This is a genomic window from Rhodococcus sp. NPDC057014 (assembly GCF_042673295.1).
Taxonomy (GTDB): Bacteria; Actinomycetota; Actinomycetes; order Mycobacteriales; family Mycobacteriaceae; genus Rhodococcus_F.
On the sequence record NZ_JBHUSF010000005.1, the window covers coordinates 1 to 56925 of the forward strand.

Here is a 56925-nt window from a genome sequence, read left to right on the forward strand (position 1 = left end):
TGCCACCGAGCATTGGGGCGCGCTCGCGCTGGCCCCGCAGACCGGAACCGCGTGCGCGGCCGGGTGCCGGCACCCGGCCGCGGATCGGGTTGCGGATCGCCAGGGTCACGCGGTCCGCGTCGATCGTGAGCCGCACGTCGACGCGGGCGCCGGGTGCGTGCTTGGCGACATTCGCCAAGGACTCCTGCGTGATGCGGTACAGGCCGAGACCGACTGTCCCGGTCACCGCGGACAGGTCTCCGTGCAGGTCGAAGTCCACCGGGAGACCCGCGCGGCGGAAGTCGTCGATCAGATCGGGAAGGTCGGCGACCCCCGGTTCGGGGCGGGTGCCGGCCGGGCCCGCGTCGAGCAACCCGACCGTGCGGCGGATGTCGGCCATCGCCTGCCGCCCGAGTCGCTCGGCGTCGGAGAGCGCATCCACTGCGTCGTCGACGTCGCGATCCTGCTCGAGCGCGCGGCGGGCCGCGGTCAGATGGAGCAGCGTGATGCTCAGCGAATGGGCGATGACGTCGTGTACCTCGCGGGCGATCCGTTGGCGCTCCCGGGTGGCGGCCTGCTCCGCCTGGATCGCCTTCGATGCCCGCTCCTGATGCAGGAGGCGCAACTGGGTGAGCATCAGATAGCCGAAAGCCCAACCCAGTACGACTCCGGCGAGGGCGTACGCCACGCCGTCGAGACGCCCCGCGACGGCGAACGCCGACAGGACCCCCATCGAGCCGAACAGGGTGACAAGACCGACTCCCAGCGACGCCGTTGCGGCGACCTCGCCGGTGAGGATCACCAGGATGAGCGGGGCGAAGTCGAACGCGGTGTCGGGTTGCTGCAGGAGCAACAGTGTGGCCGCCGCGATGACGACGACGGCCAGGTACGGCCGGGGAAGCACCACCCCCGGTCGGATCATGTCTCCCGCAACGGGGGTCACCGCGGCGACCAAGCCGCACAGCAGCACCCACCCCGGCGGCACGAAGCCGTCGCGTTGCGCGACAGCGGCACCGGCGATGGCGACGACGGCGATGTGCGCGAACACCGGCACGGCGAGCGGGTAGTCGTACTCGCTCTCCGCGACACGTCGACGAAAGAATGTCGTCACCTGCACACGACCAGCGTAGGCGAAGGGCCGCCCCGGCCGCGTCGTCTCCGGAGCGGAGACAGCCTCCGCCCACGGTAGGAGACGGGAGCACGACCGTGGCACGGCGAAACGGCCGCCGCTGATCCGTAGCGTTGCGGGTATCAACGGAACTACGGAGGTGGCCGAGATGTCGTGGAACGATTTCCGTGCACGCCGGGCGGTACTGGACGAGGTCCTGGCGCGGGCACACGTCGACCCCGCACTGGCGTTGCGGTTCGACGAAGTGCCCGGCGCGATCCAGCTTTTCGGTTCGGCCGACAACATCCTGCTGGCCCTGCAGCACCGGTGGAGCAATCACCTCGCCGCCCGCCTCGACCAGGCCGTCGAGGACGGCACACCCGTGAACGCGGCGTGGCGTGCACTGGCGGGTGAGCAGCCGGCACTGCGCGCGCTCCTCGACACCGCGGCCGCCTCGTCCCTGCCGTTGCGCGCCTCCCAGCGCGACGAGCAACGGATGATCGAGGCCCACACCACGGGACGCGTGTCCGGCTCCGGAGCGACCGGCGGCTCCGCGCGCGACCGCCGGATGACACCGGTGTGACCGCGGCACGTCGCCACGGCCGGACTAGGGGTGCGCGAGGGCCGCCTCGAACGCGTCGAGGGCGTCGTCCGGATCGTTGCGGGCCCAGCCCTCGAGCCCGATGACGCCGGTGTAGCCGACGTCGCGGAGGGCGGCGGCTATGGCCGGGTAGTGGATTTCGCCGGTCCCGGGTTCACAGCGCCCGGGGACGTCGGCGACCTGGATTTCACCGATGTAGGGCAACGCTTTCCGGACGAGTTCGATCAGGTTCCCCTCGCCGATCTGAGCGTGATACAGGTCGAGATTCATGCGCAGATGAGGGCTGTCGACCGCCCGGACGAGAGCGAGGGTGTCGGCGGCGGTCGCGAACGGGGTGCCGGGATGGTCGACGGCGAGGTTGAGGTTCTCGAGCGTGAACACCCGGCCCGCCTGTTCACCGAGTTCGGCGACCTTCCGCAGAGTGTCGGCGGCAGTGAGCCACATTGCGGGCGTGACCGTTTCGACGGGACGAACGGGCAGTCCCCGGTGGTCGAGTCCGGTTCCGTGCAGGTTCAACCTCGGGCAGTCGAGCCGCTTCGCGACGTCGAGGGAGTGGCGTGCGGTGGTGAGCAGCGCCTCGATACCGTCGGGTTCGGTGAGGTCGCCCTCCAGATAGCCCGTCATCGAGGAGAATTCGGCGCCGCTCGCGGCGAGGGCGTCGACGTTCTTGGTGGACCAGTCCCAGATCTCCACCTGGAGTCCGCGTTCGGCGATGCGCCGGACGCGGTCCGCGAACGGGAGGTCGAGGTAGAGCATTTCGGCGCTGGCAGCGAGCGTGTACGTCATCGGGGTCACCGGTCCAGGTCGACGGCGGCGCCGGTCTCGACGCTGCGGATCGCGGCGAGTGCGATCGACAGCGCGGTGCGGGCATCCTCGCCCGTGACGACGGCCGGTGTGTGGGCGCGGATCGCGCCGACGAACGCCGTCAGTTCGCCCACGTAGGCGGTGTGGAGGAGGTCGGTGTCCCGGCGCGCGGTGTCGGCGTGCTGCCCGTCGGGTCCGTAGTAGGTCATGTCGGTGCTGAGCCCGCTACCCGCGGTGACCATGCCGCCGGAGCCGAACACCTCGGCGCGCACGTCATATCCGTACAGCGCGCTGAAACTCGCCTCCGCCGTCGCGATGGCGCCGTTGTCGAATTGCACGGTGACGACCGCAGTGTCGAGGTGGCCCGCGCTCTTGGCGTCCGGCCGCACCAGGGCGTCGGCGATCGCGTGCACCTGCACCGGTCGCGCACCCGGGTTGAGGAAGCACAGGGTGTCGAAGTCGTGAATGAGCGTTTCGAGGAAGATGGTCCACTGCGGGATGCGCGCCGGATCGGCGGTGAACGGGCCGGGGTCGCGGGTCAGCGAACGCAGCAGGTGCGGAGTGCCGACCTTCTGCGCGTCGATCGCCGCGCGGGCGGCAGCGAATCCCGGAGCGAACCGGCGATTGAACCCGACCTGCAGGACGATGCCTGCGTCCGCGGCCGCCGCGATGGCGCGGTCGGCGTCCTCGAGGGTGACCGCCATCGGCTTCTCGACGAACACGTGCTTGCCGGCCGCCGCGGCCGCGACCACCAGGTCCGTGTGGCTCCGCGCGGGGGCGGTGATCAGCACCGCATCGACCTCGTCGCTGGTGAGGACGTCGTCCACGGCCGTAGTGGCGAGCTGTGCGCCCAGTGCTGCGGCGAGACGTTGCGCGGACTCGCCGACCGGGTCGCTGACCGCGACGAGCGAAGCCCCGGGGACCAGGCGGGCCACGATCTCCGCGTGATTCGAGCCGATGCGTCCGGCGCCGATCGTCGCGATGCGGACCGGATGGGAAGCGGCCGTCGTCGAGCGGTCGGGTGCGGCTTCGGTGAGTGACATGAATGCGCTCCAGTGCGGTGAAGGGTGGAGGTAGAGGTGAACTAGTACGTTCTAGTTCTAGACCGTAGAACTCGTGAGATCATTGGTCAAGAGCGGCCCCGATCGCGGGCCCGGGAGACAGGAGTCGTGCACGTGGCCGAACCCGTGGCGGGATCGACCGGTGGCACCCGTCCGACGATGGGCGACGTCGCGCGAGCGGCAGGCGTCTCCACGGCGCTCGTCTCGATCGTGATGCGCGGGGTCCCCGGCGCCAGCGAGGCGACCCGTCAGCGGGTGCTCGAGATCGCCGACGGGATGGGCTACGTGCCGGACCGTCGCGCACAGAAACTGCGTCAGGCCAGTTCCCGGCTCCTCGGCGTCGTGTTCGAACTGCAGCAACCGTTCCACGGCGACCTCGTCGAACAGATCTACGCGGCGGCCACTCGCCGGGGTTACGACGTGATGCTCAGCGCGGTCGCGCCGAGTCGCGCCGAGCAGGTCGCGGTCCAGGCGCTCATGCGGGAACGCTGCGAGGCCGCGATCCTGCTCGGCTCCCGGTTCGACACCGACGAACTCGGCGCGCTGGCCGACCGCCTGCCCGCCGTCGTCGTGGCGCGCTCCAGCGGACTGACCGGAGTCGGCGCCGTGCGCGGTGACGACGTCGCCGGCATCACCCTGGCCGTCGACCACCTTGCCGAACTCGGGCATCGGAACATCGCCCACATCGACGGCGCCGACGCTCCCGGCGGCGCCGACCGGCGGGCCGGCTTCCTGGCCGCGATGGACCGGCACGGACTGTCGGATTCGGCCACGGTCGTGGCCGGTGGTCCGACGGAAACCGAAGGCGCACAGGGTATGCACGAGCTTCTCGCGTTACCCACTCCCCCGACCGCGGTCGTCGCGTTCAACGACCGATGCGCCACCGGCGTACTCGACCTACTGGTCCGCCGCGGCCGGGACGTGCCGGCGGACATCTCCGTCGTCGGCTACGACGACTCCCGCCTGGCGCGGATCCCGCACGTGCAGATGACGACGATCTCGCAGGACGCCACGCAACTTGCCGAAGCGGCGGTCGACGGAGCGCTGGCCCAGATCGCCGGCAAGGATCCCGTGGATCTGGTTCTCGCACCGCACCTCGTTCGCCGCGCGACCACCGGCCCTGTCGCACACGGCGACTAGATTCGACGGCGATCAGGTCGACGACCAGACCCCGAGTTCGTTTCCGCTCGGATCGGTGAAGTGGAAGCGACGCCCGCCCGGAAAGTCGTAGGGACCGTTGACGACCACGCCGCCGGCCGCCCGCACGGCGTCCACCGATGCGTCGAGGTCCACGGAGTACAGCAACACGAGCGGTCCACCTGCCGGCTTCCGTTCGGGAACCTGCAACAGGCCCCCGACCTCTTCGCCGTCCGCTCCGACGATGCCCGCGTACTGCGGTCCGTAGGGGTTGAATTCCCAGCCGAATGCCGAGCGGTAGAACGCTTCCGCGTCCTCGAGGTTCGTGACCGGCAGCTCCACGTAGTTCAGCCGGTGATGATCTGCGCGAGAAGGTGACATGCCGGAACTCTAGCCGGAATCGGCTCCTCGATCGGGAGTTCGCTCGGCGAGAAGCATGTTCACGAATCCGCGCGTGCTCGCCGTCTGCGGACGGCCGGCGACCTGGACGAGGGAGATGGTGCGTTCGACTCTCGGTTGCAGGGGTATGTGGACGAGACCGGCGAACGAGATCATGGGAAGCACGAGTGCGGGAACCGCGGTGACACCGAGCCCGGCGGCCGCCAAACCCGCGACGGCGCCGACGTTCTGCGCCTGCATGACGGGGCCGAGTTCGATGCGTGCGTCCTCGACGGCCCGGCGGACCGGCGACGCGATGCTGCTCTCGGGGCCGAACGCGATGAACGACTGGCCGGCGAGATCCGACCACTCGAGTACCGGCCGTTCGGCGAACGGATGCGTCGGTGCGACGGCGCAATAGAAGGAATCGCTCGTCAGGACGTCCTGTTGCAGGCCGGGCAGAATCCCCGACGTCGTGACCAAGGCGAGGTCGACCGTGCCCGAGTACACGGCGTCGAGAACCTCTTGACGTAGTCCGTCGCGGATCTGGAGTCGCACGTCGGGGTGCCGCTCGCGGAAGCTCACGACGTAGCGGGGAAGGAACGTGGCCGCGAGCGACGGCAGACACGCGACCGTCACGATTCCGCGGTCACCGGTGACGAATCGTTCGATCTGGGTGAGCCCGTCGTCGAAGTCGTGGAGCATTCGCCGGGCGTGTTCGATGATCTCGTGCCCGTGCGTGGTCAGTTCGACGCGGCGGGTGGTGCGCTCGAACAGCGTGACGTCGAGTCGGCGCTCGGCCTCGGCCACTGAGCGGCTCAGCGAGGACTGGGACACGTCGAGGGCGTGAGCAGCCGAGGTGAAGCTCGCGTAGTCGGCGATCGCGACGATGTTCCTCAGGTGCGAGATCCCGAGATTGATGCTCATGTGCATCAGTATGGCCGCTACTCATGCGCCGAGCCATCACGATCACCCGTCGATCTGCGACCACCTATTGATGAGTTCAAATCATGAATTCATCGCACATTGATATTTGACGCGCAATTGTGAGGCGCGCGACACTGAGACTCCGATTCGAAGGAGGTCACATGGTTGCCGCACTCGGGTTCGCCACGATCGCGTGTTTCCTGGCGCTGGCGTTCAGCCGCCGGGTCTCGGTGCTCGTCGCGCTGATCCTCGTTCCCGTCACTTTCGCGATCGTGGGAGGGTGGGCACCCGACCTCGGGGAGATGGTGGGCGACGGCCTCCTGAAGGTCGCGCCCGTCGCCATCATGATCGCGTTCGCGGTCCTGTACTTCAGCCTGATGGTCGACGTGGGACTGTTCGATCCGGCGATCCGCCGGATCGTCCGGTGGGCAGGTGGCAATCCCACCAAGATCGCAGTCGGCACCGCGGTGCTGACCCTGCTCGTCGCGCTCGACGGTGACGGAACCTCGACCTTCCTGATCACCATCTCGGCGCTGCTGCCCATCTACCAGCGGCTCGGGATGCGCCCGGTCGTCCTGACCGGCATCGTCTGCCTGGCCGCCGGTCTGATGAACATGATTCCGTGGGGTGGCCCGACCGTCCGCGCCATGGCCGCGCTCGACCTGACCAGCGCCGACATCTTCACGCCGGTCCTGCCCGCGATGGGCGCCGGGATCCTGTGGGTCCTGTTCGCCGCGTACATGATCGGCCGCACCGAACGGAAGCGGCTCGGTGTGACCGAACTCGTGTCCCCCGACGAGGGCGGTCCCGGCACCCCGCACGTCTCCGACCCACCGATGCGTACCCGGCGCCACCGGGCGGTGATGGCGTTCAACACGGTGCTCACCCTCGTCCTGATAGTGATCCTGCTGTTCCAACTCGTGCCGCTGGAGGTGGCATTCGCCATCGCCTTCGCGCTCGCGCTCGCCGTCAATCGCCCGAAGTGGGCCGATCAGCAGGCCCTGTTCGCGAAGCACGGCGGCAACGTCACCATGGTGGTGGTGATGATCCTCGCGGCAGGTGTGCTCACGGGAATCCTCAACGGCACCGGAATGATCACCGCGATGGCGCAGACGTTCGTCTCCTGGATTCCGCAGTCCGCCGGGTCCCTGATCCCCGTGATCACCGCGGTCACGTCGATGCCGCTCAGCCTGGTCTTCACCCCGGACGCCTACTACTTCGGCGTCGTACCGGTGCTGGCGGAGACCACCGCGTCGTTCGGCGGCGACCCCGCCGAGATCGGCCGCGCCGCCATCCTCGGCCAGATGACCACCGGGTTCCCGCTCAGCCCACTGACCGCGGCGACGTTCATCCTGATCGGGCTGAGCAAGGTGGACCTCGGCAAGCATCAGCGGTTCATCTTCGGCTGGGCCTTCGGGACCACGATCGTGATGACCGTCGTGGCGCTGTTCACCGGTGCCCTCTCGCTGTAATCGTCCCCGACACCCCCGCATCCGTCGAACCAGCAAAGGACTTCGAAACCGTGACACCATCGAGCACCCGCGGCAGCACCGCGCGGAGCGTGCGGCTCGGCGCAGGATCCGGGTTCTCCGGGGATCGCATCGACCCCGCCGAGAAACTCGCCCGGCACGCCGACCTCGACTACCTGATCTTCGAATGCCTCGGCGAACGCACCGTCGCCGCCGGAAACGCTCGCCGGCTGGAGAACCCGGACCAGGGTTACGATCCGTTGCTCGCCGCACGCATGCGCGCGGTGCTCCCGCACACCCTCGCGTCCGGGACCACGGTGATCACCAACGCCGGCGCCGCCAACCCGCTCGCCGCCGCGGAACTGGTCTCCGGCATCGCGTCCCGGTCCGCGGGCCGTCCGGTGCGCATCGCCGCGGTCACGGGCGACGCGGTGCTCGAGCAGGTGCTGCGCCACGACCCGGTCGTGTGGGAGACCGGGAAACGCCTGTCGGAGCACGACGACGTGCTCGTCTCCGCGAACGCGTACATCGGTGCGGACGCCGTGCTCCCCGCGCTCGAACTGGACGCCGACGTCGTCGTCACCGGCCGCCTGGCCGACCCGTCGCTCTACGTCGCCCCGCTCGCCCACCACTTCGAGTGGGATCTCGCCGATCACGAAACCATCGGCGCCGCAACTGCGATCGGGCATCTGCTCGAGTGCGCCGGGCAGCTCACGGGCGGGTACTACGCCGATCCGGTCACCAAACCGGTGAAGGGCATGGCCGATCTGGGCTTCCCGTTCGCCGACGTCCTCGCCGACGGATCGGCGACGTTCGGCAAGCTCGACGGATCGGGCGGCATCCTCACCGAACGAACCTGCGCCGAGCAACTCCTGTACGAGGTGGGTGATCCCACGTCGTACCTGACCCCGGACGTCACCGCCGACTTCGGCACCGTGTCGTTCACCGGCGTCGGACCCGACCGCGTCGCCATCACCGGCGCAACCGGACGTCCCCGCCCGCAGGAACTGAAGGTGACCCTCGGCTTCCGCGGCGGCTGGCTCGGCGAGGGGCAGATCAGCTACGCGGGACCGCGCGCCTACCCCCGCGCCCGGCTCGCCGCCGACATCGTCACCGAACGACTCGTCGACGTGCACGGCGTCAGCGAGGACGCCGTCTCCGTCGAATACATCGGCGCCGGTGCCGCTTTCCGCGGACTCGACACGGACACCGATGCCCGCGAGGTTCGCGTGCGCGTGACGACCCGGGCACGGACCCGCGAGGAAGCCGACCTCGTCGGCTGGGAGGTGGAAAGCCTGTACACCAACGGACCGGCAGGCGGCGGCGGTGCCCGGCGCTCGTCGACGGAGGTGCTCGCGATCCGCTCCTGCACCCTCCCCCGCGAACTCGTGCCCACCCGCGTCCATCTCACGGAGGTGTCGAAATGACCACGCCCGCCACCGTTCAGCGCATCGACGCACTCGCGGACGTCCGCGCCGGCGACAAGGGCGACACGCTCATCGTCGCCGTCCTGGCCCGGGACCGCGCCGCCTACGGCCTGCTCGAGCGGAGACTGACCGACGACGTCGTCGCCGCCCACTACGGTGAACTGATCACCGGACCGGCCCGGCGCACCTGCCAGCCCAACCTGCTGGCGATGGTGTTCGAACTGCCCGGCGTCCTCGGTGGCGGCGTCACGGGTTCACCCGCGCTCGACGGGCACGGCAAGACGCTGGGCTACCACCTGCTGAGCCTCGAAATCCGGGACGTCTAAGCGGGATTCGGGTTCCGCGCGTCGGCCAGGGTGGCGGCGAGTGCGGGACGATCGAGCTTGCCGCGCGGCGTGCGCGGCAGGCTGTCCACCACGAGGACCTGGACCGGCATGCTGGGGCTGGGGAGGGTCGCGCGCAGATGCCGCCAGATCTCGGCGGTGCTCGGGGCGTCGCCGCGCACGACGATCGCCGCGGCGGGCGCCTCCCCCATCCGTGCGTCGGGAACCCCGATGCACGCGGCCTCCGAGACCCCGGGCAGCGCGGTCAGCGCCGCTTCGACGGCCGCGGGTTCGACATTGAGTCCCGCCCGGATCACCGTGTCGCTGTCGCGGCCGAACAACTGCAGACTGCTGCCCACCACCCGGCCGCGGTCGCCCACCGTCATCCACCCGTCGTCGGGGCCGTTCACCACACCGTCCTCGGTGAGGTACCCGTCGAACAGCATGTCGCTGCGCACGTGCACCAGGCCGTCGCGGATCTCGGCGTCGACGCCGTCGAACAGTTCGCCCGCCGAATGCTCGTCGGCGGCACCGAGACCCCGGTCGTAGGACACGAAACTCAGTTCGGAGGCGCCGTAGAAGTGCACGAGCGACGCATTCGGCAGGACGTCCTGCAACGCATAACGCCCCGTGCGCGGCCACCGGGCCGCCGAGGACAGCACCTCCCGGACGCTGTCGATGGGGCCGATCCCCGACCGCACGACGTCCCAGGCGATGGTCGGTACCGAGTACAGGTGGGTGGCCGCGTCGCCCAGCGACTGCGTGACCGGCCGCAGGTCCACGGTCGCGCCGCGGCTGAGACCGTGGATCGCGCCGTACAGGAAATGCGTGTGGTCGAGGACCCCGGGCACCGCCACGCGGTCGCCGCCGCCGATGTCGAACGTCGTGTCGGAACGGTCGAGGGTCGTGGCCCACGATCGCTGGTTGCGCACGAACAACTTCGGTTCACCGGTGGTGCCGGAGGTGATGCCGACCAGCAGTTCGGCGCCGGGGTGTGCCCGGCCCGCGGTGCCGTCGGATTGCAGGGTGTCGGCCGTCTCGACGGTCCCGTCGAATCCCAGTCTCCGCAGCCGGCGGTGCTGGTGCGGCGCGGCGACGACGGCACCGGGTTTCGCGAGTTCGAGCACCCGCGTCAGCTGCGCGGGCAACAGGTGCCGGTGCAGCAGGACGACGCTGACGCCCGCGTGCATCGCGGCCGTCACGACGACCAGCGACCCGACGTCCGACGTCGGCAGCACGGCGACCCGGTCCATGCCGTCGAGCCCGGCCGCGGTCCGGGCGACGCGCGACCAGAACCGGCCGTAGTCGATGGTCTCGCGGGCGGAGACGATCGCTATCGCCTCCGGGTTCTCGGCGGCGCGTCGGGCGATGCGTTCGGCGGGCAGCAGGTCAGTCATCGTCCACTCCCCGTGCGACGAGGGCGTCGCCCATCGCGTCCGCGGTCCGGAGGGCACGCACCAGAACCGGTGTGGCCAGCGCCGTCATCGACCATTGCAATCCTCGTGCCTTCCGCGCCTGCGCCACCTCCTGCACGATCCCGGTGAGCAGCGGGATACACCGGATCGCCAGCGCGAGGAGGAGCCCGATCCGGTCCGGGTCGACCCCGACTCTCCGCAGCGGCCCGAGTGCGCGCGACACGGTGTCGAGCATGTCGGTGACCCGGGTGGTGAGCGTGACCAACGCGGCGAGCGCCACCGAGATCAGCAGCACCCCGCACACGACGACCGCCCGCGACGGGGACGTGATCAGCACCTGGAACACCGCGATGATCAACAACATCCACACCACGGGGCGCAGTTGCGCCACGGCCACCCGCCACGGAATGGCGGCCACCACGAACAGCAGTCCCACCAGAACGACGACGACGCCGACCTCGAGTGGGGTGCGCACGAACACGGTGGCCGCGACGATCGACAGAATCAACAGCAGCAGTTTCAGCCCGGCGGGCATCCGGTGCAGCAGCGAGTCGCCGGGGCGGTACAGCCCGATCATTCGACCAGCTGCCGGTACGCGGGGACGGCGTCGTCCGGGCTGCCGTCGAACGCGACGAGACCGTCATCGATGACGATGACCCGTTCGAAGCTCTCCAGCAACGCCAGTTGGTGGGTCACGACGATCACCTGCTGGTCCATCGAATCGAGCGCCTCGGAGACGACGCGCGCGTTCCGCAGATCCAGCAGCGTGGTCGGCTCGTCGGCGATGACCACCTCGGGCCTGCGGATGAGAACGGCGCCGATGGCGAGCAACTGCTTCTGGCCCCCGGACAGCAGGTGTGCGGGATGCTCGGCGTGCTTGTCGAGCCGGAACCGCACCAGGATCTCCTCGACGCGGGCCGCGATCTCCTCTTTGCTCAGACCCGACCGGCGCAGCGAGAACGCCAGATCCTCGGAGACGGTGGGCATGACGATCTGGGTGTCGGGGTCGGTGAACACGAACCCGACCTTGCGCCGCACCTGCGCGCCCTTCCGGGCGGCGTCGACGCCGTCGACCGTGACGGTGCCGGAGGTGGGTTTCAGCAACCCGTTGATCATGCGCGCCAGCGTCGACTTGCCGGAACCGTTGGATCCGATGATGCCGACGCGCCGCTCGGCGAAGCGCAGGTCGACGCCGCGCAGCACCTGGCGGTCGCCGAAGGCGTGACTCACCGAGTCGAAGACGATCTCGCTCACGACACACGCTCCACGAGCACGGCGATGCCCTGTCCGCCGCCGATGGCGCAGGCGGCGAGTCCGAGCGCGGGCCCGTCCTCGCGCAGCATCTGACTTGCCAAGCGCACCAGCAGGATCGCGCCCGACGCCCCCCAGGGGTGTCCCATGGCGATGGCGCCGCCCTGCGGGCAGATCACGGATTCGTCCAGACCGAGTTCGTCCGACACCGCCAGCACCACCGACGCGAACGCCTCGGTGATCTCGACGACGCCCAGATCCGCCACGTCGTGCCCGGTTCGCTTCAGGAGTTTGCGGATCGCCGGAACCGGACCGAGCCCGGGCAACGCGGGGTCCGATCCCGCGACCGCGGAGCCGAGCACCCGCAGCGCAGGCAGTCCGGCGGCCAGCGTCTCGGTGGTCACGGCCAGCACCGCGGCGCCGTCGGAGATGCCGCACGAGTTCCCGGCGGTGGCTGTTCCGCCGGCACCGAAACTGGGGCGCAGTCGCGCGAGCCTTGTCTCCGTCAGGCCTGCGCGAATGCGCTGGTCCTTCGCGATGTCGCCGATCGGCACGATCTCCGACGAGAAGTCGGCGGCCGCAGCCAGGGCGTGCGACCGCGCCGCGTACGCGTCCTGCCGCTCGCGGCTGATGCCGCGCACCCGGGCGAGATCGTCGGCGGCCACACCCATGTCTGGGTCGGGAAAGCCTTGCGGCGCAAAGGGAGCGCGGGTGTAGCGCACCGGGTCGGCGCCGGCGACCGGCGGCCAGAACCGCCACGGCGCGGTGCTCGCCGATTCGACGCCGCCCGCCAGGATCAGCTCGTCGGCGCCGCTGCGGACGCGCAGCGCGGCCTGCATCACCGCGTCGAGACCGGAACCGCACTGCCGGTCGACGGTGACCCCGGGAACCTCCACACCCAGCCCCGCCCGCAGTGCCGCGACCCGTGCCGGGTCGCCGCCCGGCCCGAGACAGTTGCCGAGCACGACGTCGTCGACCTCGGCGTCGAGGCCCGACCCGCGCAGCGAGTCCACGACGTCGCGCAGCACCGGGGAGGCCAGATCGGTGGTGGTCAGATCGGCGAACCCGTGCCCGGCATTGCCGATCGGCGTCCGGCGCGGCGCGACCAGTACAGGGACAGAGCTCATGCCAGCCAGTCTCTCACTCGGCCTCGGGCGACCTTGCCACTGGCGGTCCGCGGCAGCGCCTCGATCGGCACCCAGCGGCGGGGCATGGCTTCCTTCGTCAGCGCCCGGCGCGCGTGCGCACGGATCTCTGCGATCTCCGCGGTGCCGTCGAGCTCCACCACCGCGGTGACGGTCTCGCCGAGCACCGAGTGCGGCGTTCCGACGACGGCGACCGCGGCGATGCCGTCGAGCGTCCCGAGGATGCGCTCGACGTCCTCGGCGACCACCGTGGTGCCGCCGACGTTGATCGCGGAGTCGCCCCGGCCGCGGACGGTCAGTTCCCCGTTGTCGCCGAGTTCGGCCAGGTCACCGACGCCGAACCAGTCCGGTGCCCCGATCACGCTGTACGGCGAGCGGACGTACAGCAGACCGTCGCGGATGTCGGCGTCGACACCGCCCAGCAGCCGCAACGGTTCGGGGACCTTCCGCGCGGCGACGAGGGAGAGTTCCGCAGCGCCGTAGTACTCGACGATCTCGATCCCGTCCGCCATCGCGCGGGCGCCGTCGTCGAGGGCGGTGCCTGCGACGATCGCGGTGCGCAGCTTCGGCGCCTTCCCCACCACGTCGCGGAGAACGGCGGGGACGGCGTGCACCACCGTCGCCCGCGACGGGTCGTCGGTGACGCACGCGCCGCGCCACAGTGCGTGCACCGCACCGAACAGGTGCATCGTGGCGTGCAGCGGCCCGGTGATCAGCACGTGGTCGGTGGGTTCGATCCCGGTGATCGCGGTGAAGGCGGGGAAGCTGTCGAACCAGGATGCCGCGGTACGCGCGAGCGGACGGGGCCTGCCGGTGGAACCGGACGTGGCCACCAGTAGGAAAGCCGACGGCGGAATCGCGGGCCGGTCGGGACGGGCGTCGGGGTTCTCGACGATCACCGCGGTCCCCTGCCGCGCGGCGGCGCAGACGCAGATCAGTGCGTCTGCAACCGGCAACTCCGACGCGTCGTGGACGGACGCGTCGGAGCCGTGTTCGTCGATCCACCGGTCGATCGCCCGGTCGAGTTGGGCGTAGGTGTATGTGCGGCCGTCGACGTCGAGAGCAGGCTGATCGCCGGCGCCGCCGAGTACGGCAGTCACGTACGGATGAGGCCGGGGTACGCGCGGTGCACACTCTTGGCGACGACGGTGGCGACGACGACCTTCAGCGCGTCGCCGGGGATGAACGCGAAGTTGGTGGTGATGGCGGCGCCGACCCCGAGGTCGGTGCGCAGCAGCAGCCCGATGGTGCCGAACAGGTAGATGATCACGATCCCGCCGAGGGCGTTGATCAGCAGACCGAGAGCGATCGGGTACTTCGGCAGGATCCGCGCGGTGAGGAGGCCGATGACCAGCGTCGCAGGAAGCCACCCGATGAGGTATCCGGCGCTGGGACCGGCGAGCGCCGTCAGTCCGGTGCGGCCGCCGGACAGCAGCGGGAGTCCGATCAGGGTCAGTGCGAGGAAAACCGCGACGGCGGCGGTGCCCTTGCGTGCACCGAGCACGGCGCCCGCGAGGATGACCCCGAGGGTCTGCAGCGTGATCGGCACGCCGCTGAAGCCGACCGTGATGGCGCCGGGCAGACCCAGCGCGGCGATCAGTGCGGCGAACACCGCAATCTGCGCCATGTCCCGCGCTGAAATACCGAGCCTCGACACCCGAGCACTCCCGACTTCTGTCATGACGACTCCTCTTGCTTCAAACTTGAACGACGTTCAAGGTAGCAGGTCGGCGCCGCCAACGGTGCGGCCGACTCCGGCACCTCGTCCTTGTCGGGTGACGTGCGCGCCCCGGCCCGCGCTGCCCCGATCCCCGCCGCGACGACGAAACAGATCCCGGCCACCGCCGCATGGTCCGGCACCTGGTGCAACACGACCAGCCCGATGATCAACGCGAACGCCGGTTCCAGGCTCATCAGCGTCCCGAACGCCGCCGTGTTCAGCCGGCGCAAGGCGAGCATCTCCAGCGTGAACGGCACTACCGGCAGCAGTATCGCCAATCCCAGCCCGATGATCAACAGGTCCGGCGTCATCTTCGCGAGCATCGACGGTCCGCCGACGACGGTCGCGACGAGTCCGGCGACGGGCATGGACACCGCGAGACCGTTGATACCCGCCACCTCGTCCCCCACGCGCTGGGTGAGCACGATGTAGAGCGCCCAGCACGCGGCCGCGCCCAGGGCGAACAGGATTCCGACCGGGTCGACGCCGCCGACCCAGGGTTGCGTCAGCAACAGCACTCCCACGGCCGCCAGCGCCGGCCACCGGAGGCGGCCCCGCCCGTGCACGACCGCGACGCCGAGGGGTCCCAGAAACTCCAGTGCACTCGCGGTTCCCAGCGGGATCCGGTCGACCGCGGCCATGAACAGCAGGGTGACCGCGGCCGTCACCACTCCGAGCAGGATGCACGCAACGAGGGAGGAACGCGTGAACGCCTTCGGCCGGGGCCGCACGATCACGGCCAGCAGCACCCCGGCCCAGGCCAGGCGCAACCACGCGGCCCCCTCGGCGCCGACGCGTTCGGAGACGCCGACGGAGATCGCGAGTCCGGTCTGCACGCACAGCATCGAGGTCAGCGCCATCGTCGCGCCGACGTGGGTCGGGTTCCTGGTCATGCCTGCATTGAAGGACACCGCAACCGTTCACGTCCACGTGACTTTCATGGACAAACCGTTCGGCTATCGCGAACAATGTGTGGGTGGACACGCGGCGCCTGCATCTCCTGCTCGAGCTCTCCCGCCTCGGCTCGATGCGTGAGGTCGCCGAGACACACCGGCTGACCACCTCGACCGTCTCCCAGCAGATCGCCGCGCTGGCGAAGGAGACGGGTGCGCAGCTCGTCGAACCGATCGGCCGCCGGGTGCGGCTCACCCCGGCCGGTCGCCGGCTCGCCGATCACGCCGTCACCATTCTGGCCGCCGTCGACGCCGCCCGGCTCGACCTCGACCCCCACGCCGAACCGGTCGGCACCCTGCGCGTCGGGGGTTTCGCGACGGGCATCCGGGTGTCGCTGCTCCCCGTCGTCGCCGAACTGGCGCACACCCACGCGCAGGTGGACGTGGTGATCAGCGAATACGAGCCGGTCGAGGCGTTCGCACTGCTCGCCGACGACGAACTCGATCTCGCCCTGACCTACGACTACAACCTGGCGCCTGCGTCGCCCGGCGCGGCGCTCGAGGCCGTCCCGCTGTGGTCGACGGCCTGGGGACTCGGCGTCCCCACAGCCGACGCGGTCGAACCCGCCGACGTCGCGGCGTATGCCGATTCGCCGTGGATCGTGAATTCCCGCAACACCGCCGACGAGGACGCCGTCCGCACGCTGGCCTCGCTCGCGGGGTTCACACCGCGGATCGCCCACCAGATCGACAGCCTCGACCTCGTCGAGGACCTCATCACCGCCGGCTACGGCGTGGGCCTGCTGCCGGCCAACCGTCCCACCCGAGAAGAGGTCACCGTCCTGCCGCTCGGCAACCCGAAGGTGGTGCTGACCGCGTATGCCGTGACCCGTCGCGGCCGGTCCACCTGGCCGCCGCTGCGGTTGGTCCTCGACCGCCTCGCCGCACAACGGACAAACTCCCCACCCACTCAGCGGCAGGTGGGGAGTCCGGGGTCCTAGCGTGACGCGACGGCGGACGCGGCGTCCTTCAGGGTGCGGGCCGCGACCTGCAGCCCTTCGAGCTGTCCGAGTTCGACGTCCTCGTGCTCGATGTTGACGGCCATGTCGGGGTCGACGCGCTGCAGCGCCGCGAGGAACCGCGACCAGAAGTCGACGTCGTGTCCGCGGCCGACGGCGACGAAGTCCCATGCCGAGTCCTCGGGCCACTTGTTGACCACGTGCCTGCCGCCGAGCCCGGTGGGGTTCTGGTCGGCGGGGATCCGGGTGAACCGGTCGTCGAGGACGCCGTAGATCGTGCAGTTCTCGTTGATCCGGGTGTCCTTCGCCGCCGCGTGGAAGACGAGGTCACCGAGCCAGTCGACGGCCGCGACCGGGTCGATGCCCTGCCAGAACAGGTGCGACGGGTCCATCTCGGCACCGACGTTCGTCGCACCGGTCTTCTCGACCAGACGCTTCAGCGTCGGCGGGTTGAACACCAGGTTCTGCGGGTGCATCTCGATCGCGACCTTGACCCCGTTCTCGCGGGCGAGCGCGTCGATCTCCGTCCAGAACGGCACCGCGACCTGATCCCACTGGTAGTCGAGGGAATCGAGATAGCCGCTGTCCCAGGTGTTCACGTGCCATGCCGGCCACTGGCCGCCCGCGTGCGCGGCGGGCAGCCCGGACATCGTCACCACCCGGTCGACACCGAGCAGGCCCGCGACGCGGATGGCGTTGCGCAGGTCCTCGGCGTCCTCGACGCCGACCTCGGGGTCGGCGTGCAGGGGGTTGCCGTTGCAGTTCAGGCCGGCGATGGCGACGCCGGTCTCGTCGAACACCTTCAGGTACTCCTGCGGCGACACCTCGCCGGAGAGGAGTTCCTTGACGGGCAGGTGCGGGGTGGGCAGGAACCCGCCCGCGTTGATCTCCGCGCCGTCGAGCCCGAGGGACGCGATGGTCTCCAGGGCCTCGCGCAGGCTGCGGTCGTGCAGGATGGCGGTGTACACACCGAGTTTCATGAGGGTTCCTTGCGTGGTGGGAAGAAGTTGCGGTTCAGGGGTTTTGCGGCTCAGCCGATCTTGACGGCTGCCCCGTTCGCACGGGCGGACTCCGCGACCGCGGTGACGATCTGCATGCCGCGCAGGGCGTGAGCGAACGTCGGCAGCGGGCCGAGGATGTCGATGCCGGCGATCTGGTCGAGGAAGGCCCGGGCCTGGTAGGCGAAGAACTCGGCCTTGCCGTGTCCGACACCGCCCGCGTCCATCGGCAGGCCACCCTGGATGTACGGGTGCTGCGGTCCGACGATCACCCGTCGCTGACCGTTGACGGCGGGGTCGATGCCCTCGCTGGACACCGAGAATTCCGCGGCGCGAGCCAGATCGAAGGCGGCGGAACCGGACGTCCCGAACAACTCGAATCCGAGCCCGTCCGGAAGCTGGTGCGCGACACGGGAAGCGGAGAACGTGCCGACCGCGCCGTTCTGGAAGCGCGCGGTGAACGTCGCGAGGTCCTCGTTCTCGACGGGCGCCATCTCCCCGGTGGTCTCGGCCTTGGTGTGGCCGTACGTGACTCCGGCAGGCACGGGACGCTCCGTGATCACCGTGGCGAAGGTCGCGCCGCTGATCTCGACGATGGGACCACACACGAACTCGGCCATGTCGAGCAGGTGGCTGCCGACGTCCGCGAGCGCGCCGGTGCCGGGACCGCCGCGGTGCCGCCAGGTGATCGGCGAGGCGGGGTCGAGGCCGTAGTCGCACCAGTAGTGCCCGTTGAAGTGGATGATCTCGCCGAGACGCCCGGTCGCGAGTTCGTCCCGGATCGCCTGGATCGCGGGTGAGCGGCGGTAGGTGTATCCGACGGTGGCGATCGTGTCGGCGTCCGCCGCCGCCGCGACCATCGACTCGGCGTCCGCGATCGACCCGGCCAGCGGCTTCTCGCACAGCACGTGCTTTCCGGCGGCGAGGAGCCCCTCGACGATCTCCCGATGCAACTGGTTGGCGACGACCACGCTCACCGCGTCGATGTCCGGGGATTCGGCGATCGCCTGCCAGCTGTACTCGGCCCGCTCGTAGCCGTACCGCTTCGCGGTGTCGTCGGCAACGGCCTCGTTGGTGTCGGCGATCGCGACGAGACGCACGTCCGGCCGGTCGGTCCCGAACAGGGTCGACGCCATGCGATATCCGGCGGCGTGCGCTCGTCCGGCCATGCCGCCGCCGATGACGGCGACACCGATCGAGTTGGAGGTCATGAGTGAAGCCTTTCGAGAGGGTGAAGAAACCGGCGGATGTCCTGTCCAACTAGTTCGGTCTATTTGACCGGTCTAGTACGACTACTATGAGCTGAGTCACGCCACGGTGTCAAGCCCGGTGCCGAGCGACATGCGCCTACGCGTCGGAGCAGACGGGAACACCCGCCGAGCGCCCTGCAGCCTCGGCGGGTGGGATAGTGAAAACTAGTGCGTCAGTGCATGTTCCCGATCAGGACACGTCGGACCGGGATCCTTCCACCGGCGCGGGCGCCGGTCCGGTGGTCCGGCGCGGGACGAGCCGGGGCCGGAGAACGGTCGCGATCGATTCGGTCCTGCCGCGGTCCAGCCGCTCGATGACCGCGTCGACCGCCGTGGCGGCCTGCTCCCGCGGTTGCTGATTGACCGACGTCAGATCGATGTGCGCGAGCTGAGCCAGGAAGCTGTCGTCGTATCCGGCGACGGAGACGTCCTCGGGAATCCTCACGCCCCGGCTCCGCAGTTCGCTGATCAGCCCGATGGCACTGCGGTCGTTCGCCGCGATCACCGCGGTGGGTAGCTGGGACCGCTCGAGCAGAGTGTGCGCCGCGACCGTCCCGGCGTTGTCGGTGAAATCGCCCTCGACGACGTCGACGTCGAGGCCGTGACGGCGCATGGCGCGGCTGTAACCCGATCTCCGGTCGGCCGCGATCGTGCCCGCACCGCCACTGAGGTGCGTGATCTGCCGATGACCCAGTTCCACGAGATGATCGACGACGGTACCGATGCCCTTGCCGTCCGCAGTGCGCACGACGTCCACCGAGCTGTCACCGACGCGTCGACCGACCACGACCACCGGCAGCCGCTCCCCCAGCCCGTCGAGAACGTCGGTGTCGAGTTCGGTGCCGAGCAGGATCAGCGCCTCGCAGCGGAAATCGAGCAGAGTGTCGACCACCTTCTGTTCGGCATGGGTCGGAGTGAGCGCACCGAGCACCACCTCGTACCCGTTCTCGTCGGCGGCGGCGACGAGGTACTCGACCATCTCGGCGTGGAAGCTGTTGCGGATGTCGGCCATCACGCCGACGAGGTGGGTGCGCCGAAGCGACATCAGTGCGGCGGTCCGGTTCGGCCGGTAGCCGAGCTCGTCCGCGACCTCGAGGACGCGTTTCCGCGTCTCGGCGCTCGGTCCGGCGACGCGCCGAAATACCATGGAGACCAATGCCTTCGACACACCCACTCGATCGGCGATGTCCTGCATCGTGACGGCCTGCCGGGGCATCTGAACGGAACCGCCGCTCCGGGAATCGTCGTCGCTTCGCATGTGCGGACCCTTTCGCTCGCCGGGCACGAGGCACACCCAGGGTATCCGACACGGACCGAAGTACTAGACCGGGCTACGTCCCCGATCGCGGCCCTCAGGGCAGAGTGTGGGCATGGATTCACGTGAGGGCGGCGACGCGCTGGGGATTCTCGCCGACGCGATGACCGGCGAACGGTCGGTCGACTCGGCCGCGGTGCGCGAGGCGCTCGAGCAGGTCGCGGCCGGTCCGGCCGACAGGGCGGCGTTCGCGGAGAAGGTGCGCAGGCACCAGGTCGAGCTGACCCGTTTGCGGAGGCGCGAACGCGAACTCGGGGTGTTGTTCTCGAGTGCCCGCGAACTCGCCGAACTCCGTGACATCGACGCACTCCTCGGACGGCTGGTGAGCCGCGCCCACGAGATGATGGGCACCGACGTCACCTACCTGTCCGAGTTCGATCCGGCGAACCGGGAACTGAACGTCCGCAAGACCGTCGGCTCGGTGACGCCGCAGTTCCAGCACCTGCGCGTTCCCCCGGGGATGGGACTGGCCAGCCAGATCGCCGATTCCCGAGCTGCACAATGGGTTCTGCGTTACCAGGACTACGCGGAGGGACCGCACGAAGATCTGATCGACGACGCGGTCTCCGCGGAGGGAATCGTGTCGATTCTCGGGGTGCCCATGCTGTCGGACGGCCGCGTGCTCGGCGTCCTGTTCGCCGCCACCCGCCAGGAACACACGTTCACCCCGGACGAGATCGCCGTACTGTCCGCGCTCGCCGATCACGCATCGGTGGTGCTGCAGACCGCGAGCACCCTCGACCAGGTGCGCAGGTCCGAGGACGAGGCCCGCGCGGCGCTCGACCGCCTGACCGACTATCTGCAGGTGCGGGACCGCTCCACCGTGGTGCACCAGGAACTGATCGAGGCGGTTCTGATCGGTGGCGGATTCGAGCAGGTTGCAGGCACTCTCTCCACCGCACTCGGACGCACGGTCACGATCGTCGACCGGGAGTTGCATCCCGTCGCCTCCCACCCGACGGATGCCGACCCACAGTCCGTCCAGCTGTCGCAGGTCGTGCGGGATGCCATTGCGTCGAGCCGCACCACCGGCCACTGCGTTCGCGTCGACGACCCCGGAACGCCGATCGTCGCCGCCGTCACCGCGGGCGAGTTGTATTTCGGCGCGGTACTGGTCGGAGCCGGGGACCTCGAACTCGGCCCGGTCGACGAGCGCACCATCGAACGCGCCGCGCAGGTCGGCGCACTGCTGGTGCTGCAGCAGAATGCGATGGCCGACGCAGACCTGCGGGCCCGCGTCGAGTTGGTCGCAGACCTGCTCGACCCGGCACCCGAGCGGCGCCGCGACCTGGAACGACGGGTACGCGCCCAGCGAGTCACCCTCGCCGCCCTCGACACCGTCGTGCTGATCTCGGTTTCGGCCGAGAATCGTGCCACCGCCGCCCGCGCGGCCACCGCCTTCGTCGGCGATCACGGTCTCGTCGGGGAACATGCGGGCGTGGTCGCGATGGTTCTCACCGCCACCGCCCCGCCCGAGCTCACCTCGGACCTGCGCAGCCACCTACGCGAAATGTTGCACGGTCCCGTGCTGGCGATCACGACACCCCGGGCGGAGTCGCCGGACGCGCTCCCGGCCCGATTCGAGTCCGGGCTGCGCACCTCCCGACTACTTGCCGCGCTCGGCACCACCGACGCCGCGGTCAGCACCGACGCGTATCTGCCCTACGCCCTGCTGTTCGACACCGATGCACGGACCTTGAACGCGTTCATCGACGCGACGATCGGGCCGGTACGCGCCTACGACGACGGCAAGGGAACGGACCTCCTCGCCACGTTGCGTGCATTCGTCCGCAACGAGGGAAGTCCGACGAAGACGGCGCGGGCCCTCAACTACCACACCAACACGATTCTGCAGCGCCTGAACAGGCTCGAGATGCTGCTGGGGCCCGAGTGGCGCAGCGACGAGCACCTGTTCCGAATCTCGGCGGCGGTGCGTCTCGACGAACTCAGGGGACAGTGATGGTCACACATTCCTGACCGAAAAACATGTGCGATGAGTACATGTCGGGGTCGTCGGTGTGGTCCTACTGTGTGAACCGAAGCACAGAACAGGGTTGCCGTCGGGGCTCACCACACGCCCCCGCCCGTGAGTACGTGGAGGAACACAGTGCCCGTCAACAGCCGCATCCCGGGTCTCAAGGATTCCAGCGCGCAGCAGCGCCGCACCGTGATCGCCGAGAGGACCGGCCTGTCCGAACTCGACGTCGCCGTCTTCGATCCCGGCCAGGGCCTCGGCGTCGATCAAGCAGATCACATGATCGAGAACGTCGTCGGGGTCATGGCGATCCCGGTGGGCGTCGCCACCAATTTCACCGTCAACGGGCGTGACTACCTCGTCCCGATGGCTACCGAGGAGCCGTCCGTGGTGGCCGCCGCCAGCAACGCCGCCAGGATGGCGCGGGTCCGCGGGGGCTTCCACACCTCCAGCACCGATCCGGTGATGCAGGCCCAGATCCAGATCCTCGACTGCCCCGACCCCGAGGCGTCCCGGCTGCGGGTGCTCGAGGCACGCACGGAGATCATCGAACTGGCCAATGCCCAGGATCCGATGCTCGTGCGATTCGGCGGCGGCGCCCGCGACCTCACCGCGCGACTCGTCCCGACGCGCACCGGCGTGCACGTGGTGGTCCACATCCACGTCGACGTGCGAGATGCCATGGGCGCCAATGCCGTCAACACCATGGCCGAGGCGATCGCTCCCCGGCTCGCCGAAATCTCCGGCGGGCGTTCGTTGCTGCGGATCCTGACGAACAAGGCGGACCTCCGCATCACCCGGGCCCGGGCCGTGTTCGACAGGGATCTGCTCGGCGGCGAAGAGGTGGTCGACAACATCGTCCATGCGTCCGCGCTCGCCGAATCCGACCCCTACCGCGCAGCGACCCACAACAAGGGCATCATGAACGGCATCACCGCCGCCGTCCTGGCCACCGGCAACGACACCCGCGCCGTCGAGGCAGGCTGCCACTCGCATGCGGTCGCCGAGGACGGCCGGTACACGGCGCTCTCGCACTTCGAGAAGACAGCGGACGGTCACCTCTCCGGCACCCTCGAGGTGCCGATGGCCGTCGGACTGGTCGGCGGCGCCACCAAGGTGCACCCCGTCGCGCAGGCGGCGGTGAAGATGCTCGGCGTCTCCACCGCCTCGGAGCTGGCGGACGTGATCGTCGCGGTCGGGCTCGCGCAGAACCTGGGCGCCTGCCGGGCGCTGGCCGCCGAGGGCATCCAGCGCGGCCACATGAGTCTGCACGCCCGCACCATCGCCGCCTCGGCCGGCGCCACCGGCGACGAACTCGATCTGGTGGTCACGCGGCTCATCGACGACCAGCGCATCCGGGTCGAGCACGCGGAAAAGGTGCTCGCCGACCTCCGTTCCGGACACTGACATGACCACCCCCGCGAATCCCGAACCCGTGTGGCGTCCGGCGCCCCACGCGTTCGCCGACCCCGCGCTTCCCTCCGCGGTCCGCGTCTACGAAGTCGGACCGCGCGACGGGCTCCAGGCCGAGTCAACCCTCGTCCCCACCGCGGTCAAGGCCGAGTTCTGCCGTCGGCTCGTGTCCGCCGGGGTCCGATCACTCGAGGTGACGAGTTTCGTTTCCCCGAAATGGATTCCGCAACTCGCCGACGCCGAGTCACTCATGGCCGAAGCCGACCTTCCCGACGACGTCCGCCAGGTCGTGCTGGCCCCCAACGAGCGGGGGCTGGAACGGGCACTTGCCGCGGGCGCCCGGGAGATCGCCGTCTTCGTCAGCGCCACCGAGACGTTCGCCCGGAAGAACCTGAACACCTCCGTCGCCGGGGCGCTCGACAACGCCCGGCCGGTGGTCGCGGGTGCGCGCACCGAAGGAATCGGCGCCCGTGGCTACATCTCGATGTGCTTCGGCGATCCGTGGGAGGGACGGGTCGATCCCGGCCGTGTCGCCGACATCGCCGCGGAACTGACAGGCATGGGATGCACGTCGATCTCGCTCGGTGACACCATCGGCGTCGCCACCCCCGGCCACGTCCGAGCCGTGCTCGACGCCGTCGTGGCCGCCGGTGTGCCGGTCGACTCCATCGCCGGACACTTCCACGACACGTACGGCCAGGCACTCGCCAACGTCCACGCCGCGCTGATCGCGGGAGTCACCGAATTCGACACCGCGGCGGGAGGCCTCGGCAGGTGCCCGTACGCGAAGGGTGCCACCGGGAACCTCGCCACCGAGGACCTGGTGTGGATGCTGCACGGCCTCGGCATCAGCACGGGCATCGACCTCGATACCCTGACCGACACCTCCCGCTGGATGACCGGGCACATCGGCCGTCCCAGCCCGTCTCGGGTGGCGACGGCCCTGACCGCCGCACTCTCCTAGCGCACGACACCCCTCACACGGAAGCACAGACGATGTCCATCGAAAGCCAGCCCGCCTCGCAGGCGCCCCCGCCCACCGACGATCAGACGCCTCGGCCTCGTTACCTCGAGGTGTGGGGCGACACGGCGGCCGGGCGAGATCTCGCCGTCTCCGTCGTCATCGGTATCGTCGTGAGCGTCTGCGCGCTCCTCGGCGCCACCGCGTTCTTCAACTCCTTCGTCACGGATTCGTCTCTGGCAGACGCGTATGCGCTTCTGGTCGGCATCGCCGCATGCCTCGTCGCGGGCGTCGTCAGCGGGAAGCTGTTCCGCCCCAAGCGGAACATCGCCGTCGACTCGTCCGAGGGCGACAAGGTCGGCGACGTGATCCGGGTGCTGCAGGAGGAACGTCAGGGGCTGGGGTCGGTCAGCGACCTGCCTGCCCAGACGGTCCAGGAATTGAAGGATCTCGACCTCTACGACCGGTTCGCCGAGGCGGAGACGCACGGGACGGGCGGACGACCATGAGCGTGCTGTTCACCAACGACGTCCTCGTCGCGATCGCGCTCGGCGTCATCGGCGCGGTCGTGTTCTCCCTGATCGGGCTCGTGTCCGGGACCGACGAGACGGCCACCATCGCCCCGCTGACGCTGCTGGTCATCCTGCTCGGCGCCCCGCCCGCGGCGGTATTCACGTTCTTCCTCGCCGGCGCCGTCGCCAAGCACATGACCCACGCGGTGCCCACCACACTGCTCGGCATCCCCGGCGACACGATGGCCGTGCCGCTGATGCGCGAGGCGCGGTTGCTGCGCAGCCTCGGCGTGCCGCACATCGCCCTGCGCAAGGCGATCTCGGGTGCGATCATCTCCGCATTCATCGCCGTCCCCGTCGCGGTGCTGTTCGCCACCCTGCTCGCACCGGTCGCCGACACCGTCCAGTCGATCGCGCCCTGGTTGTTCCTCGTCGCCGCTGTCGCGATCGCCTACACGTCGCCGGGCAAATGGTCCGGGGTGGCCGCGCTCGTGCCGTTCGTGGTCCTCGTCCTCGCGCTCAAGTCGCTGACGAAGAGCTACGACGTCTCCCTCAACATCAGCTATTTCCTCGGCATCGCGGTCGGTCCGCTCATCGCGGACCTGTTCCTCGTGCTGGGTGCGTCGGGACGAAAGGACATGGCCCGCAAGGAACCGGCGACGGTGTGGCTCGCTCCGGAGATCAAGGGGTGGAACGGGTATTTCCCGAACCCGTTCCGGATGCTCGACCGCAAACAGACGGCGCACGTCGCCGCGACGGCGACCGTCTCCAGCGCCACATTCGTCTTCAGCCCCGTCGCGATGACCGTTCTCATGGGTGAGGTCGTCGGATCCCGGGTCAAGCAGGGCTACCACCGGTTGACGTCGGTCATCGCCGCCCGCAACGGGACCACCGAATCGACGTACATCGCCGAAGCGCTCATCCCGCTCATCGCGTTCGGCCTGCCCCTCAGCCCGGTCGCGGCAGGACCGGCCGCTCCCCTGTTCAACGCGCCACCGGTCTTCACCACCGACGACGGCACCGGGCAGATCCGCAACCTGTCCACGGCACTGACCAACTGGGAGTTCCTGCTCTACGGTCTCGGTGCGGTCGTGATCGCCGCGATCATCGCGTACCCGTTCGCGATGAACTTCGCCCACCGCGCCGCCACCCTGGTCGTCCGGTACGTCAGCCACGAGGCGATCATTGCCACGTTCACCGGCCTGGTCGTCGTCATCAGCGTGTGGGAGGGCGGCATCCTCGGGCTCGCCGTCACCCTCACTGTCGGACTCGTCGGCGGTCTGCTGTCGCGGGCGTTCAAGATCCACGCCGGTGTCCTGTTCATGGGGTACTACGTGGCGGTCCTCAGCGTCCCCGCCATCCTCGCGCTCTGACCGCGCCGGCTACGCGGTGACCAGGTCGATGGAGACACCGGTTCCCTGAGGATCGACCACCGCCGCGAGAATGGTCTGCTGCGTCTGCGTCAGGTGCTCGGCGCAGGCTGCGGCAGCGGCGGCCCCGTCGCCGGAGAGGATCGCACGGCACATCGACAGATGCTCGGCCAGCGAGACGTCCAGGCGGTCGGGGCGGGAGTGGGCGATGTTGCGCAGCCGCTCGGTGTGCGGACGGAGTTCGGCGATCGAGCGGGCCAGCTGCGCGTTCCGGGTGTGCGCGATGACCGCCTGGTCGTAGGTTTCGGTGAGTGCGTAGTAGCGATCGCGCCGGTCCTCGGACGGCTCCTCCCGGGAGATCGCCTCGAGTGCTTCCGCTACCTCTTCGAACTGCTGCCGGGCCGCGGAGTCCCGGGCGACGGTCTCGGCGACCATACGCGCCGCGGCCGCCTCGAGCAGGATGCGTAGTTCGAAGAGGTCGCGGACGCTCTTGATGGAGATGGGGGCGACCCGGGCGCCCTGCCGGTCGACGAGCGTGACCAGCCCTTCCGCTTCGAGTCGAAGGAAGGCCTGACGGACGGGGGTACGGGACGCCGCGTACCGCGAGCCGACGTCGAGAGCACTCAGCGATTGCCCCGGCGACAGAACCCCGTTCAGGATGTCCGCCCTGAGCTGCCCGTATACCTGTTCGCTCTTGCTCTCGCCCGCCATGCATACATTCTAACGTTCGCAATGGCATCGGCTAAGGTATACGTTAATGCACACCATCGAAGAACAGCATCCCGACAAAGGCGCCCGATCGTGAACGACGTGCACGCCCCCGAACGGACCGTGCCGACGCGCGCATCCCGACTGCGTCGTCACGGACTCCGATGGGCCGCACTGATCGCACTCTCGGCCGGCGGCTGGGCCCTCGGCGAGAGCATCGGACTCACGGCGGCCGGCCTTTTCGCGGCCCTGATAGTCGCGGCGGCCCTGGCCGTCACCGGACGGGGTCCGTCCCGAGTGCCCCGCCCGCTGGGCAAGCTTGCCCAGGGCGTGCTGGCCAGTGCGGTCGGACTGATGGTGCACCGGGAGACGATCGCGGCCCTCGGCTCGCTGTGGGTGCCGGTGGTCTCGATCGCGGCCGCGACCCTGGTGATCAGCGTGGCGGCCGGCGCCCTCCTCGCGCTCCATCGTGACGTGGACGCGGTGACCGGATCCCTGGCCATGACGGCGGGCGGCGCCACCGGTCTCGTCGCGATGGCCCGCGAACTCGGCGGCGACGACCGCATCGTCGCGGTGGTGCAATATCTCAGGGTGGCGCTCGTCGTCGTGTCGATGCCGATGATCGTCACGTTCGGTTTCCGCGCGGATACCGGTACCGGAACGGCGACGGCCACCGACGGCGGCGGCGCCGAATGGTATGTGGCACTGCCGTTCCTGGCACTGTTCATCGTGGGCGGCACCGCTGCGGCGTCCCTTCTGAGACTGCCCGCACCCGCGACGTTGGGGCCGCTGGCGGTGAGCGCCGGATTCGAACTCGGCGGCTGGAGCGACGCGGTCTCGGTCCCGCCGATGCTGATGACGGCCGCGTTGATCCTCATCGGCTGGCAGGCCGGGCTCGCATTCGACCGGGCGAGCTTACGGGCGATCGGACGGATCCTGCCGTACGCCGCGCTGCTCACCTTCCTGGTCGGGGCGGCGTGCGCGGGCCTGGGCATCCTTCTCGCCCACCTCACCGGCGCGAGCCTCCTCGAGGCCTATCTCGCCACCACCCCCGGCGGTCTGGCGGCGGTGCTGGCCGTGTCGGCCTCCACCTCCTCCAACGTCACGTTCGTCGCGGCCGCGCAGGTGCTGCGGCTGATCATCATGCTCGTCACCACCCCGATCATGGCGAAGGCATTCGCCCACTTCAGTTCTCGGCGCCGCCGCGCCCGTAGACCCGCGAGATGAACGCGTCGAGGTTGTCGCGAACCCGCGCGATCCTCTCCTCCGGTTCGAGATCCTCGCGGTACTGCCTGCCCAGCGCGGGCGACTTCTTCCGGCGCGCGTACAGCGAGCAGGCGAGGTCGGCGCACATGTACGTGCCGATCGAGTTGCCCCGGCGCCCGGACTCCCCCGACTTACGCGCAGTCATCAGCGAGACGCCGCCATTTGCGTGCGTGGTCATGCAGACCGTGCACATCTGCGCGCGGCGGTAACCGCCCGTCTCGTAGCGCAGCGCCACGCCGACCAGTCGACCCTCCCGCGGTACGACGACATAACAGCGGCCGGGAAACGACGGGTCGCTCCAGCCGAGGAAGTCGAGGTCCTCCCACGGCCGATCGTCCAGGTCACGAGGTACCGGCAGGCGCTTGGCGTCGCCCTTGGAGCAATTGATGAACGACGAGCGAATGTCGTGTTCGGTGACAGGTTCCATGACGAAAAGAACTCCTTCTGTCGACGGGTGGACAAAGCCTCGTGACACTACGGACCGCGACAGCGGCGGGCAACGGATTTTCGGCATTCCACGTTGCGCGGACGCGCCCCCGTGCAGGCAAACGAGAACCATTTTCGGAAAAACCTGAATACGGTTGAGTAATTCTTCCGATAACAGGGAAAAGGTATGTTTCTGACAGTGAATGTGGAACACTGGTCTGATCGGAACCCAAGCCGAGAAACGCTGTAACCACGGTGCGAATCGACGGGTGCGGGGCCGGGGTGGGAGAACAGCATGGTGACGAATTCGGACACCGCGCATACATCGAGGCGCGAGGCCGACACAAGGTCCGTCCCGGGCCGAGACCGGGACCGACCACCGACCGTCTCTGTGTGCATTCCTGCCTATCAGGCGGAGCGTCATCTGCAGACAACGCTCGACAGCGTTCTGGCGCAGACCTTCATCGACCTGGAAATCGTGATCGTCGACAACGACAGTTCGGACGGCACCCGCGACATCCTGGAGAACGTCCACGACGACCGCGTCCGGATCATCCGGAACGACGCGACGGTGCCGATGGTGGACAATTTCAACCTCGCGATACGCGAGAGCCGGGGACGATTCGTCAAGCTCGTGTGCGCCGACGACACCATCGAGCCCGATTGCATCGCAACACAAGCCGCGGTGCTCGAGGCCGACGACGCCGTAGCGCTCGTGTCCGTGCGGACCGATTTCATCGACGACGAGGGCGCGCTGCTCCGGCCGGCCCGGGGGCTCGGGGGAATCGTCGGGCGAAATTCGGGACAAACGGTGGTCCGGCGAATCGTCCGGAGTGGCAGCAACCCCATTGGTCCTCCGGTGGCCGGGATGTTCCGCCGAGTCGATTTCGACCGGTGCGGCGGGTTCCGGGGCGAGCTTCTCTTTCCGATGGAGCTCGACCTGTGGTCGCGGCTCGTTCGAAAGGGCGACTTCGTCGGTGTGCCGCGCACCCTGGCATCTTTCCGGATCGGCAGCGATTCGAACACCGCATTGACCTCGGCACGTTCGCAGCTCGCCCAGCAGCTCGAGTTCACGAGTCGTTTGATCCACGATCCCGAATGGCAGATCCCGCTGTCTGACCGAGTAATGGGCCGGATCAATTCGTACGACATGCAGATGCGGCGAAGTCTGCTGTTCGCACTCAGCGCGCTCCGCGCATCGAGGCGCCGGCGTGCACTCGGATCGGAGAAAGGCCGGGAACGGCCGGGATGAATCCGCCTGGACACGTACAGATCACCGCAACGAACAGACTCCGGACCGTAGCGATCATCCGGAGAGAACCCAGACTTCAGCAGCACACGGGCACTCGAAAGCCCCTATGACGCAACGGACGTGAAGGCGATGGATGCACACGTGACCGAGATTCACCCCAACGGCAATCCGAGGAAAACTACGCCGAGGCCGTCCGTGTCGGTGGTGATGCCGGCACTGAACGAAGCGAAGAATCTGCCCTTCGTCGCGGCCCGGATGCCGGCTGGCATCGACGAACTCGTGTTCGTCGACGGCAACTCCGTCGACGACACCGTGGCCGTCGCGCGACGGCTGTGGCCCCAGGCGAAGATCCTGACACAGACCCGAAAAGGCAAGGGCAATGCGCTGGCCTGTGGTTTCCTGCATGCCACCTCCGACATCGTGGTGATGATCGACGCCGACGGGTCCACCGACCCCGCCGAGATCCCGGCGTTCGTCGACGCGCTGGTCCGCGGTGCGGACTTCGCGAAAGGAAGCCGGTTCATCGCCGGCGGTGGAAGCGCAGACATCACGTTCACCCGCCGGCTGGGCAACTGGATGCTGAATTCCTTCGTCAACATGGAATTCGCTGTCTCGTTCACCGACCTCTGCTATGGCTACAACGCGTTCTGGCGCCGGCACGTCAGCGTGATGTCGCTGCCCGCGACGGACCGTCCCGACGCCCACTGGGGTGACGGCTTCGAAATCGAGACGCTGATCAACGTCCGGATGGCGGCCTCCGGCCTCGGCATCGTCGAGATACCGAGCTTCGAGCGGCGCCGGATCAGCGGCAAGAGCAACCTGAACGTGGTGCGCGACGGTTTCCGGGTACTGCGCACAGTCCGGATGGAACACCGCAACGGCACGAAGACGACCGCGAATTCAGTCGAGCGGCCGACCTCACTCACTCGCCGGTCCGTCTACTCGTGGCGATCCCGCGATCGCGGTGATTACGTTGCCCGATGAGGTCCCGGCCACCGGGCATTCGCTTTCGGACGCGACCGACGAATTCGATGCGGGCCCGGCCGAATCCCTCTCGGTCGTCATCTGCGCCTTCACCACTCGGCGCTGGTTCGACCTGTGCCGCTCGGTGCAGTCGGTGCTGTCCCAGGACGGGCCCGATCCCGAACTCATCTTGGTGATCGATCACTGCGACGAGCTGTATGTCCGCGCGTGCAACCGATTCCGCACGGACGAGCGGGTGACGGTCCTGGCGAACGCGGATACCCGGGGACTGTCCGGGGCACGCAACACCGGCGTCCGAGCCGCCCACGGCGACGTGGTCGCGTTCGTCGACGACGATGCCCGCGCCGAGCCGGGGTGGACGCAGGCCCTCATGCATCACTACCGGAATCGCGGAATTGCCGGCGTGGGCGGGTACGCAGTCCCGAGCTGGTCCGGGGCCCGTCCCTCGTGGTTTCCGGAGGAGTTCGACTGGGTCGTCGGCTGCAGCTACGTCGGCCAGCCGACGCGGGTCGCCCCCGTCCGCAACCCCATCGGCTGCAACATGTCGATGCGCCGCTCGGTTCTGTACGCCGTCGGCGGATTCAGATCCGAAGTGGGCCGCGTCGGCTCCGTTCCCGTCGGCGGTGAGGAGACCGAACTCTGCATCCGCGTCCGGGCGAACAGGAGCTCCAACCAGATCCTGTTCGATCCGGACATGCGGGTGCAGCACCACGTGTCGGCGGACCGGGCCACCCTGCGATATTTCGTGCGGAGATGCCATCACGAAGGACTGTCGAAGGCCGTCGTCGCGGAGCTGACCACCGCATCGGACGCGCTGAGCAGCGAGCGCACCTACACCCTCCACGTCCTACCACGAGCGGTGCTTCGTGAAGGCCTCTCGATGCGACGGGACGGACTCGTGCGGGCAGCCGTCGTGCTGTTGGGCCTGACGGTCACGACCGCCGGATACGTTCAGGGCAGGGCCGCCATCCGGCTGCATACCGGGAGGACCTGATGGATCCCGCCGCACCCGCTCTCACTCTCCGCCCGGCTCTGGACAGTCCCGAGCGGCCGGACTGGGACGGTGCGGTGTGGACAGGTGAAGTGTGGGTCGACGCGATCGAGGATGCCGACCGAAGCGGGCGAGCGACGGGAATTCCGGTCCGCTGTCGGTTGGCGGACGCCGAGGGCTACGGCCGGGCACGACTGCTCGTGCGCGCCGAGGGACGCCCGCTCGGGTTCGTCGAGATCGAGGTGTCGGAGGGTTCCGTGAACTTCGGCGAGCTCAGGCGCCGAGTCGCGGGACTGCGGGTCACCGAGTCGGACCGCCCTGTGCAGGCCGGTCCGGCTCGCGTGGCCGAGGGGAAGGCAGTGCCGGTGACGGTCGTCGTGTGCACTCGCGACCGGGTGTCGATGCTGCGCGCTGCCCTCCGATCCGTCCTTGCGGTGGACTACCCGTCGTTCGACGTACTCGTCGTCGACAACGCCCCCAGAACCGACGCCACCCGCCAGTACGTGCTCGGTCTCGCGGATCCGCGGGTGCGCCTGATCCGTGAGCCTCTCCCGGGGCTGTCCCGGGCGCGGAACACCGGACTGTCGGCGGCCACGGGTGACATCGTCGCGTACACCGACGACGACGTGGTCGTCGATCGGCATTGGCTCTCCGCGCTGGTCGAGGGTTTCCGCCGGGGGCCGTCGGTCTCGTGCGTGTCCGGGATGGTCCCCGCCGGCGAGATCCGGACGCCGGCGCAGGCCTACTTCGATCGACGGGTCGGCTGGTCGGACTCCACCGACGCCCGCATCTTCGAGTGGGCGAAGCCACCCGACGATGTTCCCCTGTTTCCCTTCACCGTTCGCTGCTACGGAACCGGCGCAAACTTCGCGGTGGAACGCGACGTGGTTCGCCGCCTCGGCGGTTTCGACGAGGCGCTCGGCGCGGGTGCGCCGACGGGCGGGGGCGAGGACATCGACATGTTCTTCCGGATTCTCCGCTCGGGGCGCCAACTCGTTCACGATCCGGCGGCGATCGTGTGGCATCGACACCGCTCCGACAGCGAAGGCCTTCTCGTCCAGTCCCGCGGCTACGGACTCGGACTCGGAGCGTGGCTCACGAAGATCGCCGGTGATCGCAAGATGGCCACGCTCGCGGCGACCACAGCGGCCCGGCGCGGCGGCGCGCTCGTCCGCCACCTCCGCTCCTCGTCGAAGGAAACGGCTCCGCCGGCCGACCTCGCGGGGCTCCTGCCGCCGGGAATCGGTTCCACCACCGTCAGATCGATCGTGAAGGGCCCCTGGGCGTATCGGCAGGCGCGGAGAGAAGGACGGGCGGCCGCGCCGCTGCGGGAACAGCAGGCGCCGCGGTCGACTGCAGTTCCCCACCATCCGATGGTCGAGCCGTGACCCCCGGCGTTCCACGTATCGAGACGCGGCGGGTCGACTCCGAACACCCGGCCGAGCGGAACCTGCGCCTCAACACCAACTCCCTGATTCTCGCCAACGTCCTGGCGGGCGTTCTCGGACTCGCCTTCTGGGCCGCGGCCGCCCGGCTGTTCCCCGCACACGAAGTGGGGGTGGCCTCGGCGCTGATCACGTCCGCCGTGATGCTGTCGACATTGTCGATTCTCAGCATCGACACGATGTACGAGCGGTTCCTGCCGTTGGCGGGCACCCACACCGGAGCACTGCTCAAGCACGGTTTCCTCCTGGTTGCTGCAACCTCCCTCCTGTCGGGGACGGCGCTCGTGGTGTTCGGCCCCCGCGACCCGCTGTTCCAATCCGGCTGGGCGATGGTCTGTTTCCCCGTGTTCGTGATGGTCCTCGGGGTGTTCACGCTGCAGGACAAGGCCACCGCCGGACTCGGAGTGGCGAGGTGGTCGGCCGCGAAGAACGCCTTCCATGCCGCGGCCAAGCTCGTCGTCCTGCTCGCAGTGGCAGGCACCGACGTGGCCGTGTCCATCGTGTCTGCGTGGGGTGCGACCGCAGCGGCCGCGGCACTGTGCATTCTGGTTGCGCTGCACCGACGATCCCGCTCCCACCCCCGATTCCTCGCGGCACCGAGCCTGCCGCCCCGCCGTGAACTGTGGTCGTACTTCGGTTCGTCCTTCGGCATCACGGCGCTGTGGGCGATCGGACCGCTGGTTGTGCCGCTGATCGTCGTCACGCAGGTCGGCGCGGAGGCTAATGCGTACTTCGCGATCGCATGGGCCATGATCAGCGCGTTGTATCTGATGGTGCACCTGGTCGTCAGCCCATACGTGGCAGAAGTCGCCGCCCACCCGGGCAGGGTCGCGTCGCTGTCCCGACGACTGGTGCGCACCCTCGCCGTGGTGGCGTGTGCCGGCGGCGCGGGACTGGTGGTCGTCGGTCCCCTCCTCCTCGGTGTCGTCGGCGCCGAGTATCGAATCCACAGCACCGGTTTGCTCTACCTGGCCGGCGTGTTCATTCCCCTGTCCGTGGTGGGCGCAGTCTACGAGGGACTGGCGCGGGTGCACCGCAGACTGACGTTGGCACTGGTCGTCCGTGGCCTCTCCACGTCGATCATCGTCGCCGGTTCCCTGATCGGCACCCGGGCCGTCGGTGTCGTCGGCGTCGGCTGGGCCTACCTTGCCGCCGAGGCAGTATCGGCGCTGGTTCTGATCGGCCCGGTGATCCTGTGGCTTCGACGGGCCTCACAAGAGCGCGGGTACGACGAGATTCCCGCAGACGATCCGGGAGGTGAGCGAGTTGAGTAGACGATCGTGGGTTCGAGCGGCCCGTGCGTCGCTGATCGGCGTGAGCGCCGTACTGATCGCGCAGGCGGCAGCTCCGCCCACAGACCTTGCAGTGCAGTCGGTCTCGTCGTACCAGAAGCGGCAGGCGCTCATGTTCGACGACTTCAACGGCCCCGCCTGGACGCCGCCGAACCCCCAGTGGTGGTCGTACGACACGGGCGGCGGCGGCTGGGGCAACGGCGAGGCCCAGACCTACACGTCCGCCCCGTCGAACGTCCGGTTGGACGGCGCAGGGCACCTCGTGATCGAGGCCCGCAACGACGGCGGTGAATACACGTCCGCCCGCGTGACGACGCAGGGACGCACGTCCCTCCTGTACGGCCGCGCCGAGGCGCGCGCGAAACTCCCGCGCGGAGCGGGAATGCATCCGGCCTTCTGGTTGCTCGGCACGGACCTCGGAGTCGTCGGCTGGCCGGACAGCGGCGAGATAGACGTCGTCGAGACAATCAGTGGTGCCGGCCAGCTGTACAGCAGTGTGATCGGGCCGAGGACGACCGGCGGCGACTGGCAGGCCGGCCCGACCACGGACGTGGCGAACACCTTCGTGGACGATTTCCACACCTACTGGGTGGAGAAGGCTCCCGGCAGGGTGACGTTCGGGGTGGACGGCCAGATCACCGGCGCGGTCACCGCGGCGGGCCTCCCGCCGGACGAACGGTGGGTGTTCGACAAGCCGTTCTTCCTCCTGCTCAACGTGGCCGTCGGCGGAGAATGGCCCGGCCCTCCCGACGGCAGCACACCATTCCCGGCCGCGATGGTCGTCGACTGGGTACGTGTTACCGGTGACTAGGTCCGCGCCTCTGCTCGACACGCCCCGGGGCGCGGCGGTGGCGACCGCGACTGCGACCGACGCAGCGGAGTCAGGTCGCTACGACATCCTCGCCTTGATGTCGGCGGCGGCCGGTGCGCTCGCATTGGCCCCGCTGTCACCGGAATTGCGCGCGATTCTGCTCGCGACGTTCATCCTCACGGGGCCGGGACTTGCCGTGGTGACATGGATGCGGCTCCAGGCGCCCGCCGTCGCTGCCGCGATACCCGTGACGGGTCTGTCGATGATGACAGGTTTCACCGCGGTACTCGGCTGGGCGAATCGCTGGGTTCCCGTGCCGATCCTCGTGACCCTGGTCACCGGCGTCGCCCTCTCCGCCCTTCTCCACGCGCGGCGCGCGGGAGGATTCGCCACCCTCGTCCCGGCCCTCCCCCGGGCAACGGCACTGCGCGGCAACGCACCCCTGCTGTGGACGATGGCAATGCTGGGGGCCTGGCTGGCTGTCCTGCCGGGGCTGATCAGCGTGCCCTATTCCGAGTTCGGCCTGCTGGCCGTCGGTACAGGGCCGGGACTCGTCCTCGTCGTCGCATCCCTGGCCGGGGTGTTCGCCTGGGCGCTGCGGAGGAACCACCTCGTCACCGCCGCGTCGATCATCGGCGCAGTGATCGTCGTCCAACGTGCGACCGTCAGCCTGATCACCGAGGCTCCGATCTACACCTGGACCTACAAGCACATCGGCGTAGTCGACTATCTCCAGCAGCATCAGACGCTTCCGCCACGCGGTATCGACGTGTACGGCGAGTGGCCCGCCTTCTTCACGGCATTCGCATGGTTCGGCGAGATCACGTCCGTCGACTCGCTTCTGGTCGCACAGTGGTTCGCCCCGGTGATCCATGCCCTGCTGGCGTTGCTCGTCGGAGCCTTGGCGATGTTGCTGGGGCTGGGGATCCGGCATGCGCTCGCCGCGGCGATGATCATCGAACTGGTGAACTGGGTCGGACAGGACTACTTCGCCCCCCAGGCGTTCGCACTGCTGATGGCGGTCGGCATCCTGGCCCTGCTCATCGCCTCCCGGACCTGTCACCATGCGGGGTACATCGCTCTCCTCGCGTTCGCCGCCCTCATCCCGACGCACCAACTGACGCCGTACTGGCTGCTCGGGGTCATCATGGCGCTCGTGGTGACCCGGCAGATCCGGCCGTGGTGGCTCCCCGTCCCGTACCTGGCGATGCTCGTCGGCTACCTCGTACCCCGCATGTACATCGTGCTCCCGCACGGGTTGTTCTCGGGCGCGAACCCCGTCGCCAACGGGTCCAGCAACGTCGAGTACGCGGGTTCCCTCGGCAAGCTCTTCACGTCCACGGTGTGCCGAGGACTGTCGGCCGCGGTGATCGTGCTCGCCGTCGTCGGAATCATCGTGTGGTGGCGTCAGGGCCGGCCGTTCCTCGCGCCGGTGATCATCGCCTTCAGCTCGTTCTCCCTTCTCTTTCTGCAGAATTACGGCGGCGAGGCAATCTTCCGGGTGTACCTGTACGCGCTGCCCGGGTGCGCGATCCTGATCGCTCCCCTATTCCTCGCTGCGATTACCCGCACCGGTCGTCATGTTGGGCTCCAACGGGCGACCGCGTTGGTCGCCGCCGCCGCCCTGGGTGGCGCAGCCGTCGCGGGGCTGCAAGGCTATTACGGTCTGTGGTCGCTCGTCGTGGAGTATCGGTCGCAGGTCACCCTTTTCGACGACTTGACGGCGGACATCCACGGCCCCGCCATGATCACCAGTCTGGATTCGGCGGGCTTCCCCAGTCGCGCCACCGCGGACTACGCGGATCTGGCCAAGCACGATCAGGACTTCGACACGCCGATCGTCGACCGCTGGCCGGAATTCCCGAAGGACTTTCCCGATGCCCACCAGTTCGAGGACATCACATTGGTTGCGGAATCGAGCAGTGCAGAAACCTATTTCGTGTTCACGACGCAGGCACTCGATGCCATCGCTTATTACCGGTACTTCACCCCGGAGGCAGTAGCGAGATTCGAAGGTCAGTTCCGGCACAGTCCGCAGTGGTCGATTCGGCTACAGGACGAGCACACCATTGTCTACCAGTTCGATCGCTCCGGTTCGGGAGCCGTCGGTACCGGCGGCTGAGAAACCGGAAAAGAAAGTCAGGAACAAAGAGTCTGCCAATAACAGGGAAGAGGTTTGTTTTGGTCTACAAATGTGGAAGACTGGTCTGATCGGAACCCGAGCCGACAACGCCCCCTTCGAGGCAAGTAGGCCGGTGGGGGCCGGGGCGGGAGATCAACACTATGGCGAAATCGGATGCCGCGCTCACAGCGAAGCGCGAGACCCTGATGGTTGCCTGCCCGTCCGCGCCACAGCACACCAGGCGGCGGACGGCGATGCCGTCGAGCGACATTCGACGCGGCCTCCGACAGTTACCGAGTATCGACAAGATGTGAGGACAGACCCATGGCATTCGTTATTTCCACCGAGTCCGACGTCACGGACGAGGCCCGACGTGAGCGAATCTTCTCGGGCGAGGTGTTCTGCTTCCCGCCCCGTGACTCGATCCGCGCCTTCAGTGAATTCGCCTGGGAGTTGATCGAAGCCGCCTTCGGTGCGCACAATCCTCTGACCGCGCACGACGACCTGCCGGTCGAAGAATACGTGCGCATCCTCGGGCCGCTGAAGACCGGCTTCACCCACCATCCCCATTCCAAGGAACTCCTGCGCAACGTACTCGTGGACCTCGGAGCAGACATCACCCGGACGTACTTCGACGTGCCCAAATTGCGCGCCGTGCCGCCGGCCTCCTATCTCGCGGCAGGTCTGGGATACAACTACACGCCGCACCGCGACACCTGGTATTCCTCACCACAGTGCCAGAACAACTGGTGGGCACCGATCCTCGGCGTGACGGACAAGAGTTGCATGGCGTTCCACCCCGAATTCTGGCAGCGGCCGACCGACAATTCGAGCGCCCAGTTCGATGCCTACGAATGGAATCGTTCCTCCCGCCGCGATGCCGCGCTCTACATCAAGGAGGACCCGCGGCCGCACCCCCGGCTCAGCGGACAGGATCCCGGCAGCGAGGTCCGGATCGTCGGTGAAGTCGGATCGATCTTGTCGTTCTCCGGCGCCCAACTACACGCGACGGTGCCGAACACGACCGGTCAGGCCCGATTCAGTTTCGATTTCCGCACGATCAGCCTCGACGATCTGATCGCGAAAGCGGGACCCCCGAACGTCGATTCCCATTCGACCGGCACCTCCGTCCGCGACTACCTGCGCGCCGACACCTACGAACGGGTACCCGACGAGATCGTCGCGCTGTACGACGAGGGCGGCAGCACCGACGGCGTCCTCGTATTCGACCCGTCCGTACTCGAAGTCACGTAGAGCGATCATCGAGGAGCCGGTGAAATGTCCGACAGCACATCATCACCCATGAGAATTCTGGTCACCGGACACCTGGGTTACCTGGGCGTCGAGATGACTCCGTTGCTCGTCGGCCTCGGACACGAGGTCGTCGGCCTCGACACCGGCTACTTCGACGGTTGCGACTTCCTCGCGCCTCCCGAACCGCTGCCGATGCTGAACATCGACGTCCGAGACGTCACCCCGGCGGATCTCGAAGGATTCGATGCCGTCGTCCACCTCGCCGCGCTGTCGAACGATCCACTTTCCGACATCGATCCGAGCCTGACGTACGACATCAACCTCGCCGGATCCGTCCGGCTCGCGAAGGCGGCCAAGGCGGCGGGTGTCGGCCGGTTCGTCTTCTCGTCCTCCTGCAGCCTGTACGGCGCCGGCAGTGATCTCGAGTTGGACGAAGGGGCGGCGTTCAACCCCGTGACGCCGTACGGGGAGTCGAAGGTGCGCGTCGAGCAGGAATTGTCCCTGCTCGCGGACGACGACTTCTCGCCGGTGTATCTGCGGAACGCGACGGCGTACGGCTTCTCACGCCGGCTGCGTGCGGACGTCGTCGTCAACAACCTGCTCGGGCACGCGATGACCACGGGCAAGGTGCTGCTGCAGAGCGATGGCACGCCGTGGCGGCCACTCGTCCATGTCCTCGACATCGCGCACGCATTCGCTCGAGTGCTCGCAGCGCCGAGACACGTCGTCCACGATCAGGCTTTCAACGTCGGGCGGGTCGGCGAGAACTATCAGGTTCTCGACGTCGCGCGACTCGTCGCCGAGGTCGTGCCCGATTGCGTTGTCGGATATTCCGAGGGTGCCATGCCCGACATCCGTGACTACCGCGTCGACTTCTCCAAGATCGAGAGGGAGCTGCCGGGTTACCGCCCCCAGTGGACTCTTCGCCAGGGAATCGAGGAGTTGTGGGTGGCGTATTCCGACGGCGCCATGACCGCGGAGCGCTTCGAAGGACCGCGATTCTTCCGGCTGAGGACCATCCAGCAGCACCTCGACCTGGGTCGGCTCGACGCCGATCTGCGCTGGGTGGCAACATGATCGAGCCGAGGACGGTTCCGGCCGTCGAAGAGCGGGCCGCAGGGCGCGAGCAGGACCGCATCCCGGTAGCCGGTCCGTGGGTGACCGATCTCGAGGTCCGGTACGTCGCCGAGGCGGCAGCAAACGACTGGTACACCCACGCCGGCGAATCGGTCGGCCTCTTCGAGACCGAGTTCGCCGACTACCTCGGCACCGAATTCGCCGCGGCCGTGCCGCACTGCACGTCCGCGTTGCATCTCGCGATGCTCGCTCTCGGTCTGGGTCCCGGCGACGAGGTGATCGTGCCGGAATCGACGTGGGTGGCGACGGCGGCGCCGGTCACCTATGTCGGCGCGACCCCCGTCTTCGCCGACATCGACGCAGACACCTGGTGCCTGTCTCCCGAATCGCTCGCACGGTGTGTCACCTCCCGGACCGCGGCCATCGTCACGGTGGACCTGTACGGCGGGATACCGGACATGGCCGCCGTCCGGTCCGTCGCCGCCGGCATTCCGATCATCGAGGACGCCGCCCAGGCCATCGGCGGAAAGCTGGACGGGCGATTCGCCGGCACGCTGGGCGACATCGGAACGGTCAGCTTCCACGGCACGAAGACGTTGACGACCGGTGAGGGTGGACTGGTCGTGACGGATCGGAGCGACCTCGCGGAACGGATCCACCGGTTGCGCGACCACGGTCGCACACCGGCGGACCACCGGTTCTTCACCACCGAGGAGCTGGGTTTCAAATACAAGATGAGCAGTCTGCAGGCCGCGTTCGGACGTGCCCAGCTGGCCCGCATCGATGAGCTCCTGGACAAGAAGCGGCAGATCTTCGAATGGTACGAGGAACGTCTCGCGGACGTTCCCGGCTTGGAGCTCAATCACCGGCGGGACGGCCTCACGAACACATTCTGGATGGTCACCGCCGTTCTCCACCCGGACTATCGCCTGCGTGCCCGCCGAATGATGGAGCTGTTCGATCTGCATTCGGTGGATACTCGCCCCTTCCTGCCGCCATTGAGTTCACTGCCCGCCTTCTCGCAATACCACACCGCGACGACTGCGGCGCGGCGAAACAAAATCGCGTACGACATCGCTTCGCGCTCGATCAATCTGCCGTCGGCGCTCGTGTTGACCGAAGCGCAGGTCGACCGGGTGTGCGACGTACTACACACCATTCTTCGACTACGTAAGGAACTCTCATGAAGGCCGTCATTCTCGCCGGTGGGCGGGGCACTCGAATCAGCGAGGAATCGCAGAGCCGGCCCAAGCCCATGGTCGAGATCGGTGGGCGACCGATCCTCTGGCACATCATGAAGATATACGGCCAAGCCGGGGTCACCGAATTCATCATCCTGCTCGGCTACAAGGGCTACATGATCAAGGAGTACTTCGCCAACTACTTCCTGCACATGTCCGACGTGACGATCGATCTGGCCACCGACACGACCAAGACGCTCTCGTCCAAGACCGAGCCGTGGACCGTCACCCTGCTCGACACGGGCGCCTCCACCATGACCGGTGGACGCCTGCTGCGGGCCAAGGAGCACATCGGCGACGACGTCTTCTCCTTCACGTACGGAGACGGTGTCACCGACGTGGACATCCGCCGGGTCGCCGAGTTCCATCGGGAGTCCGGTTCGATCGCGACGGTCACCGCCGTCCAGCCGCCCGGCCGCTACGGCGCACTGCGGATGGAGGACGACCGGGTGCAGTTCGAGGAGAAGCCCCGGGGCAGCAGCGGCTGGGTGAACGGTGGATTCTTCGTGGCCCAACCGTCCGTCCTCGATTACATCGACGGCGACGACACCGTCTTCGAAGGGGCTCCGCTGGAGCGGCTTTCGACCGACGGTGAACTGTCCGCGTATCAGCACCCCGGCTTCTGGCGCGGGATGGACACGTTGTGGGACAAGATCTACCTCAACGAACTCTGGGACAACGACAAGGCCCCCTGGAAGATCTGGAACGACGGACTGGGCGGCGAGGGGGACGATCATGAGTACTCCCTGTAGGCACTGCGGCACCCCTCTGGAGCAGTCGTTCTGCGATCTCGGGATGTCGCCGCTCGCCAACTCGTATCTTGCCGCCGATCAACTGGATCGACGAGAAGTGTTCTACCCGTTGCATGCGTACGTGTGCTCGAAGTGCCTTCTGGTCCAGCTCGCCGAGTTCGAATCGGCCGAGTTCATCTTCACCGACTATCTCTACTTCTCGTCGTATTCGCAGAGCTGGCTCGATCATGCCCATGCGTATGTCCAGGACACGACCGCACGGTTCCACCTCGACAGTTCGAAGCAGGTCGTCGAGATCGCCAGCAACGACGGATATCTGCTCCAGTACTTCGTGGAGTCCGGCATCCCGTCCCTCGGCATCGAGCCGGCCGAGAACGTGGCCGAGGTCGCGATCCGGCGCGGGATAGACACCTGGGTAGGGTTTTTCGGAACCTCGATGGCGAGCAAACTCGTCGGAGAGGACATCCGAGCAGACCTCCTGATCGGCAACAACGTCCTGGCACACGTCCCCGACCTGAACGACTTCGTCGCCGGAATGGCGACCGTGCTCGCGGCGGACGGTGTGATCACCATGGAGTTCCCTCACCTGCTCCAGCTGATCGAGCACAACCAGTTCGACACGATCTACCACGAGCACTTCTCCTACTTCTCGCTGCTGACCGTCACACGCGTGTTCGCGGCCCACGGTCTGCGGCTGTTCGACGTCGAACAACTCCCCACCCACGGTGGGTCCCTCCGGATCTACGCCTGTCACGCCGAGTATCCCCGTCACATCACGTCCCGGCGCCTGCGAGAACTGGGCGAGCTCGAACAGGCCGCGGGTCTCCACCTTCCCGAGGGCTACACCGCATTCCCGGAGCGGGTGAAGCGCACCAAACGAGCATTGCTCGAATTCCTCATCGATGCACGCAATCGCGGACTGTCGACCGCCGCCTACGGCGCGCCTGCCAAGGGCAACACCCTGCTCAACTACTGCGGGATCCGAGACGACCTGCTCGACTACACCGTCGACCGGAGCCCCCACAAGCAGGGCAGGTTCCTGCCGGGAACCCACCTTCCCATTTACGCGCCCGAGCACATCCGAGATACCCGCCCCGACTACCTCTTGATCCTCCCGTGGAACCTGCGGGACGAGGTGATTCGCGACATGTCGTACATCCGCGACTGGGGTGGCAGATTCGTCGTCCCCGTTCCCGAACTGGCCGTGCTCGACTGAGCCCAGATCTCTTACTGCAGGAAACGAATTCGTCACCCCGGACCGGACAGCGCGCCGACCACGTGTATCGTGCTGATTCCGGCTTGGAGGGGATGCGGAATGGCGGCAGGTACACGGGTCGGCTCGCAGTTCGGGCACTACCATCTCCGGGTTCTGCTCGGCCGCGGCGGAATGGGTGAGGTGTACGAGGCGTACGACACCACCAAGGATCGCACCGTCGCACTCAAGATCCTCGACGTCGACCTCGCGAAAGACCCCACCTACCAGCAGCGGTTCCGCCGCGAATCGCATGCCGCGGCCCGGCTGCAGGAGCCGCACGTCATCCCCATCCACGACTGGGGCGAGATCGACGGCGTGCTCTACATCGACATGCGTCTGGTCGTCGGGCAGGATCTGCGGGCGCTGCTCCGCTCGCGTGGGCCGATGAGCCCCGCACACGCGGTCGCGGTCGTCGACCAGATCGCGGCGGCGCTCGACGCCGCGCACGCCGACGGTCTCATCCACCGCGACGTCAAGCCGGAGAACATCCTCGTCACGGCCGGTGAATTCGCGTACCTCGTCGACTTCGGTATCGCGCACTCGAGTTCCGATCTCCGTCTGACCACCCTCGGCAGTGCTGTCGGCTCCTACGCGTACATGGCGCCCGAGCGGTTCGACAACGCACCGGTCGATGCCCGTGCGGACGTCTATTCGCTGGCATGTGTCCTCTACGAATGCCTCACGGGATCCATTCCGTTCCCGTCCAACAGCATCAGCAGCGCGATCCGCGCGCACCTCACGACGCCCGTGCCCAGCCCCAGCTCGATCCGGCCCGACGTGCCCGCGACGTTCGACGAGGTGATCGCCCGGGGTCTGGCGAAGGATCCCCGCGATCGGTACCGGACGGCAGGCGATTTCGCGGCGGCGGCCCGCTCCGCGTTGTCCGTTCGCGAGCGGAAGACCGAAACCGACATCGCGACCCGCCCGGAACCGTCGCCGGGCATGCGGTCCGAGCCGACCCGGGTCGACGACCGCGGGCGTCCGCCCGTCTACCCGCCGACCGCGTTCCACGGTGGTCCGGCCGCCCCGCCTCCGCCCTATTACCCGCCCACTCCCTACACCGCCCCGCCGCCTGCGCGTCGGTCGGTGGCCGTCCCGGTGACGGTGACCGTGTTGGTGATCGCGCTGCTCGCACTCGCCGGGGTGGTCGGATGGCTCGTGCTGGACAGGAACAATCCCGACAACCCCTCGGTCGCCGCGGCCGGCAGCAGCCAGGTCCGCGTCCCGGTCACGGAGGACGTCCCCGTCTCGACCACGAGGGCGGCTCCGGCGACGGTCCCGCCTGCCGTGACTCCGCCGAGGCCGACGACAAGAACGACGACGCCGCCCGCGCCGCCGATCGTCGGCGAGGTGTCGGGCGCCGATCGGCAGGGCTTCCTGCCCCCGTCCGATGCACGATGCAACTACACCAACCCGGCGGTGTTCATCGGTCGCACCACCAAGTCTCTGGTCGTGGTCTGCGAGACGGGTGTGGGACGCTACTACTACCAGGGCGTACGCATCAGCGACGGCGCCGCGATCTCCGTCGACGACCCGAGCCCCAGCGGTTCCGGCTTCGTCGCCACCGGCGACGGCGGCACCGAGTACCGGCTCACCCCGTCCGCCCTGACCATCGTCGGCGGCGACGGCAAGGTACTCGCGACCGAACCGATGATCGAGTCCGCATACCGCTGAATCGTCCTCCGAAGAATCCGAATGTCCTCCGAGGAATCGCCGTCTGCGGCGACAACGGGACGAGCGGTCGGAATCGGTGAGAGTATAGAGCTGTGAGCGCAGAGGCAGATCATGAGGAGAGACGTCGCCCGATCCCGGACACCCCATTGGGCTACCTCGAGCAGCTACCCGCCCTCGTCCTGCTCGAGCGCCTGCCGGTTCCCGTCTTGGCGGTCGAGGACGACGGCACGGTCGTCCACGTGAACAGTGCGTTCGAGAGGATGCTGGGGCACCCCGTCGCGTCGCTGCGCGGGCGTCCGGTGTCCGAACTCCTCGAACTGGACGAGACGTCGACGGGCGCCGCCGCGGTCGAACACCTCCGTGAGTCGGCGACCACCCCGGTCGACCTGGCACATCAGGACGGATCCCGGGTCCGCGCCCTCGTCAGCAGGCCCATCCTCCGCCGGCAGGACGACCCGGTGACCCTCGTCTGTTTCCACGACGTCACCGAACAACTGTGGAACGGCGGCCGGGCCCCGGGGTTCTGACCTCGCGCCCACAGTTGCACACGGATTTGCCGGATTCCCACGTAATTGCGCCCGCATCCGGCAAATCGCTGTGCAACGGCGCGACGAGGATGGCCGCGAAACCGCGCGGACCCGATCTGCGGCGGGTTAGGTTGGCTGCATGGCGACCGGCAAGGACAAGTCACCCGCTGTCGAACTGGAGGTCGGCGACCGGACCGTGCGGATCTCGCACCCGGAGCGTGTCTACTTCCCCGCCACCGGCGCCACGAAACTGGACCTCGCGAACTACTACCTGAGCGTCGGCGACGGGATCGTGCGCGCATTGCGCGAACGCCCCTGCATGATGCACCGCTTCCCGGACGGCCTGAGCGGCGAGAAGGTGCACCAGAAGCGGTTGCCGCACGGTGCGCCGGACTGGGTGCAGACGGTCCGCGTGACGTTTCCGCGGTACAACCGCCACGCCGACGAACTGTGCGTCACGCACCCGGCGGACGTGATCTGGGCGGTGCAGATGTCGACGGTCGAGTTCCATCCGTGGAACTCGCGCCGCGCGGACGTCGAACGTCCCGACGAGTGGCGGATCGACCTCGACCCGATGCCCGAGTGCGGGTTCGACACGGTGCGGCACGTCGCCGGGGTGGTGCACGAGGTGCTCGACGAACTGGGTGCGACGGGATGGCCGAAGACGTCCGGCGGCAGCGGCATGCACGTCTACGTCCGGATCCGGCCCGACTGGGGATTCGGCGACGTCCGGCGGGCCGCGCTGGCGTTCGCCCGCGAGGTGGAGCGCAGGGCACCGAAGGACGTGACCACCACCTGGTGGCGGAAGGACCGGGACCCGCGCAAGTTGTTCGTCGACTACAACCAGAACGCCCGCGACCACACCATCGCCAGTGCGTATTCGGTGCGGGGAGTGCCCGACGCGACGGTGTCCACCCCGGTGACGTGGGACGAGATCGACGACGTGGACCCGCACGAGTTCACGATCGCCACCGTTCCCGAGCGCTTCGCGACACTCGGTGATCTGCACGCGGGAATCGACGACGCCGTGTTCTCGCTCGAGCCGCTGCTGGAGTGGGCGGACCGCGACGAGGCCGAGGGCGAGTCGGATCCCGGTGGCGCGGAGGACTAGTCGGCGCTACAGGTCCAGCACCACGTCGTCCGCCGGTGTGGTGCAGCAGATGAGCGTGTTCCCGTCCGCCGGCGGTTCGATGGGTTCCGGGTCGTAGTCGACGGCCCCGGACAGCAGCACCGTTTCACAGGTGTGACAGACTCCGGTGCGACAGGACCAGCGTGTGGGCACGTCACACGCCTCGGCGAAGTCGAGGAGGGTTCCCCGCCCGGCATCCCACGGCACGGTGAGCCCGCTGCGCGCGAACGAGACGGACGGACCTGCACCCGGCGGTCCGGGCGGCGGATGGGGTGCCCGCGAAGAAACCTGAACCACACCGGGATTGAGAGCCCCCTCGGCACCGAACGTTTCGATGTGAATCCGCGCGGGGTCGAGTCCGTCGGCGGCGAGCGCGGACCCGACATCGGCCATGAACGATGCGGGCCCGCACAGATAGGCATCCGCGTCCGCGGGCAGGCCGAGACTCGCGATCAGTTCCCCCGTGAGCCGGCCTGCCGTGGTGTAGTCGGCGCCCCTGCTGTCGGTTTCGGCAGGCCTGCTGTAGGCGATGTGCGAACGACTGCCCGGCAACCGGTCCAGGAGGTCGCGGCTCTCCTCGGCGAAGGGATGCTCGGATCCGTCACGGGCACCGTGGACCCACCACACCTGCCGCGGCGAACCCGCTTCCACGAGTGCGTACAACATCGACAGCAGAGGTGTGACCCCCACGCCCGCGGACACGAGCACCACCGGCCTCGCCTCGCCGTCCAGGACGAATGTCCCTCGCGGGGCCGCCACCTCGAGGGTGTCACCGGGGCGCACACGCGAGTGGACGTACCGGCCTGCGACGCCGTGCGGTTCCCGTTTCACACTGATCCGGTAGTCGGCGGCGCCGGGTCGGTTGGACAGCGAATAGCTGCGGATCACCGGGCCCTGCACGTCGTCGGGGTGCAGGCGCACTGTGATCGACTGCCCCGCCTGCCAGGACGGCAACGCCGAGCCGTCGGGTGCTGCCAACGACAGCGACAGGACGCGGCGGCTCTCCTCGTGAATCCCGGTCACCGTGAGCGAGCGGAAGCCGGGCCACGCCGGCGGCGGGCTGCCTGCGGTCTTCGTCAGCCCGACGTTTCCGCCGGCACCCGAATCTGCTCGGTCCAGAATGCTCTGCAGCGACTCCTTCCACCCGGGGCTCAGCGCCGGGATCCGCAACGCCCGTTCGAGTGCGTCGCGTGGGTGGCCGGGCAGGTACAGGAGCGCGTCGATCTCCGCGACGGGCACCGCTTCCGGGCCCGCGGCGACCTTCACGATGTCCTGCCCGGCCTCGACCTCTCCTTCCTCGATCACCCGGAGGTAGAAGCCGGGCCTGCGGTGGGACACGAGCAACGCCGCCATCTGCGGTTCGTTCATGCGCATACCCACCCGGTAGCACGTCACGCGGGGCTGGGTGACCTCGAAGACCGCGGTTCCGATCCGGTAGCGATCACCGATGCAGACCTCGTCGTCGGGCAGACCGTCGACGGTGAAGTTCTCGCCGAAATGCCCGGGTTCGAGATCGTCACGGCGGAGGTATTCGCGCCAGTGACGGTAGGACTCGGTCTGATAGACGAGCACGGCGCGGATCTCACCACCGTGTCCCCCGAGGTCGCCCTGGCCGTCGCCGTCGATGTTGAGTCTCCGGACCGTCCGTGGGCCGTCCACGGGGCGCTTCCACACGCCGGTGTGGACCGTCCGTCCCCGCCAGGACACGTCCCGGGGCAACCCGACATTCAGTGAACTGAGCGTAGCCACGGCATTCGCCTCTTCTGGTCGGTACGACACTCGATCGGCCCACGATCGATCATCTGTCATCCCATCCCGCGGATCAACGACTCGGTGTGCGACCGCAACAGACACGCGCCCCGACCGTGCGGCCGAGGCGCGTGTCTTGCATGCCGAACTCTTCCCTACCGTGGCGGCGGGGGCGGGGGCGGCGGAGGGGGTGGGGGGTTGGGATTGCAGAGTTGGCAGCCGTCGACCGGAGGTTTGGGAACGGGTGCGTGACAATCGTTCTGGCAGGGTCTGGCGCCGGCGAATTCGGCGGTTCCCACCAGCGAGATCGAGAGGGCCGCGAGGATCGCCCCGATGGCCGCCACGATCCTGGCGGAAGTTCTGGTAGTCGACATTGTTCCTCCTGTGAGCTGAAGCACGGTGTGCAGCACCGTCGTTCGAGCATCCGGGAAGGACGCCACGACTGCCAGGCACCCTGGGGGTGGAGTCGGGCCACCCGCTCAGCCGAGGCGGCCGATCACGTCCAGCGCGTCGCGCAGCGCGGACAGCGAATGCGCGGGGAGAAACGCGTCGCAGAACGGCAGCGCGGCGGCCATCGAACCGGCGAGCGGCCGGAAGCCGGGGTCACCGGCGCGGGGGTTGAGCCACACCAGGCGATGGGCGCGGCGACGCACCCGGGTGAGGGCGTGTGCCAGGTGCTCCGGGTCGTCGCTGTCCCAGCCGTCGGACGCGATGACGACGAGTGCGCCGCGCAGCGCGTTGCCGTGCGGGGAGGCGAGTAGTTCACTGACGCTGCCCGCGATGTGGGTGCCCCCGAATCTGTCGACCACCTTCTCGTTCGCCCTGCGGACCGCGGTCTCGGCGCTGCGGTGGGCGAGCACGGGGGTCAGCCTCGTCAGCGACGTCGAGAACGCGAACACCTCCGGCCTGCCCGCGGTCTGCCGTTGCACCGCCGCCCGCATCAGATGGAGGTAGATCGCGGCGTACGGCTGCATCGACCTGCTCACGTCGCACAGCATGACGATGCGGCGCGGACGGTTCCTGGCGCGGCTCCGCGCGAGGACCACCGGCTCCCAGCCCGTCGCCCTCGACCGGTTCATGGTGGCCCGCAGGTCGATACGCCTGCCGCGGCGATGCACTTCGCGACGCCGGGTGCGGCGGGACGGCCACGCCGCGGTGGCCTGTTCCAGCCAGGCTCCGAGGAGCCGGAGGTCGCCGGCGTCGAATCGGGCGAAGGGTTCGTCGGCGCGGGCCACGAGCCTGCTGGGCAGTGTGTCCGGCACCGCGGTGAGCGCGTCGTGAAGGCCGTCCTCGGCGTTGTCGACGCCGCCGGTCATCAGCGGTCGGGTCATCCACGGCACGCCCTCGACGTCCTGCGCGTCGCCGGGCCGGTCGCGGCCGTCGCGGATGGCGGCGAGGGCCGACTCCCGCCCGGCGGCGGTGCGCCGCGCATGCGGGTCCACCGACAGCAGCGCGTCCTCGAAGACCGCGGCTAACACCGCGTCGAACGACGCGAGGTCGTCGACGCGGTTGACGAGCGTCAGACGCGCCGACCAGTACAGCCGCGAACGTGAATTGGGCGGCGACAGGTGCAGCGCCTGCACGAACACCGCGGGACCGCTCGCCGAGACGACGACGCCGCGGGCCCGCAACCGGGCGACGAGTGCCACGGCGAACGCGGCGAGATCGACACCCCGCAGGATGCCCGACGCGGTCATCGCCTGCGGCGGCCCACCACGAGGACGACCACGATTCCCGCGAGGACGGCAGCGAGGATCGGGGCGTACCGTTTCCACGCACCCGCACCGGACAGCGCCAGCAGGTCCAGCGGCGCCGGTTCGGCGGCGGGCCGTGCCACGGACAGCGTCGTGGTGCCGGCGGCGTCGGTGGCGGTACCGACTGATTCGGGTTCGGCCGCGGGCTGGTCGGCAGGCCCTCCGGAGAGTTTCGCTTCCAGCGATTCCGCGAACTGCCCCATGAGTTTCTCCGACACCTGCTGGATCATTCCGCTGCCGAACTGCGCGAGTTTGCCGACGATCTTCATGTCCGTGTCCACGGTGACGCGGGTGCCGTCGCCCGCCTCGTGCAACTGGGCGGTGATCGTCGCCGACGCGTTGCCGGAACCACGCGAGTCCCGGCCGCGGGCGTCGATCACGGCGCGGTGCTCCTTCTCGTCGCGCTCGACGAACGTGGCCTTGCCCTTGAACTCACTCGTCACCGGGCCGACCTTGACCTTCACCTTCCCCAGGTAGTCGTCGCCCTCCCGCCCGGTCATCTGCGCGCCGGGCAGCAGGGGGGCAACCTCCTCGAGGTCGCTGAGCACCTCCCACGCCTGCTCGATCGGGGCGCTGACGGTGAACTCGTTGGCGATCTTCATGGCGGAACCCTCTCATCCGGTGGCCAGGCCGCGCGCGTAGTCGACGAATGCGTCCTGAACCATTGTGCGATCGTCCGGGGTCTTCGCGAGCGCACTCAGGCTCGAGATCGCGTCTTCGCGCACCAGATCGGCCACACCCAGCGCCGCGAGCGCGGACACCCAGTCGATCGTCTCCGCGATTCCGGGGGGCTTGTCGAGATCCAGGTCGCGGGCACGGCCGACGAATCGGGTGGCGTGCTCGATGAGGAGTTCGGACGCCACGGACACCGTGCGGCGCACGATCGCGGCCGCCCGCGCCGGCTCCGGGTAGTCGATCCAGTGGTACAGACACCGCCTGCGCAGCGCGTCGTGGAGGTCGCGGCTCCGGTTGGACGTCAGCACGACGACGGGATGATGTTCGGCCGTGAACGTTCCCAGTTCGGGAACGGTCACCGACGCCTCCCCCAGGAATTCGAGGAGCAGGGCCTCGAACTCGTCGTCGGCCCGGTCGATCTCGTCGATCAACAGCACGGGCGGGGTCGGCCCCCGGTATCGCACACAGTGCAGGATCGGACGTTCCAGCAGGAACTCCTCGGTGAACAGGTCGTCCTCGGTGAGGCCGTCGCCCCGCGATTCGGCCAGCCGGATGGTGAGCAGCTGCCGCTGGTAGTTCCAGTCGTAGAGCGCCTCGTTCGCGGTGAGACCTTCGTAGCACTGCAACCGGATCAGGGGCGCGCCGAGGACGGTCGCCAGGGCCTTCGCCGCGGTGGTCTTGCCGACTCCGGGTTCGCCTTCGAGCAGCAGCGGACGGCGCAGGACCGCCCCGAGGTACAGCGCCGACGCGGTTCCGAGGTCCAGGAGATAGTCCTCGGCGTCGAACCGCCGGACCACGTCCGCCACATCCTCGAACCCCTCCGTCATACCGCTCCCGTCTCCTGCGCGAACGACGCCCGGCACCCCTGCCCGCAGAACCAGAAGTCGTGGCCGTCGCGCCGGAGGTGGACGGTGTCCGGACCCACGACGACGCGCATCCCGCACACCGGATCGACCGCCTCCGCCACCGCCCGCGGGATTGAATCGTCCTCCGGCGCCCGCAGTCCCGCTCTCCGCAGCTGCTGCACCAACTCGGCCGCGATCGACACGGCGATCTCCGCCGACGTCCGCGCCCCGATGTCGAGTCCGACCGGGGTGTGCACCCGCGCCCGCTCGGACTCGGTGAGACCCAGGGTGTCGAGGATTGCTCCCCCGCGGGTCCGGCTGGCGACGAGCCCGACGTACCCGACGCCGGCGTCGAGCGCCGCGCGGATGACCTCCGCTTCGGGTCCGCCGTGGCCGGCGAGCACCACGGCCGTCGTGCCGGCGAACTGCCCGGCGTCGTCGTGCTCGACGGTGTACCCCAGCAGTTCCGCGATGCCCGCCAGACACTGCGCGATCGGTGTGGTGCCGCAGATCCTGACGAGCGGCGGCGGCACCTGCGGCTCCAGGAAGATCTCCATGGCACCGCCGGACAGGCACGGATTCACCACGACGGCCGCGCCCGGGGTCTCCGGGAACTGCACGGCCCCGTCGGGCAGGACCCGCAGCAGCACGCTCTCGTTGCGCTCCAGCACCCCCAGCGCGGCCGTGCGCACCGAGTTCTGCGCGCACTGCCCGCCGACGAAACCCTCGATCGTCCCGTCCTGCAGGAGGATCGCCTCGTCCCCGGTGTGACTGGACGTCGGCGGCTGCGCCCGCACCACCGTCGCGTGGACGAACGGCCTGCGGTCGCGCGCCAGTTGCGCCGCACGCTCTTTCAGATCCATCGGGCCTCCTCGCAGCCGACGGGGCGACACTCAGATCGGAGGTGTCGCGCGGCCCTGCATAGCCTCCCACACCCGGGACGGGGTGAGCGGCATGTCGGCGTGCCGCACCCCGAACGGGGCGAGCGCGTCCACCACCGCGTTCACCACGGCCGCGGGCGATCCGACCGTCGCCGATTCGCCGATGCCCTTGGCGCCGATCGGGTGATGCGGCGACGGGGTGACGGTGAAGCCGGTCTCGAGTTTCGGCACCTCGAGCGCGGTGGGGATCAGGTAGTCCATGAGCGACCCGCCGAGGCAGTTGCCGTCCTCGTCGAATTCGATGATCTCCATCAGCGCCATGCCGATGCCGTCGACGATGCCGCCGTGGACCTGCCCCTCGATGATCATCGGGTTGATGCGCGTGCCGCAGTCGTCGACGGCGAGGAACCGCCGCACCTTCACCACTGCGGTGCCGGGATCGACGTCGACGACGCAGAAGTACGCGCCGTACGGGTACGTCAGATTCTCGGGGTTGTAACAGATCTGCGCGTCGAGTCCGCCTTCGATGCCCTCCGGCAAGTCGCCTGCGCCGTGTGCCCGCATCGCGATGTCCTGGATGGTCACCTTCGCCGACGGGTCACCCTTCACATGGAATTCGCCCTTCTCCCATTCCAGATCCGCGACCGAGGCCTCGAGCATCCCGGACGCGATGATCTTCGCCTTGTCCCGCACCTTGCGGGCGACCAGCGCGGCCGCCGCCCCGGACACCGGCGTCGACCTGCTGCCGTACGTGCCGAGCCCGAACGGCGTGTTGTCGGTGTCGCCGTGCACGACGTCGATGTCGTCCGGCGGGATGCCGAGTTCCTCCGCCACGATCTGCGCGAACGTCGTCTCGTGGCCCTGCCCCTGGGTCTGCACCGACAACCGGACGACGGCCTTCCCCGTGGGATGGACCCGCAGTTCGCATCCGTCGGCCATGCCCAGCCCCAGGATGTCCATGTCCTTGCGGGGCCCGGCACCGACGGCCTCGGTGAAGAACGCCATGCCGATTCCCATCAGCTCACCACGGTCGCGGCGTTCCTTCTGCTCCTCCCGCAGGTGGTCGTAGCCGATCATGTCCATGGCCTTGCGCATGGTGGTCTCGTAGTCGCCCGAGTCGTACACCCACCCGGTCTTGCTGGTGTACGGGAACTGTTCCGGCCTCAGCAGATTCTTCAGCCGCAGTTCGGCCGGATCCATCTTCAGGTCGAATGCCAGGCAGTCGACGAGCCGCTCGACCAGATACACGGCCTCGGTGATGCGGAACGAGCAGGCGTACGCCACCCCGCCGGGCGCCTTGTTCGTGTAGACCGCCGTCATCGCGCAGTGCGCTGCCTCGATGTCGTAGCTGCCGGTGAACACGCCGAAGAACCCCGCCGGATACTTCACCGGGGCAGCGGTGCCGTTGAACGCCCCGTGATCGGCCAGCACCTTCGTCCGGATCGCGAGCATCTTGCCCTCCGCGGTGGCCGCGATCTCACCGACCATGATGTAGTCGCGGGCGAACCCGGTGCTCATCAGGTTCTCGCTGCGATCCTCCATCCACTTCACCGGTTTGCCCGTCACGAGCGACGCGACGATCGCGCCCACGTATCCCGGGTAGATCGGCACCTTGTTGCCGAATCCGCCGCCGATGTCCGGGGACACCACCCGGATCTTGTGCTCCGGGATTCCCGAGACCAGGGCGTACACCGTCCGGTGTGCATGCGGGGCCTGGGAGGTGGTGTACAGGGTGAGCTTGCCGGACACCCGGTCGACGTCGGCGATGGCACCACACGTCTCCATCGGCGCCGGATGCACCCGGGGATAGACGATCTCCTGCTTCACCACGACGTCCGCCTTCGCGAACACGGCCTCGGTCGCGGCGACATCGCCTGTCTCCCAGTCGAAGCAGTGATTGTCCGTCTTGCCCTCGAGGTCGTCGCGGATCACCGGCGCATCGGGCGACAGCGCCGCGCGGGCGTCGACGACGGGATCGAGCATGTCGTATTCGACGTCGATCAATTCCAGCGCGTCCCGGGCCGAATAGCGGTCCTCGGCGATGACGAACGCGACCTCCTGGCCCTGGAAGCGCACCTTGTCGGTGGCCAGCACGGCCTGCACATCGTTGGACAGCGTCGGCATCCACGCGAGGTTCTTCGCGGCCAGGTCCGCGCCGGTCACCACCGCCGTCACCTTCGGAAGTTCCTGCGCCGCAGTGGTATCGATGCTCACGATCCGCGCGTGCGCGACCGGCGACCGCAGGATAGCCAGGTGCAGCATGCCGGGGAGGGTGATGTCGTCGACGTAGTTTCCGAGCCCCCGGATGAAGCGGGGGTCCTCCTTGCGGAGCATGCGACCGTGGCCGCACGGTTTCTTGTCGTTGTCCACAACGGCGTCGCCCGAGGGCGGACGCGATTCGACGGTGGTCATGACGCACTTCCCACATGCTCTTCGACGGTCTTCGGCGTGCCCTCGGCGCCCCGCGTCGTGTCCTCCTGGACGTCCGCGTCGAAGTCGCCCGCCGGTTCGGGCTCGGCGGCTTCACCGGCCCGGTGGTCCGCCGCCCACTGGATCGAGCGCACGATCGTCGTGTACCCGGTGCAGCGGCAGATCTGCCCGGAAATCGCTTCCCGGATGGTGGCCTCGTCCGGGCTCTCCTCGCGGTCGAGCAAGGCCCGCGCCGTCATCATCATGCCGGGCGTGCAGAACCCGCACTGCAGTCCGTGACACTGCATGAAGCCCTGCTGGACGGGATCGAGTTCGCCGTCGTGTTCGAGGCCCTCGACCGTGCGGACGTCGTGCCCGCCGGCCATCGCGGCGAGCATCGTGCACGACTTCACCGGATCGCCGTCCACGGTGACGACGCACGTGCCGCAGTTGCTGGTGTCGCAGCCCCAGTGGGTCCCGGTCAGACCCAGTTGGTCGCGGAGGAAGTGGACGAGCAGCATGCGCGGTTCCACCTCGGCGGTCACTGCTTCACCGTTGACGGTCATGTTCACCTGCATGGCTATGCCTCTTCTCCGGTCGGCTCGTGCTCCACGTCGCTGCGGAGCACCCGGTCGACCGCTGTTCGGAGTGTGCGGATCGTGAGTTCGGATGCGAGATGACGTTTGTAGTCGACGGTGCCGCGGGCGTCGCCGACCGGCGAGCAGACCTGCGCGGCCATCCGCCCGGCCTGAGCGAACGCCTCCTCGGACGGGGGGCGTCCGGTCAGGTAGTCGGCGATGTCCGCGAGTCCGGAGGGGTCGGGGTCGACCGCGGTCAGGCCGACGGCGGCCCGGGCGATTTCGCCGCCCTCCACCGTGACGGCCGCGCCGGCCGCGGTGACCGCCCAATCGCCGGTTCGCCGTTCGACCTTGGCGTAGGCGCTGGAGCTGTGGCCGTGGACGGGTATCACGATCTCGATGAGCATCTCGTTGTGCGCGAGCGCCGTCTCGTACGGTCCGACGAGGAACTCGGACACGGGGATCTCGCGGCGCCCGCCCGGTCCCTGCACCACGCACGTGGCGCCGAGGACACCGCAGACCGTCGTGAGGTCCTCGGCCGGATCCGCCTGGCACAGCGATCCGCCGATGGTTCCGCGGTTGCGGACCACCGGGTCTGCGATCACCTTCTCCGCGTCGCGGAAGAGGGGGAACGCCGCCGCGAGTTCGTCCGATTCGAGGAGCCGGCGGTGCCGGGTCATCGCACCGATCCGCACCCTCGACCGCTCGGTCGTGATGTATCCGAGTTCGCCCTCGAGGTCGTTGATGTCGATGAGGTACTCGGGATTGGCGAGGCGAAGTTTCATCATGGGGAGCAGGCTGTGGCCGCCTGCCACGAGGCGCGCTTCGTCGCCCAGCCGGTCGAGTAGGGCGATCGCGTCGTCGACACCCGTTGCACGCTCGTATTCGAAGGATCCTGGTACTTGCATTGTGACCTACCTCACAAATGTGGATCCTTTCAGCCTGCGCAAGAACCGGTGGTCCGTCAACCCCGGTGAACCGCCCTATTCGACGAGGGAATCCACCGGTTCCTCGTGGTGGATCCGGCCGCTCGACTCCGCCAGCGGGCGCCCCGTGCCACCCCACCGGCAGGCGATGATCTCGGCGGCGATGGACACCGCCGTCTCCTCGGGGGTGCGGGCGCCGATGTCCAGGCCGATGGGGCTCGACAGCCGGTCGAGTTCGGCGTCGGTCAGACCGGCCTCGCGGAGGCGTTCGCGCCGGTCCAGGTCGGTTCGGCGTGATCCCATGGCACCGATGAACGCGACGTCCGGCAGGCGCAGCGCCGCTTCGAGGAGAGGGACGTCGAACTTCGGGTCGTGGGTGAGTACGCAGATCACGGTCCGGCCGTCGATGGCACCGGCCTCGGCCTGGCCGGCAAGGTACCGGTGCGGCCAG

At 68.5% G+C, this 56925-nt stretch carries 53 protein-coding genes (1 of these 53 only partly in view); 27 read left to right on the forward strand and 26 right to left on the reverse strand.

Annotated elements, in window-relative coordinates:
* Nucleotides 1-1231: sensor histidine kinase (locus tag ACFTZB_RS01740; RefSeq protein ID WP_378429818.1), on the reverse strand; the 1231-nt coding region annotated here is incomplete at its 3' end.
* 16 nt (nt 1232-1247) lie between these two features.
* On the opposite strand from ACFTZB_RS01740, the gene ACFTZB_RS01745 reads away from it, so the two are divergent.
* Nucleotides 1248-1670: a hypothetical protein gene (locus tag ACFTZB_RS01745; RefSeq protein ID WP_378429819.1), complete on the forward strand. Its 423-nt coding sequence runs from the start codon at nt 1248-1250 to the stop codon at nt 1668-1670.
* 24 nt (nt 1671-1694) lie between these two features.
* Here the strand turns inward: ACFTZB_RS01745 and ACFTZB_RS01750 are convergent, their stop codons facing one another.
* Both ACFTZB_RS01750 and ACFTZB_RS01755 read right to left on the reverse strand, forming a co-directional pair.
* A complete protein-coding gene (locus ACFTZB_RS01750; protein WP_378429820.1) occupies nt 1695-2474 on the reverse strand; it encodes a TIM barrel protein in 780 nt (259 codons plus the stop codon).
* 5 nt (nt 2475-2479) lie between these two features.
* Entirely contained in the window at nt 2480-3535 is a 1056-nt protein-coding gene (locus ACFTZB_RS01755; protein WP_378429821.1) for a Gfo/Idh/MocA family oxidoreductase, read from the reverse strand.
* 132 nt (nt 3536-3667) lie between these two features.
* On the opposite strand from ACFTZB_RS01755, the gene ACFTZB_RS01760 reads away from it, so the two are divergent.
* Nucleotides 3668-4693, forward strand: a complete 1026-nt coding sequence (locus ACFTZB_RS01760; RefSeq protein WP_378429822.1) for a LacI family DNA-binding transcriptional regulator — start codon at nt 3668-3670, stop codon at nt 4691-4693.
* Nucleotides 4694-4705: 12 nt separating this feature from the next.
* Here ACFTZB_RS01760 and ACFTZB_RS01765 read toward each other — a convergent pair whose 3' ends face one another.
* Together ACFTZB_RS01765 and ACFTZB_RS01770 are read right to left on the reverse strand one after the other, a co-directional pair.
* Nucleotides 4706-5071, reverse strand: coding sequence for a VOC family protein (locus tag ACFTZB_RS01765; protein WP_378429823.1), 366 nt, complete (start codon nt 5069-5071; stop codon nt 4706-4708).
* A gap of 9 nt (nt 5072-5080) precedes the next feature.
* Nucleotides 5081-6001: a LysR family transcriptional regulator gene (locus ACFTZB_RS01770; protein ID WP_378429824.1), complete on the reverse strand. Its 921-nt coding sequence runs from the start codon at nt 5999-6001 to the stop codon at nt 5081-5083.
* A gap of 155 nt (nt 6002-6156) precedes the next feature.
* Between ACFTZB_RS01770 and ACFTZB_RS01775 the strand changes: the two genes are divergently transcribed.
* The 3 genes from ACFTZB_RS01775 to ACFTZB_RS01785 are packed head-to-tail and all read left to right on the forward strand — an operon-like array spanning nt 6157 to nt 9217.
* Nucleotides 6157-7467 carry a CitMHS family transporter gene (locus ACFTZB_RS01775; protein WP_378429825.1) on the forward strand — a complete coding sequence of 437 codons (1311 nt, stop codon included), beginning with the start codon at nt 6157-6159 and terminating at the stop codon, nt 7465-7467.
* A 50-nt stretch (nt 7468-7517) separates the two neighbouring features.
* Complete coding sequence (locus tag ACFTZB_RS01780; protein ID WP_378429826.1) at nt 7518-8891, forward strand: acyclic terpene utilization AtuA family protein; 1374 nt, start codon at nt 7518-7520, stop codon at nt 8889-8891.
* The gene (locus ACFTZB_RS01785; protein ID WP_095863509.1) at nt 8888-9217 is read left to right on the forward strand and encodes a hypothetical protein; all 330 of its coding nucleotides are present in this window, start codon (nt 8888-8890) and stop codon (nt 9215-9217) included. The genes ACFTZB_RS01780 and ACFTZB_RS01785 overlap by 4 nt, the downstream gene beginning before the upstream one ends.
* Here ACFTZB_RS01785 and ACFTZB_RS01790 read toward each other — a convergent pair.
* The 7 genes from ACFTZB_RS01790 to ACFTZB_RS01820 are packed head-to-tail and all read right to left on the reverse strand — an operon-like array spanning nt 9214 to nt 15638.
* A complete protein-coding gene (locus tag ACFTZB_RS01790; RefSeq protein WP_378429827.1) occupies nt 9214-10611 on the reverse strand; it encodes an AMP-binding protein in 1398 nt (465 codons plus the stop codon). The genes ACFTZB_RS01785 and ACFTZB_RS01790 overlap by 4 nt on opposite strands.
* Complete coding sequence (locus ACFTZB_RS01795; protein WP_378429828.1) at nt 10604-11206, reverse strand: energy-coupling factor transporter transmembrane component T family protein; 603 nt, start codon at nt 11204-11206, stop codon at nt 10604-10606. Before ACFTZB_RS01795 ends, ACFTZB_RS01790 begins: the two co-directional genes overlap by 8 nt.
* Nucleotides 11203-11883, reverse strand: coding sequence for an energy-coupling factor ABC transporter ATP-binding protein (locus ACFTZB_RS01800; RefSeq protein WP_087555067.1), 681 nt, complete (start codon nt 11881-11883; stop codon nt 11203-11205). The genes ACFTZB_RS01795 and ACFTZB_RS01800 overlap by 4 nt, the downstream gene beginning before the upstream one ends.
* On the reverse strand, nt 11880-13007 hold the full coding sequence (locus ACFTZB_RS01805) for a thiolase family protein (RefSeq protein ID WP_378429829.1): 1128 nt from the start codon (nt 13005-13007) through the stop codon (nt 11880-11882). The genes ACFTZB_RS01800 and ACFTZB_RS01805 overlap by 4 nt, the downstream gene beginning before the upstream one ends.
* Entirely contained in the window at nt 13004-14125 is a 1122-nt protein-coding gene (locus ACFTZB_RS01810) for a class I adenylate-forming enzyme family protein (protein ID WP_378429830.1), read from the reverse strand. Before ACFTZB_RS01810 ends, ACFTZB_RS01805 begins: the two co-directional genes overlap by 4 nt.
* Complete coding sequence (locus ACFTZB_RS01815; protein ID WP_083395608.1) at nt 14122-14706, reverse strand: biotin transporter BioY; 585 nt, start codon at nt 14704-14706, stop codon at nt 14122-14124. Before ACFTZB_RS01815 ends, ACFTZB_RS01810 begins: the two co-directional genes overlap by 4 nt.
* Complete coding sequence (locus tag ACFTZB_RS01820; RefSeq protein ID WP_378429831.1) at nt 14703-15638, reverse strand: DMT family transporter; 936 nt, start codon at nt 15636-15638, stop codon at nt 14703-14705. The genes ACFTZB_RS01815 and ACFTZB_RS01820 overlap by 4 nt, the downstream gene beginning before the upstream one ends.
* Before the next feature lie 83 nt (nt 15639-15721).
* Between ACFTZB_RS01820 and ACFTZB_RS01825 the strand changes: the two genes are divergently transcribed.
* On the forward strand, nt 15722-16639 hold the full coding sequence (locus ACFTZB_RS01825; RefSeq protein WP_378429832.1) for a LysR family transcriptional regulator: 918 nt from the start codon (nt 15722-15724) through the stop codon (nt 16637-16639).
* Here the strand turns inward: ACFTZB_RS01825 and ACFTZB_RS01830 are convergent.
* From ACFTZB_RS01830 to ACFTZB_RS01840, 3 genes are all read right to left on the reverse strand, one after another.
* Nucleotides 16636-17637, reverse strand: a complete 1002-nt coding sequence (locus ACFTZB_RS01830; RefSeq protein WP_378429833.1) for a sugar phosphate isomerase/epimerase family protein — start codon at nt 17635-17637, stop codon at nt 16636-16638. The genes ACFTZB_RS01825 and ACFTZB_RS01830 overlap by 4 nt on opposite strands.
* A gap of 50 nt (nt 17638-17687) precedes the next feature.
* Complete coding sequence (locus ACFTZB_RS01835) at nt 17688-18866, reverse strand: Gfo/Idh/MocA family protein (RefSeq protein ID WP_378429834.1); 1179 nt, start codon at nt 18864-18866, stop codon at nt 17688-17690.
* A 229-nt stretch (nt 18867-19095) separates the two neighbouring features.
* Nucleotides 19096-20163: a LacI family DNA-binding transcriptional regulator gene (locus tag ACFTZB_RS01840; protein WP_378429835.1), complete on the reverse strand. Its 1068-nt coding sequence runs from the start codon at nt 20161-20163 to the stop codon at nt 19096-19098.
* A 112-nt stretch (nt 20164-20275) separates the two neighbouring features.
* Here ACFTZB_RS01840 and ACFTZB_RS01845 point away from each other — a divergent pair, with 112 nt between their 5' ends.
* From ACFTZB_RS01845 to ACFTZB_RS01865, 5 genes are all read left to right on the forward strand, one after another.
* A complete protein-coding gene (locus tag ACFTZB_RS01845) occupies nt 20276-22180 on the forward strand; it encodes a helix-turn-helix domain-containing protein (RefSeq protein ID WP_378429836.1) in 1905 nt (634 codons plus the stop codon).
* A gap of 147 nt (nt 22181-22327) precedes the next feature.
* Nucleotides 22328-23602, forward strand: a complete 1275-nt coding sequence (locus tag ACFTZB_RS01850) for a hydroxymethylglutaryl-CoA reductase, degradative (protein WP_378429837.1) — start codon at nt 22328-22330, stop codon at nt 23600-23602.
* A gap of 1 nt (nt 23603) precedes the next feature.
* The gene (locus ACFTZB_RS01855; RefSeq protein ID WP_378429838.1) at nt 23604-24572 is read left to right on the forward strand and encodes a hydroxymethylglutaryl-CoA lyase; all 969 of its coding nucleotides are present in this window, start codon (nt 23604-23606) and stop codon (nt 24570-24572) included.
* A gap of 32 nt (nt 24573-24604) precedes the next feature.
* Nucleotides 24605-25078, forward strand: a complete 474-nt coding sequence (locus ACFTZB_RS01860) for a hypothetical protein (protein WP_378429839.1) — start codon at nt 24605-24607, stop codon at nt 25076-25078.
* Nucleotides 25075-26454, forward strand: a complete 1380-nt coding sequence (locus tag ACFTZB_RS01865) for a tripartite tricarboxylate transporter permease (RefSeq protein WP_378429840.1) — start codon at nt 25075-25077, stop codon at nt 26452-26454. Before ACFTZB_RS01860 ends, ACFTZB_RS01865 begins: the two co-directional genes overlap by 4 nt.
* 9 nt (nt 26455-26463) lie before the next feature.
* On the opposite strand, the gene ACFTZB_RS01870 is transcribed toward ACFTZB_RS01865, so the two are convergent.
* Nucleotides 26464-27162, reverse strand: a complete 699-nt coding sequence (locus ACFTZB_RS01870; RefSeq protein ID WP_378429841.1) for a GntR family transcriptional regulator — start codon at nt 27160-27162, stop codon at nt 26464-26466.
* 90 nt (nt 27163-27252) lie between these two features.
* Here ACFTZB_RS01870 and ACFTZB_RS01875 point away from each other — a divergent pair, with 90 nt between their 5' ends.
* On the forward strand, nt 27253-28386 hold the full coding sequence (locus ACFTZB_RS01875) for an AbrB family transcriptional regulator (protein ID WP_378429842.1): 1134 nt from the start codon (nt 27253-27255) through the stop codon (nt 28384-28386).
* On the opposite strand, the gene ACFTZB_RS01880 is transcribed toward ACFTZB_RS01875, so the two are convergent.
* Nucleotides 28346-28852 carry an FBP domain-containing protein gene (locus tag ACFTZB_RS01880; protein ID WP_378429843.1) on the reverse strand — a complete coding sequence of 169 codons (507 nt, stop codon included), beginning with the start codon at nt 28850-28852 and terminating at the stop codon, nt 28346-28348. The genes ACFTZB_RS01875 and ACFTZB_RS01880 overlap by 41 nt on opposite strands.
* A 294-nt stretch (nt 28853-29146) precedes the next feature.
* On the opposite strand from ACFTZB_RS01880, the gene ACFTZB_RS01885 reads away from it, so the two are divergent.
* The 15 genes from ACFTZB_RS01885 (at nt 29147) to ligD (ending at nt 46639) form a co-directional block, all read left to right on the forward strand.
* Nucleotides 29147-30103, forward strand: coding sequence for a glycosyltransferase family 2 protein (locus ACFTZB_RS01885; protein WP_378429844.1), 957 nt, complete (start codon nt 29147-29149; stop codon nt 30101-30103).
* Between the two features lie 129 nt (nt 30104-30232).
* Nucleotides 30233-31087 (forward strand): glycosyltransferase family 2 protein, encoded by an 855-nt coding sequence (locus ACFTZB_RS01890; protein ID WP_378429845.1) that lies wholly within the window; start codon nt 30233-30235, stop codon nt 31085-31087.
* Nucleotides 31077-32081, forward strand: a complete 1005-nt coding sequence (locus ACFTZB_RS01895) for a glycosyltransferase family 2 protein (protein WP_378429846.1) — start codon at nt 31077-31079, stop codon at nt 32079-32081. The genes ACFTZB_RS01890 and ACFTZB_RS01895 overlap by 11 nt, the downstream gene beginning before the upstream one ends.
* A complete protein-coding gene (locus ACFTZB_RS01900; RefSeq protein ID WP_378429847.1) occupies nt 32081-33466 on the forward strand; it encodes a glycosyltransferase family 2 protein in 1386 nt (461 codons plus the stop codon). The genes ACFTZB_RS01895 and ACFTZB_RS01900 overlap by 1 nt, the downstream gene beginning before the upstream one ends.
* Nucleotides 33463-34797 (forward strand): lipopolysaccharide biosynthesis protein, encoded by a 1335-nt coding sequence (locus ACFTZB_RS01905; RefSeq protein WP_378429848.1) that lies wholly within the window; start codon nt 33463-33465, stop codon nt 34795-34797. Before ACFTZB_RS01900 ends, ACFTZB_RS01905 begins: the two co-directional genes overlap by 4 nt.
* Nucleotides 34781-35626: a glycoside hydrolase family 16 protein gene (locus ACFTZB_RS01910; RefSeq protein ID WP_378429849.1), complete on the forward strand. Its 846-nt coding sequence runs from the start codon at nt 34781-34783 to the stop codon at nt 35624-35626. Before ACFTZB_RS01905 ends, ACFTZB_RS01910 begins: the two co-directional genes overlap by 17 nt.
* Nucleotides 35619-37748, forward strand: a complete 2130-nt coding sequence (locus ACFTZB_RS01915; protein WP_378429850.1) for a hypothetical protein — start codon at nt 35619-35621, stop codon at nt 37746-37748. Before ACFTZB_RS01910 ends, ACFTZB_RS01915 begins: the two co-directional genes overlap by 8 nt.
* 324 nt (nt 37749-38072) lie before the next feature.
* Complete coding sequence (locus ACFTZB_RS01920) at nt 38073-39002, forward strand: hypothetical protein (RefSeq protein WP_378429851.1); 930 nt, start codon at nt 38073-38075, stop codon at nt 39000-39002.
* Nucleotides 39003-39026: 24 nt separating this feature from the next.
* Nucleotides 39027-40079, forward strand: a complete 1053-nt coding sequence (locus tag ACFTZB_RS01925; RefSeq protein ID WP_378429852.1) for an NAD-dependent epimerase/dehydratase family protein — start codon at nt 39027-39029, stop codon at nt 40077-40079.
* Nucleotides 40076-41266 carry a DegT/DnrJ/EryC1/StrS family aminotransferase gene (locus ACFTZB_RS01930; protein WP_378429853.1) on the forward strand — a complete coding sequence of 397 codons (1191 nt, stop codon included), beginning with the start codon at nt 40076-40078 and terminating at the stop codon, nt 41264-41266. The genes ACFTZB_RS01925 and ACFTZB_RS01930 overlap by 4 nt, the downstream gene beginning before the upstream one ends.
* Nucleotides 41263-42072: a glucose-1-phosphate cytidylyltransferase gene (gene rfbF, locus ACFTZB_RS01935; protein WP_378429854.1), complete on the forward strand. Its 810-nt coding sequence runs from the start codon at nt 41263-41265 to the stop codon at nt 42070-42072. Before ACFTZB_RS01930 ends, rfbF begins: the two co-directional genes overlap by 4 nt.
* Nucleotides 42056-43288 (forward strand): methyltransferase domain-containing protein, encoded by a 1233-nt coding sequence (locus ACFTZB_RS01940; RefSeq protein ID WP_378429855.1) that lies wholly within the window; start codon nt 42056-42058, stop codon nt 43286-43288. Before rfbF ends, ACFTZB_RS01940 begins: the two co-directional genes overlap by 17 nt.
* Nucleotides 43289-43387: 99 nt before the next feature.
* Nucleotides 43388-45001: a serine/threonine-protein kinase gene (locus ACFTZB_RS01945; protein WP_378429856.1), complete on the forward strand. Its 1614-nt coding sequence runs from the start codon at nt 43388-43390 to the stop codon at nt 44999-45001.
* Between the two features lie 92 nt (nt 45002-45093).
* Complete coding sequence (locus ACFTZB_RS01950) at nt 45094-45528, forward strand: PAS domain S-box protein (protein ID WP_378429857.1); 435 nt, start codon at nt 45094-45096, stop codon at nt 45526-45528.
* Nucleotides 45529-45667: 139 nt separating this feature from the next.
* Nucleotides 45668-46639: a non-homologous end-joining DNA ligase gene (gene ligD / locus ACFTZB_RS01955; protein ID WP_378429858.1), complete on the forward strand. Its 972-nt coding sequence runs from the start codon at nt 45668-45670 to the stop codon at nt 46637-46639.
* 6 nt (nt 46640-46645) lie between these two features.
* Here ligD and ACFTZB_RS01960 read toward each other — a convergent pair whose 3' ends face one another.
* From ACFTZB_RS01960 to ACFTZB_RS02000, 9 genes are all read right to left on the reverse strand, one after another.
* Entirely contained in the window at nt 46646-48406 is a 1761-nt protein-coding gene (locus ACFTZB_RS01960) for an MOSC domain-containing protein (RefSeq protein ID WP_378429859.1), read from the reverse strand.
* Between the two features lie 479 nt (nt 48407-48885).
* Nucleotides 48886-50103: a VWA domain-containing protein gene (locus tag ACFTZB_RS01965; RefSeq protein WP_378429860.1), complete on the reverse strand. Its 1218-nt coding sequence runs from the start codon at nt 50101-50103 to the stop codon at nt 48886-48888.
* Nucleotides 50100-50762: an SRPBCC family protein gene (locus ACFTZB_RS01970; protein WP_124392508.1), complete on the reverse strand. Its 663-nt coding sequence runs from the start codon at nt 50760-50762 to the stop codon at nt 50100-50102. The genes ACFTZB_RS01965 and ACFTZB_RS01970 overlap by 4 nt, the downstream gene beginning before the upstream one ends.
* Nucleotides 50763-50774: 12 nt before the next feature.
* Nucleotides 50775-51662, reverse strand: a complete 888-nt coding sequence (locus ACFTZB_RS01975; protein ID WP_072946900.1) for a MoxR family ATPase — start codon at nt 51660-51662, stop codon at nt 50775-50777.
* Complete coding sequence (locus tag ACFTZB_RS01980; RefSeq protein ID WP_378429861.1) at nt 51659-52543, reverse strand: XdhC family protein; 885 nt, start codon at nt 52541-52543, stop codon at nt 51659-51661. The genes ACFTZB_RS01975 and ACFTZB_RS01980 overlap by 4 nt, the downstream gene beginning before the upstream one ends.
* Nucleotides 52544-52573: 30 nt before the next feature.
* On the reverse strand, nt 52574-54973 hold the full coding sequence (locus tag ACFTZB_RS01985; protein ID WP_378429862.1) for an aerobic carbon-monoxide dehydrogenase large subunit: 2400 nt from the start codon (nt 54971-54973) through the stop codon (nt 52574-52576).
* Complete coding sequence (locus ACFTZB_RS01990) at nt 54970-55548, reverse strand: (2Fe-2S)-binding protein (RefSeq protein WP_095863487.1); 579 nt, start codon at nt 55546-55548, stop codon at nt 54970-54972. The genes ACFTZB_RS01985 and ACFTZB_RS01990 overlap by 4 nt, the downstream gene beginning before the upstream one ends.
* 2 nt (nt 55549-55550) lie before the next feature.
* Nucleotides 55551-56456: an FAD binding domain-containing protein gene (locus tag ACFTZB_RS01995; RefSeq protein WP_378429863.1), complete on the reverse strand. Its 906-nt coding sequence runs from the start codon at nt 56454-56456 to the stop codon at nt 55551-55553.
* Between the two features lie 75 nt (nt 56457-56531).
* On the reverse strand, nt 56532-56925 hold the end of the coding sequence (locus ACFTZB_RS02000; RefSeq protein ID WP_072946951.1) for an XdhC/CoxI family protein. Its footprint extends 749 nt past the window's final position; 394 of the gene's 1143 nt are visible here — the last part of the coding sequence; its start codon lies off the right edge, out of view; the stop codon is at nt 56532-56534.

What these genes read in the sequence shown, in the direction of transcription:
- ACFTZB_RS01970 (WP_124392508.1), bottom strand. Translation starts at nt 50,762, where the DNA reads ATGAAGATCGCCAACGAGTTCACCGTCAGCGCCCCGATCGAGCAGGCG.
- ACFTZB_RS01930 (WP_378429853.1), top strand. Translation starts at nt 40,076, where the DNA reads ATGATCGAGCCGAGGACGGTTCCGGCCGTCGAAGAGCGGGCCGCAGGG.
- ACFTZB_RS01755 (WP_378429821.1), bottom strand. Translation starts at nt 3,535, where the DNA reads ATGTCACTCACCGAAGCCGCACCCGACCGCTCGACGACGGCCGCTTCC.
- ACFTZB_RS01865 (WP_378429840.1), top strand. Translation starts at nt 25,075, where the DNA reads ATGAGCGTGCTGTTCACCAACGACGTCCTCGTCGCGATCGCGCTCGGC.
- ACFTZB_RS01795 (WP_378429828.1), bottom strand. Translation starts at nt 11,206, where the DNA reads ATGATCGGGCTGTACCGCCCCGGCGACTCGCTGCTGCACCGGATGCCC.
- ACFTZB_RS01920 (WP_378429851.1), top strand. Translation starts at nt 38,073, where the DNA reads ATGGCATTCGTTATTTCCACCGAGTCCGACGTCACGGACGAGGCCCGA.
- ACFTZB_RS01885 (WP_378429844.1), top strand. Translation starts at nt 29,147, where the DNA reads ATGGTGACGAATTCGGACACCGCGCATACATCGAGGCGCGAGGCCGAC.
- ACFTZB_RS01770 (WP_378429824.1), bottom strand. Translation starts at nt 6,001, where the DNA reads ATGCACATGAGCATCAATCTCGGGATCTCGCACCTGAGGAACATCGTC.
- ACFTZB_RS01845 (WP_378429836.1), top strand. Translation starts at nt 20,276, where the DNA reads ATGGATTCACGTGAGGGCGGCGACGCGCTGGGGATTCTCGCCGACGCG.
- ACFTZB_RS01985 (WP_378429862.1), bottom strand. Translation starts at nt 54,973, where the DNA reads ATGACCACCGTCGAATCGCGTCCGCCCTCGGGCGACGCCGTTGTGGAC.
- ACFTZB_RS01860 (WP_378429839.1), top strand. Translation starts at nt 24,605, where the DNA reads ATGTCCATCGAAAGCCAGCCCGCCTCGCAGGCGCCCCCGCCCACCGAC.
- ACFTZB_RS01880 (WP_378429843.1), bottom strand. Translation starts at nt 28,852, where the DNA reads ATGGAACCTGTCACCGAACACGACATTCGCTCGTCGTTCATCAATTGC.
- ligD (WP_378429858.1), top strand. Translation starts at nt 45,668, where the DNA reads ATGGCGACCGGCAAGGACAAGTCACCCGCTGTCGAACTGGAGGTCGGC.
- ACFTZB_RS01775 (WP_378429825.1), top strand. Translation starts at nt 6,157, where the DNA reads ATGGTTGCCGCACTCGGGTTCGCCACGATCGCGTGTTTCCTGGCGCTG.
- ACFTZB_RS01995 (WP_378429863.1), bottom strand. Translation starts at nt 56,456, where the DNA reads ATGCAAGTACCAGGATCCTTCGAATACGAGCGTGCAACGGGTGTCGAC.
- ACFTZB_RS01890 (WP_378429845.1), top strand. Translation starts at nt 30,233, where the DNA reads ATGGATGCACACGTGACCGAGATTCACCCCAACGGCAATCCGAGGAAA.
- ACFTZB_RS01925 (WP_378429852.1), top strand. Translation starts at nt 39,027, where the DNA reads ATGTCCGACAGCACATCATCACCCATGAGAATTCTGGTCACCGGACAC.
- ACFTZB_RS01870 (WP_378429841.1), bottom strand. Translation starts at nt 27,162, where the DNA reads ATGGCGGGCGAGAGCAAGAGCGAACAGGTATACGGGCAGCTCAGGGCG.
- ACFTZB_RS01900 (WP_378429847.1), top strand. Translation starts at nt 32,081, where the DNA reads ATGGATCCCGCCGCACCCGCTCTCACTCTCCGCCCGGCTCTGGACAGT.
- ACFTZB_RS01805 (WP_378429829.1), bottom strand. Translation starts at nt 13,007, where the DNA reads ATGAGCTCTGTCCCTGTACTGGTCGCGCCGCGCCGGACGCCGATCGGC.
- ACFTZB_RS01750 (WP_378429820.1), bottom strand. Translation starts at nt 2,474, where the DNA reads ATGACGTACACGCTCGCTGCCAGCGCCGAAATGCTCTACCTCGACCTC.
- ACFTZB_RS01830 (WP_378429833.1), bottom strand. Translation starts at nt 17,637, where the DNA reads ATGAAACTCGGTGTGTACACCGCCATCCTGCACGACCGCAGCCTGCGC.
- ACFTZB_RS01855 (WP_378429838.1), top strand. Translation starts at nt 23,604, where the DNA reads ATGACCACCCCCGCGAATCCCGAACCCGTGTGGCGTCCGGCGCCCCAC.
- ACFTZB_RS01980 (WP_378429861.1), bottom strand. Translation starts at nt 52,543, where the DNA reads ATGGATCTGAAAGAGCGTGCGGCGCAACTGGCGCGCGACCGCAGGCCG.
- ACFTZB_RS01765 (WP_378429823.1), bottom strand. Translation starts at nt 5,071, where the DNA reads ATGTCACCTTCTCGCGCAGATCATCACCGGCTGAACTACGTGGAGCTG.
- ACFTZB_RS01835 (WP_378429834.1), bottom strand. Translation starts at nt 18,866, where the DNA reads ATGACCTCCAACTCGATCGGTGTCGCCGTCATCGGCGGCGGCATGGCC.
- rfbF (WP_378429854.1), top strand. Translation starts at nt 41,263, where the DNA reads ATGAAGGCCGTCATTCTCGCCGGTGGGCGGGGCACTCGAATCAGCGAG.
- ACFTZB_RS01990 (WP_095863487.1), bottom strand. Translation starts at nt 55,548, where the DNA reads ATGCAGGTGAACATGACCGTCAACGGTGAAGCAGTGACCGCCGAGGTG.
- ACFTZB_RS01785 (WP_095863509.1), top strand. Translation starts at nt 8,888, where the DNA reads ATGACCACGCCCGCCACCGTTCAGCGCATCGACGCACTCGCGGACGTC.
- ACFTZB_RS01965 (WP_378429860.1), bottom strand. Translation starts at nt 50,103, where the DNA reads ATGACCGCGTCGGGCATCCTGCGGGGTGTCGATCTCGCCGCGTTCGCC.
- ACFTZB_RS01975 (WP_072946900.1), bottom strand. Translation starts at nt 51,662, where the DNA reads ATGACGGAGGGGTTCGAGGATGTGGCGGACGTGGTCCGGCGGTTCGAC.
- ACFTZB_RS01815 (WP_083395608.1), bottom strand. Translation starts at nt 14,706, where the DNA reads ATGACAGAAGTCGGGAGTGCTCGGGTGTCGAGGCTCGGTATTTCAGCG.
- ACFTZB_RS01940 (WP_378429855.1), top strand. Translation starts at nt 42,056, where the DNA reads ATGAGTACTCCCTGTAGGCACTGCGGCACCCCTCTGGAGCAGTCGTTC.
- ACFTZB_RS01945 (WP_378429856.1), top strand. Translation starts at nt 43,388, where the DNA reads ATGGCGGCAGGTACACGGGTCGGCTCGCAGTTCGGGCACTACCATCTC.
- ACFTZB_RS01820 (WP_378429831.1), bottom strand. Translation starts at nt 15,638, where the DNA reads ATGACCAGGAACCCGACCCACGTCGGCGCGACGATGGCGCTGACCTCG.
- ACFTZB_RS01790 (WP_378429827.1), bottom strand. Translation starts at nt 10,611, where the DNA reads ATGACTGACCTGCTGCCCGCCGAACGCATCGCCCGACGCGCCGCCGAG.
- ACFTZB_RS01840 (WP_378429835.1), bottom strand. Translation starts at nt 20,163, where the DNA reads ATGCGAAGCGACGACGATTCCCGGAGCGGCGGTTCCGTTCAGATGCCC.